The sequence below is a fragment of the Mycobacterium kyogaense genome, from assembly GCF_003254575.1.
Classification (GTDB): Bacteria; Actinomycetota; Actinomycetes; order Mycobacteriales; family Mycobacteriaceae; genus Mycobacterium; species Mycobacterium kyogaense.
The window spans coordinates 1-57455 of record NZ_QJUA01000016.1; the positions used below are offsets into that span (position 1 = coordinate 1).

General features: G+C 66.6%; 52 protein-coding genes, 1 tRNA gene and 2 pseudogenes (1 of these 55 running past the window's edge). 32 read left to right on the plus strand and 23 right to left on the minus strand.

What is annotated here, in order from left to right:
• Positions 1-282 precede the first annotated feature (282 nt).
• From nirD to DMB80_RS13065, 3 genes are read right to left on the minus strand one after another with little or no spacing between them, the layout of a single operon-like run.
• Positions 283-585: a nitrite reductase small subunit NirD gene (gene nirD / locus DMB80_RS13055; protein ID WP_111510241.1), complete on the minus strand. Its 303-nt coding sequence runs from the start codon at positions 583-585 to the stop codon at positions 283-285.
• Positions 582-3047, minus strand: a complete 2466-nt coding sequence (nirB, locus tag DMB80_RS13060) for a nitrite reductase large subunit NirB (protein ID WP_111510242.1) — start codon at positions 3045-3047, stop codon at positions 582-584. Before nirB ends, nirD begins: the two co-directional genes overlap by 4 nt.
• 3 nt (positions 3048-3050) lie before the next feature.
• Complete coding sequence (locus tag DMB80_RS13065) at positions 3051-3404, minus strand: molybdopterin oxidoreductase (RefSeq protein ID WP_111510243.1); 354 nt, start codon at positions 3402-3404, stop codon at positions 3051-3053.
• A 178-nt stretch (positions 3405-3582) separates the two neighbouring features.
• Between DMB80_RS13065 and DMB80_RS13070 the strand changes: the two genes are divergently transcribed.
• The 3 genes from DMB80_RS13070 to DMB80_RS13080 are packed head-to-tail and all read left to right on the plus strand — an operon-like array spanning position 3583 to position 9329.
• Positions 3583-5004 carry a nitrate/nitrite transporter gene (locus DMB80_RS13070; RefSeq protein WP_111510244.1) on the plus strand — a complete coding sequence of 474 codons (1422 nt, stop codon included), beginning with the start codon at positions 3583-3585 and terminating at the stop codon, positions 5002-5004.
• 2 nt (positions 5005-5006) lie between these two features.
• Positions 5007-8942: a bifunctional nitrate reductase/sulfite reductase flavoprotein subunit alpha gene (locus tag DMB80_RS13075; RefSeq protein ID WP_111510245.1), complete on the plus strand. Its 3936-nt coding sequence runs from the start codon at positions 5007-5009 to the stop codon at positions 8940-8942.
• A gap of 21 nt (positions 8943-8963) precedes the next feature.
• On the plus strand, positions 8964-9329 hold the full coding sequence (locus DMB80_RS13080; RefSeq protein WP_111510246.1) for a (2Fe-2S) ferredoxin domain-containing protein: 366 nt from the start codon (positions 8964-8966) through the stop codon (positions 9327-9329).
• 247 nt (positions 9330-9576) lie between these two features.
• Here the strand turns inward: DMB80_RS13080 and DMB80_RS13085 are convergent, their stop codons facing one another.
• The 6 genes from DMB80_RS13085 to DMB80_RS13110 all read right to left on the minus strand — a co-directional run bounded on the left by DMB80_RS13085 (position 9577) and on the right by DMB80_RS13110 (position 15842).
• The gene (locus DMB80_RS13085; protein ID WP_205538660.1) at positions 9577-10515 is read right to left on the minus strand and encodes a hypothetical protein; all 939 of its coding nucleotides are present in this window, start codon (positions 10513-10515) and stop codon (positions 9577-9579) included.
• 122 nt (positions 10516-10637) lie between these two features.
• Complete coding sequence (locus DMB80_RS13090; RefSeq protein WP_111510248.1) at positions 10638-11690, minus strand: ParB N-terminal domain-containing protein; 1053 nt, start codon at positions 11688-11690, stop codon at positions 10638-10640.
• Complete coding sequence (locus tag DMB80_RS13095) at positions 11687-12622, minus strand: DNA adenine methylase (protein ID WP_111510249.1); 936 nt, start codon at positions 12620-12622, stop codon at positions 11687-11689. Before DMB80_RS13095 ends, DMB80_RS13090 begins: the two co-directional genes overlap by 4 nt.
• Positions 12619-14127 (minus strand): hypothetical protein, encoded by a 1509-nt coding sequence (locus DMB80_RS13100; protein ID WP_205538663.1) that lies wholly within the window; start codon positions 14125-14127, stop codon positions 12619-12621. The genes DMB80_RS13095 and DMB80_RS13100 overlap by 4 nt, the downstream gene beginning before the upstream one ends.
• A 70-nt stretch (positions 14128-14197) precedes the next feature.
• Positions 14198-14398 (minus strand): helix-turn-helix domain-containing protein, encoded by a 201-nt coding sequence (locus DMB80_RS13105; protein WP_111510251.1) that lies wholly within the window; start codon positions 14396-14398, stop codon positions 14198-14200.
• Between the two features lie 349 nt (positions 14399-14747).
• Positions 14748-15842, minus strand: coding sequence for a DUF4365 domain-containing protein (locus DMB80_RS13110; RefSeq protein ID WP_240431172.1), 1095 nt, complete (start codon positions 15840-15842; stop codon positions 14748-14750).
• A gap of 328 nt (positions 15843-16170) precedes the next feature.
• Here DMB80_RS13110 and DMB80_RS13115 point away from each other — a divergent pair, with 328 nt between their 5' ends.
• From DMB80_RS13115 to DMB80_RS28890, 5 genes and pseudogenes are all read left to right on the plus strand, one after another.
• Complete coding sequence (locus DMB80_RS13115) at positions 16171-17286, plus strand: CBASS cGAMP-activated phospholipase (RefSeq protein WP_111510253.1); 1116 nt, start codon at positions 16171-16173, stop codon at positions 17284-17286.
• The gene (locus DMB80_RS13120) at positions 17273-18286 is read left to right on the plus strand and encodes an SMODS domain-containing nucleotidyltransferase (RefSeq protein ID WP_111510254.1); all 1014 of its coding nucleotides are present in this window, start codon (positions 17273-17275) and stop codon (positions 18284-18286) included. The genes DMB80_RS13115 and DMB80_RS13120 overlap by 14 nt, the downstream gene beginning before the upstream one ends.
• Entirely contained in the window at positions 18283-20061 is a 1779-nt protein-coding gene (locus tag DMB80_RS13125; protein WP_111510255.1) for a ThiF family adenylyltransferase, read from the plus strand. The genes DMB80_RS13120 and DMB80_RS13125 overlap by 4 nt, the downstream gene beginning before the upstream one ends.
• Positions 20062-20210: 149 nt before the next feature.
• Positions 20211-20780: pseudogene (locus DMB80_RS13130) on the plus strand (FtsK/SpoIIIE domain-containing protein); the annotation flags it as partial.
• Between the two features lie 38 nt (positions 20781-20818).
• Positions 20819-22465, plus strand: a pseudogene (locus DMB80_RS28890) (recombinase family protein).
• Here the strand turns inward: DMB80_RS28890 and DMB80_RS13140 are convergent.
• Positions 22447-22532: transfer RNA gene (locus DMB80_RS13140), tRNA-Leu, on the minus strand. The pseudogene DMB80_RS28890 and the gene DMB80_RS13140 sit on opposite strands and share 19 nt — an antisense overlap.
• Positions 22533-22607: 75 nt before the next feature.
• On the opposite strand from DMB80_RS13140, the gene DMB80_RS13145 reads away from it, so the two are divergent.
• Both DMB80_RS13145 and DMB80_RS13150 read left to right on the plus strand, forming a co-directional pair.
• Positions 22608-23942 carry a M20/M25/M40 family metallo-hydrolase gene (locus tag DMB80_RS13145; RefSeq protein ID WP_048422655.1) on the plus strand — a complete coding sequence of 445 codons (1335 nt, stop codon included), beginning with the start codon at positions 22608-22610 and terminating at the stop codon, positions 23940-23942.
• A gap of 26 nt (positions 23943-23968) precedes the next feature.
• On the plus strand, positions 23969-24508 hold the full coding sequence (locus DMB80_RS13150) for a YbhB/YbcL family Raf kinase inhibitor-like protein (RefSeq protein WP_111510256.1): 540 nt from the start codon (positions 23969-23971) through the stop codon (positions 24506-24508).
• Here DMB80_RS13150 and DMB80_RS13155 read toward each other — a convergent pair.
• Genes DMB80_RS13155 through DMB80_RS13165 form a run of 3 tightly spaced genes read right to left on the minus strand, consistent with a single transcriptional unit; the run spans position 24505 to position 26830 of the window.
• Positions 24505-25578 carry a quinone-dependent dihydroorotate dehydrogenase gene (locus DMB80_RS13155; RefSeq protein WP_111510257.1) on the minus strand — a complete coding sequence of 358 codons (1074 nt, stop codon included), beginning with the start codon at positions 25576-25578 and terminating at the stop codon, positions 24505-24507. The two genes, DMB80_RS13150 and DMB80_RS13155, sit on opposite strands and share 4 nt — an antisense overlap.
• Positions 25578-25841 carry a DUF5703 family protein gene (locus tag DMB80_RS13160; protein ID WP_046363262.1) on the minus strand — a complete coding sequence of 88 codons (264 nt, stop codon included), beginning with the start codon at positions 25839-25841 and terminating at the stop codon, positions 25578-25580. Before DMB80_RS13160 ends, DMB80_RS13155 begins: the two co-directional genes overlap by 1 nt.
• On the minus strand, positions 25838-26830 hold the full coding sequence (locus DMB80_RS13165; protein ID WP_420812178.1) for a YncE family protein: 993 nt from the start codon (positions 26828-26830) through the stop codon (positions 25838-25840). Before DMB80_RS13165 ends, DMB80_RS13160 begins: the two co-directional genes overlap by 4 nt.
• 180 nt (positions 26831-27010) lie before the next feature.
• On the opposite strand from DMB80_RS13165, the gene DMB80_RS13170 reads away from it, so the two are divergent.
• The 10 genes from DMB80_RS13170 to DMB80_RS13215 all read left to right on the plus strand — a co-directional run bounded on the left by DMB80_RS13170 (position 27011) and on the right by DMB80_RS13215 (position 35791).
• Positions 27011-27322, plus strand: coding sequence for a hypothetical protein (locus DMB80_RS13170; protein WP_046363275.1), 312 nt, complete (start codon positions 27011-27013; stop codon positions 27320-27322).
• Between the two features lie 44 nt (positions 27323-27366).
• A complete protein-coding gene (locus DMB80_RS13175) occupies positions 27367-28197 on the plus strand; it encodes an undecaprenyl-diphosphate phosphatase (RefSeq protein ID WP_048422659.1) in 831 nt (276 codons plus the stop codon).
• Positions 28194-28904 carry a histidine phosphatase family protein gene (locus DMB80_RS13180; protein ID WP_111510259.1) on the plus strand — a complete coding sequence of 237 codons (711 nt, stop codon included), beginning with the start codon at positions 28194-28196 and terminating at the stop codon, positions 28902-28904. Before DMB80_RS13175 ends, DMB80_RS13180 begins: the two co-directional genes overlap by 4 nt.
• Positions 28905-28946: 42 nt before the next feature.
• Complete coding sequence (locus tag DMB80_RS13185) at positions 28947-29534, plus strand: DUF3090 domain-containing protein (protein ID WP_111510260.1); 588 nt, start codon at positions 28947-28949, stop codon at positions 29532-29534.
• Positions 29518-30333 carry an SCO1664 family protein gene (locus DMB80_RS13190; protein WP_111510261.1) on the plus strand — a complete coding sequence of 272 codons (816 nt, stop codon included), beginning with the start codon at positions 29518-29520 and terminating at the stop codon, positions 30331-30333. Before DMB80_RS13185 ends, DMB80_RS13190 begins: the two co-directional genes overlap by 17 nt.
• Positions 30333-31118, plus strand: a complete 786-nt coding sequence (locus DMB80_RS13195; protein ID WP_111510316.1) for a 3'(2'),5'-bisphosphate nucleotidase CysQ — start codon at positions 30333-30335, stop codon at positions 31116-31118. Before DMB80_RS13190 ends, DMB80_RS13195 begins: the two co-directional genes overlap by 1 nt.
• 70 nt (positions 31119-31188) lie before the next feature.
• Positions 31189-32427 (plus strand): cysteine--1-D-myo-inosityl 2-amino-2-deoxy-alpha-D-glucopyranoside ligase, encoded by a 1239-nt coding sequence (gene mshC / locus DMB80_RS13200; RefSeq protein WP_111510262.1) that lies wholly within the window; start codon positions 31189-31191, stop codon positions 32425-32427.
• Between the two features lie 40 nt (positions 32428-32467).
• Positions 32468-33352 carry an SDR family oxidoreductase gene (locus tag DMB80_RS13205; RefSeq protein WP_111510263.1) on the plus strand — a complete coding sequence of 295 codons (885 nt, stop codon included), beginning with the start codon at positions 32468-32470 and terminating at the stop codon, positions 33350-33352.
• Entirely contained in the window at positions 33349-34788 is a 1440-nt protein-coding gene (locus tag DMB80_RS13210) for a DUF1254 domain-containing protein (protein ID WP_111510264.1), read from the plus strand. Before DMB80_RS13205 ends, DMB80_RS13210 begins: the two co-directional genes overlap by 4 nt.
• Before the next feature lie 10 nt (positions 34789-34798).
• Positions 34799-35791: a patatin-like phospholipase family protein gene (locus DMB80_RS13215; protein WP_111510265.1), complete on the plus strand. Its 993-nt coding sequence runs from the start codon at positions 34799-34801 to the stop codon at positions 35789-35791.
• Between the two features lie 4 nt (positions 35792-35795).
• Here DMB80_RS13215 and DMB80_RS13220 read toward each other — a convergent pair whose 3' ends face one another.
• Entirely contained in the window at positions 35796-36674 is an 879-nt protein-coding gene (locus DMB80_RS13220; RefSeq protein WP_046363272.1) for a PAC2 family protein, read from the minus strand.
• A 248-nt stretch (positions 36675-36922) separates the two neighbouring features.
• Between DMB80_RS13220 and metH the strand changes: the two genes are divergently transcribed.
• The 10 genes from metH (at position 36923) to DMB80_RS13270 (ending at position 48392) form a co-directional block, all read left to right on the plus strand.
• A complete protein-coding gene (metH, locus tag DMB80_RS13225) occupies positions 36923-40708 on the plus strand; it encodes a methionine synthase (protein ID WP_111510266.1) in 3786 nt (1261 codons plus the stop codon).
• A 4-nt stretch (positions 40709-40712) separates the two neighbouring features.
• On the plus strand, positions 40713-41291 hold the full coding sequence (locus DMB80_RS13230; protein WP_111510267.1) for a pyridoxamine 5'-phosphate oxidase family protein: 579 nt from the start codon (positions 40713-40715) through the stop codon (positions 41289-41291).
• Positions 41292-41353: 62 nt separating this feature from the next.
• Entirely contained in the window at positions 41354-42031 is a 678-nt protein-coding gene (locus tag DMB80_RS13235; RefSeq protein WP_111510268.1) for an HAD family hydrolase, read from the plus strand.
• 88 nt (positions 42032-42119) lie between these two features.
• Positions 42120-43592 (plus strand): sugar porter family MFS transporter, encoded by a 1473-nt coding sequence (locus DMB80_RS13240; RefSeq protein WP_111510269.1) that lies wholly within the window; start codon positions 42120-42122, stop codon positions 43590-43592.
• Between the two features lie 46 nt (positions 43593-43638).
• Entirely contained in the window at positions 43639-43920 is a 282-nt protein-coding gene (locus tag DMB80_RS13245; protein WP_111510270.1) for a phosphoribosyl-ATP diphosphatase, read from the plus strand.
• 1 nt (position 43921) lies between these two features.
• The gene (gene hisG, locus DMB80_RS13250; protein WP_111510271.1) at positions 43922-44767 is read left to right on the plus strand and encodes an ATP phosphoribosyltransferase; all 846 of its coding nucleotides are present in this window, start codon (positions 43922-43924) and stop codon (positions 44765-44767) included.
• 38 nt (positions 44768-44805) lie between these two features.
• The gene (locus DMB80_RS13255; RefSeq protein WP_111510272.1) at positions 44806-45294 is read left to right on the plus strand and encodes a DUF4126 family protein; all 489 of its coding nucleotides are present in this window, start codon (positions 44806-44808) and stop codon (positions 45292-45294) included.
• Positions 45291-46673 carry an FAD-containing oxidoreductase gene (locus DMB80_RS13260; protein WP_111510273.1) on the plus strand — a complete coding sequence of 461 codons (1383 nt, stop codon included), beginning with the start codon at positions 45291-45293 and terminating at the stop codon, positions 46671-46673. Before DMB80_RS13255 ends, DMB80_RS13260 begins: the two co-directional genes overlap by 4 nt.
• 68 nt (positions 46674-46741) lie before the next feature.
• On the plus strand, positions 46742-47461 hold the full coding sequence (locus tag DMB80_RS13265) for a TetR/AcrR family transcriptional regulator (protein ID WP_111510274.1): 720 nt from the start codon (positions 46742-46744) through the stop codon (positions 47459-47461).
• Positions 47445-48392 carry a R2-like ligand-binding oxidase gene (locus tag DMB80_RS13270; protein WP_111510275.1) on the plus strand — a complete coding sequence of 316 codons (948 nt, stop codon included), beginning with the start codon at positions 47445-47447 and terminating at the stop codon, positions 48390-48392. Before DMB80_RS13265 ends, DMB80_RS13270 begins: the two co-directional genes overlap by 17 nt.
• Before the next feature lie 7 nt (positions 48393-48399).
• On the opposite strand, the gene DMB80_RS13275 is transcribed toward DMB80_RS13270, so the two are convergent.
• The 3 genes from DMB80_RS13275 to DMB80_RS13285 are packed head-to-tail and all read right to left on the minus strand — an operon-like array spanning position 48400 to position 50568.
• Positions 48400-48825 (minus strand): pyridoxamine 5'-phosphate oxidase family protein, encoded by a 426-nt coding sequence (locus DMB80_RS13275; RefSeq protein ID WP_111510276.1) that lies wholly within the window; start codon positions 48823-48825, stop codon positions 48400-48402.
• 58 nt (positions 48826-48883) lie between these two features.
• The gene (locus tag DMB80_RS13280; protein ID WP_111510277.1) at positions 48884-49681 is read right to left on the minus strand and encodes a thioesterase family protein; all 798 of its coding nucleotides are present in this window, start codon (positions 49679-49681) and stop codon (positions 48884-48886) included.
• The gene (locus tag DMB80_RS13285; RefSeq protein WP_111510317.1) at positions 49678-50568 is read right to left on the minus strand and encodes a RecB family exonuclease; all 891 of its coding nucleotides are present in this window, start codon (positions 50566-50568) and stop codon (positions 49678-49680) included. The genes DMB80_RS13280 and DMB80_RS13285 overlap by 4 nt, the downstream gene beginning before the upstream one ends.
• Before the next feature lie 84 nt (positions 50569-50652).
• Here DMB80_RS13285 and DMB80_RS13290 point away from each other — a divergent pair, with 84 nt between their 5' ends.
• Positions 50653-51492 (plus strand): tRNA (adenine-N1)-methyltransferase, encoded by an 840-nt coding sequence (locus DMB80_RS13290; protein ID WP_111510278.1) that lies wholly within the window; start codon positions 50653-50655, stop codon positions 51490-51492.
• 3 nt (positions 51493-51495) lie between these two features.
• Here the strand turns inward: DMB80_RS13290 and DMB80_RS13295 are convergent, their stop codons facing one another.
• From DMB80_RS13295 to DMB80_RS13305, 3 genes are read right to left on the minus strand one after another with little or no spacing between them, the layout of a single operon-like run.
• Positions 51496-51792 carry a DUF503 domain-containing protein gene (locus DMB80_RS13295; RefSeq protein ID WP_111510279.1) on the minus strand — a complete coding sequence of 99 codons (297 nt, stop codon included), beginning with the start codon at positions 51790-51792 and terminating at the stop codon, positions 51496-51498.
• 2 nt (positions 51793-51794) lie between these two features.
• Entirely contained in the window at positions 51795-52358 is a 564-nt protein-coding gene (lppK, locus tag DMB80_RS13300; protein ID WP_476703726.1) for a lipoprotein LppK, read from the minus strand.
• A gap of 48 nt (positions 52359-52406) precedes the next feature.
• Positions 52407-52895: an MTB12 family secreted protein gene (locus DMB80_RS13305; RefSeq protein WP_046365512.1), complete on the minus strand. Its 489-nt coding sequence runs from the start codon at positions 52893-52895 to the stop codon at positions 52407-52409.
• Between the two features lie 147 nt (positions 52896-53042).
• On the opposite strand from DMB80_RS13305, the gene arc reads away from it, so the two are divergent.
• Positions 53043-54863, plus strand: coding sequence for a proteasome ATPase (gene arc / locus DMB80_RS13310; protein ID WP_046365517.1), 1821 nt, complete (start codon positions 53043-53045; stop codon positions 54861-54863).
• Here the strand turns inward: arc and DMB80_RS13315 are convergent.
• The 3 genes in view from DMB80_RS13315 to DMB80_RS13325 are tightly spaced (at most 17 nt apart) and all read right to left on the minus strand, a layout consistent with a single transcriptional unit that may run on beyond the window.
• On the minus strand, positions 54860-55471 hold the full coding sequence (locus DMB80_RS13315) for a hypothetical protein (RefSeq protein ID WP_111510281.1): 612 nt from the start codon (positions 55469-55471) through the stop codon (positions 54860-54862). The genes arc and DMB80_RS13315 overlap by 4 nt on opposite strands.
• Complete coding sequence (locus DMB80_RS13320; RefSeq protein WP_111510318.1) at positions 55468-56613, minus strand: hypothetical protein; 1146 nt, start codon at positions 56611-56613, stop codon at positions 55468-55470. The genes DMB80_RS13315 and DMB80_RS13320 overlap by 4 nt, the downstream gene beginning before the upstream one ends.
• 17 nt (positions 56614-56630) lie before the next feature.
• Positions 56631-57455: the 3' portion of a hypothetical protein gene (locus tag DMB80_RS13325; RefSeq protein WP_111510319.1), read on the minus strand. It continues 354 nt past the right edge of the window; the window shows 825 of its 1179 coding nt (coding positions 355-1179); the start codon falls outside the window, past its right edge; the stop codon is at positions 56631-56633.

Consider the following 57455-nt stretch of genomic DNA (forward strand, 5'->3'; position numbering starts at 1 on the left):
GCTTCGCAGCCGCCTCGGTGATTGCTCGGCGCTCGGTCAACGTCAACCCCATCCACTGGGCCTACGCGCGCATTCCTGATGAGGCAACGACCCGCCCATTCGCGCGCATTTCTGATGAGTCAACGCGGTGGCGCCGGTGACGAAACGTTCGAACATACCGTCGAATCTATGCGCGTACCGCTGCTCTTCGCCACGGCATTCGCGGTCATCTGTGGATAGCGACCACGCTGTTAATAAACCGATCTGGCAACGTGTTTCGTGTCAGACCTGTGTGGTAGCGCGCTACAGCGTGACCTGGATGGCCCCGTCGACTGCCTCCACCGGATAGCTGCGCACCGCGAAGTCGGCACCGGACACCTCGGTGCCCGTCGACATGTCGAAGGTGTGCCCGTGCAGCGGGCACACCACCACACAGTCGTCGGTGAGCCCGTCCGCGAGTGGCCCACCGCGGTGCGGACACACCGCGTCGAGTGCGCGCAGTGAGTCGTCACGCAGCCGGAACACCGCCACCTGGCGCCCGTCGACGGCGAACGTGCGTCCTTCGCCGACCGGGATCTCGTCGAGCCTGCCGACCTCGACAGTCATCGGACGGGCACCTGGGGGAGCGGCAGCAGCGGCAGCGACGTGCGAAATTGGCCCTCCGTCTGAGGTTCTCGGCCGTCGCTCCACGGATCGCGGTACGCGTCGACCGACTTCTGCATCCGCTCGTCCAGCCCCGCGGCCAACCCGTCGGCGTCCTCGACCACCACCGCCCGGATGTGCTCGATCCCGAGCCGCGGCACCCACTTGTACGTGCGTTCCAGCCAGTTCGCGCTCTCCCGGTAGTACTGCAGGAACCGGCCCGTCAGCGTCATCACCTCGTCGGCGGAGTCCACCGTCGCCAGCAGGTCACCCTTGCGGATGTGCGCCCCGGCCGCCCCGCCGACATAGATCTCCCAGCGGCCGCCGTCCACGGCGACGACCCCGAGGTCCTTGCACAGCGACTCGGCGCAGTTGCGCGGACACCCCGTGACGGCCAGCTTCATCTTGGCCGGGCTCGCCAGCCCCTGGTAGCGCTCCTCGATGGCGATACCCAACGCCGTCGAGTCACCCACCCCGTAGCGGCAGAAGTCGCTGCCGACACACGTTTTCACGGTCCGGAAGCTCTTGCCGTAGGCGTAACCCGACGGCATGTCCAGATCCGCCCACACCGCGGGCAGATCCTCCTTGCGCACGCCGAGCAGGTCGATGCGCTGACCACCCGTGCACTTGATCATCGGGATCTCGTACTTCTCGGCGACGTCGGCGATCTTGCGCAGTTGCGCGGCGCTGGTGACCCCGCCCTTCATCTGCGGCACCACCGAGAACGTGCCGTCGCGTTGGATGTTGGCGTGCACGCGGTCGTTGATGAACCGGGCATCCCGCTCGTCGACGAATTCGTCGGCCCACATCATCTCCAGCAGCGACGCCAGCGCCATCTTCGAGCCGGCATCGGGCTTACCGTCTGGGGCCAGTGCGGCGAACACCGATGACACCGAATGCAACTGGAGCTCACGGATGTGGTGCATCAGCGTCGGCTTGTCATAGGGGATGGCGGGCACATACCAGGACGCCGACGGATCCTCGATGACGGCGCCACCGGCGGCCCACTCCACGACCTGGCAGACCAGCTCCTTGCAGGATCCACATCCCTTGCCGGCCTTGGTCTTCGCCATCACGCCTGCCACCGAAGTCTCGCCGTCGCGCACGCACGCCACCAGTGCGCCCTTGGAGACGCCGTTGCAGTTGCAGACCTGCGCGTCATCGGCCAGTTCGGCGATACCGACGCCGACGTCGGGGGTCCCGATGTCGAACATCAGCGCCACCCGTTCGTCGGGCAGCGGGAGCCCACTGTCGAAGGCCTGGGTCAGGAAGGACACCTTCGAGACGTCGCCGACGAGCGTGGCACCCACCAGCTTGCCGTCACGAATCACCACCGTCTTGTAGACGCCGTGTTTGGGTTCGCTGTACTGCACGAACTCGTCGTCGGGGTGCTCGGGCGCCTTGACGCCCATCGAGGCGACGTCGACGCCGGCGACCTTGAGTTTCGTCGCCACCCGGGACCCGTGGTAGGCGGCGGTGACGTCCGCGCCGGTGAGGTGGTCGGCCAGCACGCGCGCCTGCTCCCACAGCGGCGCGACGAGACCGTACACCTGGCCGCGATGCTGGGCGCACTCACCGACGACGTAGACGTCGTCGTCATCCACCGACCGCATGTGATCGTCGGTGACGACGGCGCGTTCCACTGTGAGCCCGGCCCGTTGGGCCAGGCCGACATTCGGCCGGATACCCGCCGCGATCACCAGCATGTCGCAGTCCAACTGGGAGCCGTCGGCGAACCGGATGCCCGTCAACCGGTCGTCGGTCACCAGCACCTCGCTGGTGCGCTTCTCGGTGTGCACACCGATGCCGAGTGATTCCACCGACGCCCGCAGGATCGCCCCGGCGGGGTCGTCGAGTTGCGCGTTCATCAGGGTGGGCCCCGCGTGCACGACATCCACTGTGAGGCCGCGGTTCTGCAGTCCGCGCGCGGCTTCCAGGCCCAGTAGACCGCCCCCGACGACGACCGCCTTCGTGCGGTGCGCTGCTTCGGCGATCATTGCCGCGGTGTCGTCGAGCGTGCGGAACCCGAACACGCCGTCGGCCAACGTCTTGTTGTCCGCCCACAGCCCGGCCATCGGCGGGAAGAACGAGCGACTGCCCGTCGCGAGGATGAGTTTGTCGTAGTGCAGGGTGGTGCCGTCGTCGGCGTGCACCAGGTGGGCGAACGTGTCCAGCCGCACGACGCGCACCCCGGCGCGCAACTCGATGTCGTTGTCGGTGTACCAATCCAGCGTGTTGAGGTAGATGTCGGTCGGAACGTCGGCGCCGGCCAGCACATTGGACAGCAGGATGCGGTTGTAGTTGCCGTACGGCTCGTCGCCGAACACGGTGATCTGGAACTGGTCCCTGCCGCCGCGAGCGAGGATCTCCTCCAACGCGCGAATGCCGGCCATCCCGTTGCCGACGACGACGAGCCGCTGCGCCACCGTCTACACCTCGACCAGACCGAGATCGACGACGACCGTGCCCTGTAGCCCGTCGGGTGCGGCCACGTAGATCTCGAGCACGGTGTCGGCGAGCAGATCTTCCACCACACGGAGCGCCACGTGGGTGGCGCCCTTGGCGGCGATCGGGAAGTACCGCATCGGTGCACCGTCGCGGTAGAGGATCACGCTGACCATCTCGTCGGCGGAATTGCCCCCGCGGAAATAGACCGGCTGCGCGATGGCGCCCGCGGGCACCTGGTATCTGAGCGAGGCGTCCACGGGCAGGGGCGCGTCATAGCCCTTGCCCACGAAGGTGTAAGTGCCTTGGAGGAATTGCGGACTGCTTCCGTCGGACATGCTGGGAAAGGTATGAGCCGCGTGTTTCCGGGCGGTTTCGCCGATGCTGCGCCCATGGATATCCCCGCTCACATCGCGCGCGGCTCACGGTGAGCCGGCACCCACTGTGAGGGTGAGTTTTCTTGCGTGTCATCGAGGTGCAACGGGTCGACAATGACCTGGGCCAACACTTGAGGACATGGCGAACACGACAGCGGGCAAGCACGACATCGAGCACTGGGATGCCGAAGACACCCAGGCGTGGGAGGCCGGCGGCAAGGATGTCGCGCGCCGCAACCTCATCTGGTCGGTGATCGCCGAGCACGTCGGCTTCTCGGTCTGGTCGATCTGGTCGGTGATGGTGCTGTTCATGCCGCAGAACGTCTACGGGATCGACGCCGCAGGCAAGTTCTACCTGGTCGCGGTACCGACGCTGGTCGGCGCGTTCATGCGCATCCCCTACACGATCGCGCCCGCGCGGTTCGGCGGACGGAACTGGACGATCGTCAGCGCGCTGCTGCTGCTGATACCCACCCTGCTGACGCTGTACTTCATGAAGAACCCCGCGTCCTACACCACCTATCTCGTCGTCGCCGCGTTCGCCGGTCTCGGCGGCGGCAACTTCGCCTCCTCGATGACGAACATCAACGCGTTCTACCCGCAGCGACTCAAGGGCTGGGCGCTCGGGCTCAACGCCGGCGGCGGCAACATCGGCGTCCCCGTCATCCAGCTGATCGGCCTGCTGGTGATCTCCACGGCGGGAAACATGCGGCCCGAGATCGTCTGTGCCGTCTACCTGGTGGCGATCAGCGTGGCGGCCGTGGGCGCGGCGGTGAAGATGGACAACCTGCGCAACCAGAAGTCGAACCTCGGTGCGCTGGTGGAAGCCCTGCGGTTCAGGCACTCCTGGGTGATGAGCTTCCTCTACATCGGAACCTTCGGCTCGTTCATCGGGTTCTCGTTCGCATTCGGCCAAGTGCTGCAGATCAATTACCTCGCCGGTGGTGACACCCCCGCTCAGGCAGCGCTGCACGCCGCCCAGATCGCCTTCCTGGGGCCGCTACTCGGCTCGGTCGCGCGTCCGTTCGGGGGCAAGCTCGCCGACCGCATCGGCGGGGGGAAGATCACGCTGTACACGTTCATCGCGATGATGTTCGCCGCCGGCATCCTCATCGTGGCGAGCACTCTCGACGACGCGCAGGCCAGCGCGGCCACCGGCGGTCAGATGGCCGGCTTCGTCATCGGATTCATCCTCCTGTTCGTGCTCTCGGGCATCGGCAACGGCTCGACCTACAAGATGATCCCGTCGATCTTCGAGGCCAAGGCGCAGGGCCGCGACGACCTCGACCGAGAGCAGAAGGCCGCCTGGTCGCGGTCGATGTCGGGTGCGCTGATCGGATTCGCCGGTGCGGTCGGCGCATTGGGCGGCGTGTTCATCAACATCGTGCTGCGGGCCTCCTACGTCGGCGATGCGAAGTCAGCGACGGCAGCGTTCTGGGTGTTCGGCATCTTCTATGTGGTGTGCGCGGTCGTGACCTGGATCGTGTTCCTGCGACTCGGTAACCGCGCACACACAGGCGAACAGCTCGGACGTCCGGCCACACCCGTGCCCGCCGGATAGCCATGACGCGTACAGCCTGTTCGTACTGCGGTGTCGGGTGCGGGATTTCGGTGCAGACCCGCCCCGACCCCGCGACGGGTGCGCCGGTCATCGCGACGGTGTCCGGGGACACCCTGCACCCGACGAACGCGGGACGGCTGTGCACGAAGGGAGCGACGCACGCGGAGTTGATGGCCGCCACCGACGGTCGCCTGACGACGGCGCTGCTGCGACCTTCGCGAGGGGCCGATCCGGTGGCCGTCGACGTCGAGGACGGGATCGCCGAGGCGGGCCGCCGCTTGCGGGCGATCGTCGACGAGCACGGACCCGATGCCGTGGCCATCTACGTGTCCGGCCAGATGTCGATCGAATCGCAGTACCTGGCAACCAAACTCGCCAAGGGTTTCCTGCGGACCGTGCATCTGGAATCCAATTCGCGGCTGTGCATGGCCAGCGCTGGTGTCGGCTACAAACAGTCGCTGGGCGCCGACGGACCCCCGGGGTCCTACAGCGACTTCGACTGCACCGACCTGTTCTTCGTGATCGGGTCCAACATGGCCGACTGCCACCCGATCCTGTACCTGCGAATGGCCGACCGTCTCAAGGCCGGTGCGAAACTCATCGTCGTCGATCCGCGTCGCACCACCACCGCGGACCGGGCCGACCTGTACCTGCAGATACGGCCGGGCGCCGATCTCGCCCTGCTCAACGGCATCCTGCACCTGCTCGTCGCCGACGGTGCGATCGACGAGCAGTTCATCGCCGAGCACACAGAAGGCTGGGAAGCGATGCCGGCCTTCCTCGCCGACTACCCGCCGCACCGTGTCGCCGAGATCACCGGGCTCTCCGAAGCCGACATCCGCACCGCCGCGACGATGATCGCCGAGGCGGGGGAGTGGATGACCTGCTGGACCATGGGTCTGAACCAGAGCACCCACGGCACCGCCAACACCACCGCGATCTGCAACCTGCATCTGGCCACCGGCGCGATCTGCCGCCCGGGTAGCGGACCCATGTCGTTGACGGGACAGCCCAACGCCATGGGCGGGCGGGAAATGGGCTACATGGGGCCGGGTTTACCGGGGCAGCGCGCCGTGCTGTCTCCGCGGGACCGCGCATTCGTCGAGGAGCAGTGGGGTCTCGAGCCGGGCACCATCCGCACCGACGTGGGGCCGGGGACCGTCGAGATGTTCCGCAGGATGGCCGACGGCCATATCAAGGCCGTCTGGATCATCTGCACCAATCCCGTTGCCAGCGTGGCGAATCGCGCGACGGTGCTGGCAGGTCTGCAGGCCGCCGAGCTGGTGATCGCGCAGGACGCCTACGCCGAGACGGCCACCACCCGCCACGCCGACATCGTGCTGCCTGCCACGCTGTGGGCCGAGGCCGACGCGGTGATGGTCAACTCCGACCGCACGATGACGCTGCTGGCCCAGTCCATTCCGCCGCTGGGGCAGTCCCGGCCGGACTGGGAGCTGGTCTGCGGGGTGGCCCGCCACCTCGGCTTCGGCGACGACTTCGATTACAAGTCCAGCGAGGAGATCTTCGACGAGATCCGCCGATTCTCCAACCCGGACACCGGCTATGACCTGCGTGGTGTCACCTACGAACGCCTGCGCGACACCCCGGTCCAGTGGCCGTGCCCGCCCGAGGACACCGCCGGCGGATCGCCGGACCGCAACCCGATTCGCTACGTCAACGACGGTGTCTCACAGACCCTGTTCGTCGACACGAACGGTGACCGACCGCGCCTGGCCTTCCCGACGCCGTCGCGGCGCGCCGCGTTCCATCCGCGGCCGCACGTCGACGCCGCGGAACAACCTGACGGCGACTACCCCGCGGTGCTGAACACCGGTCGATTGCAGCACCAATGGCACACGATGACCAAGACCGGCAGGGTCGCCAAGCTCACCAAGCTGAATCCGAAACCGTTCATCGAGATCCATCCCGACGACGCGGCAGCCGCGCAGATCGCGAACGGCAGCGCGGTCGAGGTGGTGTCCCGGCGGGGCCGCGCGGTGTTGCCCGCCCTTCTCACCGATCGGGTCAGGCCGGGGAACACGTGGGTGCCGTTTCACTGGAACGACGAACACGGTGAGGATCTGACCGTCAATGCTGTCACCAACGACGCGGTTGACCCCTTCTCTCTGCAACCGGAGTTCAAAGTCAGTGCGGTGGCCCTGCGACCGCTACCTGCTCCGGAGCTGACCGAGCACGAGAACCTTTATGTCCAGGGCTTTCTGGCCGGCGTCGAGCAGGGGCGGCCAGGCATTCCGGTGCTGCCCTCCGACGCTCCGCTCGGTATGCGGACCCGGCTCCTCGTCGAGGGCATGCTGGCCGGCCGCTACTCCCGCGCCCCTGAGACGTCCACTCCGGCAGGCCCGCTGGTGCTGTGGGCGTCGCAGACCGGCAACGCCGAGGAGTTCGCGGGCAAGGTCAGTGGGCGGCTCGGCGGGGCGCGTCTGGCGGCCATGGACGACATCGACGTCGGGGAGCTGTCCGATGCGGGTGAGGTGGTCATCGTCACCAGTACGTTCGGCGACGGGGGCCCACCCGACAACGGTGCAGTGTTCTGGGAGCGGTTGGCCGGCGAGGATGCGCCGGCGCTCACCGGGATGCGCTACTCGGTGCTGGGAATCGGCGATCGCTCCTACGGCAACTTCTGTGGTCACGCGAAGTCCCTGGACGCGCGGTTGACCGCGCTCGGGGCGACGAGGATGCTCGACCGCGCCGACTGTGAAGTGCACGACGAGGCGCCGATGACCCGGTGGGCGGACGCGGTCGTCGAGACATTGACCGGTGTGGCGCCGGAAACCGAGACTGCGCCACCGCCCGATCCGGTCGCGTTCACGCGCGCGCAGCCGATCTCGGCGCCACTGTGCCGCAACGTGCTGCTGACGCCGGCAGGCGCCGCCAAGGAGGTGCGTCAGTTCGGCTTCGACATCAGCGCCTATGATGTCTCCTACGCGGCGGGTGATTCGCTGGGTGTCTATGTGCGCAACTCGCAGAGTGCTGTCGAGACATGGCTGCAGGCAACGGGATTCGGCGGCGATGAGGTCGTCGTCGTCGACGGTGTTCCGATGTCGCTGCGGGAAGCTCTGACTGGACGTTACGACGTGTGCAAGGTCACCGCCGACCTGGTCGACTTCGTCGCCGAGCACAGCCGAGACGGTTCGTCGGTGCGGCGGCTGCGCACGGATCGGCGCGAGCTGGACAGGTGGCTCGTCAACCGGAACGGCCTCGATCTGGTGGCCGAATTCGGCGCCCGTGCCGACATCGAATCGTGGCAGGAGGTGTTGGTGCGGCTGACCCCGCGGCAGTACTCGATCTCGTCGAGCCCGCTGGTGAGTCCCCACGAGATACAGCTGACGGTGTCGGTGGTGCGCTACTCGAATCCGGGCGGTGAGCCGCGCGGCGGGGTCGGCTCGACCCATCTGGCCGATCTCGCTGCCGGCACAACGGTTCCGGTGTTCCTGCAGCGGTCGCCGCACTTCCGGCTGCCGACGGACCCGCAGACGCCGATGATCATGGTCGGCCCAGGAACCGGTGTCGCGCCGTTCCGCGCCTTCCTGCAGGACCGTCGGGCACGCGGCCACACCGGGCCCAATTGGCTGTTCTTCGGCGATCAACACCGGGCGCAGAACTTCTACTATCGAGAAGACCTGCAGGACATGGTGTCTGACGGGTTCCTGAATCGGCTCGACCTCGCCTTCTCGCGCGATCAACCGAAACGGGTGTACGTGCAGCACAAGATGCTCGACTACGGCGCCGACGTGTGGCGGTGGCTCGAGGACGGCGCGCACTTCTATGTCTGTGGGGACGCGACGCGGATGGCCAAGGACGTCGACGACGCGCTCACCACGATCATCCGGACCCACGGCGGCATGAACGACGAGGCCGCACGGGCGTACAAGCGAGAGCTGGTGGGGGAGAAGCGCTACGTGCGCGACGTCTACTGACCACCTGGCAGGATCGCGACCGTGGCCCTCGACCGAACCAAACCCACCGTGACTCTGTGCCGTGGGTGCTGCTGCGGTACGTCGAAGAAGCACCCGGACAACGACCACGAAGCCCAAGTCCACTCGTTGCGCGCTCTGCTCCACGACGTGGCCGACCTCCGGATATCCGACTGCCTGGGACCGTGCGAGCGGTCGAACGTCCTGGTGGTCACACCGTCAGCGGATGGGCATCGGCGCGGCGGGCGATCGACCTGGCTCGGATACGTCTTCGACGAGACGGCGGGATCGGCCATCGCGGAGTGGCTGTGCGACGGCGGGCCCGGCGTGTCGGAGTTCCCGCGCAGTCTCCGGCGGCACCGCTTCAACCGGCCGAAAAAGCGCCGCTGAAATCTGTCGGTGGTCGAATGGATGTGCGAAGACGGCCCGCCAAATGAAAAGATCCCGGCCGAAGCCGGGATCCGTACTGAGTGTCCGAGGGGGGACTTGTCCACCTGCGACACGAGTTGAGACCTTTCACCTGAGTCTGAAGTGACCAGTGGAGTTCGCGGCATGCGCCGTCGGGGCGTGTCCGTGGCCATTGACAGGGCGTGCTGTGGACGCATCGGCGTGCATGCGAAATAGACTTCGCCGATTGTCAGGCTGGGGCGCCGGATGCGTAGGTTAAGGCTTCATGCATCCACGCTTGAGCAGTTGCCTCATGGTTTAGGTATTCGTTTATCTCGTACCGCCCGTTGATCTTGGAAGCGGCCATCAGCTCGGTGAGACGCAGTCTGTCGATCACAACGCCGAAATTCATCGATCGCACATGAGCTTCGTCGTGGGCTTGACTCCAGAAGTCCTGTGTTCGTGATTCTTGGAGCTTGTGGTGCTGCAGGAAGGGTATGAACAACAGCTCGATGTGCTGTTGGGACGGGGGCCTGACGAACCACGCGAGGAAGTTCCCCGCGAGATATGCCTTGATCGGCTTGGTTTCCCAGTTTCGTCCCGAGGCCACTTGCCCGTAGGCGACGACGGCAGCGGGTTGACCGTCGCGGAAGGGACGCCAAGCCACGATGTCCACCGTGCCATCAGCAGCATGGGGTGCTACCCCAGCTGGTCGCTCGTCGGGCGCGTGGCCCAGTCCCATCGTGGTCACGAGCTTTTGGATGGCGGCGAGCATGCCCGTGTTGTCTGGCCGTGGGAAGCCGAACCAGTACGCACTTCCGCCCAAGATTTCCGCTGCCGTCAAGTAGGACTCGATCTGCATGATTTTGGCGCTTTGGGTGAAAAGTCCGTGACTACCTGGAATGGGCAGGAGTTCGGAGTGCATCGCGGTGATCAGCAGGCAACACACGTAGCACCCGTGAGCGGCCCGGATCTCAGGTTCGGAAGCCTCCCGGCGGCGCAGAACCCATTTTCCGTACTCGGAGCCCAGTTCAAACGGGTAGAGGTCTCCGAGGACTTGTTCGCGGAGAGAAAGCTCCTCATAGACCCGCTGAGACAGCTCATCAGTGCGCGGCTCGAGGATCTCTTCGTCGGCAAGCTCGTGGTCCAGATCGGTGGTGATATCGCCGTGTTCGGGTTCGGACTGCACCGATTGGCTCCTGACGAGTCTCTGTTCAGAGACATCGGACTCGGTGATCAGAACTTGTAGTTCTACCCAGTCGGCCTCTATGGCGCGAGTTGATTTGTCTACTGGCGCGTTGAGTCGCGATATCATTGTTGCGTGTGAGCCTTCTTCATGGCTTGCACGACGGAATCGACTGCACGAGAAATGGTTTCGGCATCGGCGAGAAGGTCGGACTTGGGGTCGTATCTGCCGATCATGCCGGATACTTCCTCAGATGAGGCCAGCAGACGGTAAAACGATTTCTCGAACGCGCGCGCTCGATCTTCGACAAGATCGTAGGCTCTGGTTAGGTCGCGCGTAGTCGCCAGGACATCCGTGGCACGCTCATTGGCCAGGACGTTGACGAGCCGCCCGAGGTCTGGATTCTGACTTCGGATCACCGATCGGTCTTCGTCTCCTTGACCATAGAGCCACGACAAGAGGTCTCGGAGGTGGGTCTTGTGGTCGTTGGGAACGGGATCGGGTTCGAGCACAGTGTTGTCGTTTTCGGGCAGCCCCAGAAAGTTCCGCACGTTTGGTGTCGACAGTGCGGTGTAGAGGTGGGAAAAGTAGAACGACTTCTTCGTACGCTGCTCTTTGTCGAAAAGCTTTGCGCTCTCCGCTTGTTCGAGGACAACGATGCCGTTCACGAGGCGGCTGATGGTGTTGTGGCCGTCGCCGAGCCGTCGGCTAACCGCATCGATGTCCTCGCCGTCCTTGAGCCACGCGTGGGCGAATCTGGCCTTGGCATAGGAGTCCCATTTAAAGGCACCGTTGACGTGCTTAAAACCGATGAAGTCGCGGGCTTCCTTGCGGGAGTTGACAAAGTTGACCTGGATGGTCGAAGGGATGGCGCGGTCATGGAGGGGGTCTGGCGGCGTGACCTTGAGTCGTTGCTGCAGTTCCGAGTCGGCAAGGATGCGCAAAGCCGCAAGGCGACGGTTGCCCTCAATCACGATCATTGAGTCTTTTTCGACAATTGGCGGCTCGAAGTCCAGCCATCCCGAGTTGCCTATGGATTGGATGAGTTCGCTGAGGTCGGCTTGCGTGTAAAGGTAGTGGAGCGCCTCATCTTCGGAGGCGAAGGATGCGTCGGGAATTCTCGGGTTCGCGAGATCTAGCTTGAGCTGGCTGGGCGCGACTTCGGTCAATGAGGTCATCGGGTGGCCTGCCCGTCTCTGTCTTCCGGCTCCGCTCCATCAGAGAGCGCGTCGTGCGCCGTGTCGATCTCGGCGGGAATAGTCAGCGTGTCGGAAAACACCATGATCTCCTGAGCCTTCACGACTCGATGTGCTGAGTAGTTGAGTGCGAATAGGCGGCGGCGCCGGTCGGCGTAAAGTTCGGCGACCTGGGGAACGTTGTCATACGTGAGCACCCAGCGGGCCTTCGTCACGCGTTGGAGGCTCCGGGCCAGCTGGTCGTGGTCATTGGCTTGGAAGGCGTTCATGTACAACGACCCTGCCTTCTCAAAGTACGGCGGATCGGCGTAGATGAAGGCATTTGCGTCGCGGGCGTATCGTCGGATCACTGCGCGCCCGTCGTCGTTAGTGACAGTGATGCGGTCGGCGTGCAGTTCGATCAGGCGAATCCGTTCCAGCAGGGTCTCGCGGTTGAACCGCGCGTCGATCTTGTAGTTTCCGGACTGATCTTTGCCGCCGATCGGACCTCCGTTGAGTACGCCGGAACGGTTGGTCCGGTTGAGGTAGAACGTCGCGAAGCCCAGTGCCAGGTGCTCATCCACGGGCGACTGGTCATAGGTCTGCCGCTGCTTCTCCCACTCTTTGACGGTGAGGTCGACGTCGTTGACCAGTTGGCCGAACTCTTTGGGGTGATCGACGACGGCCCTCCAGAACGAATAGACGGCCGGGTCGAGATCGTTAATGACGATGCGCGACACTTGGCCTGAGATCAACAGACCCAGCGCCGCGCCGGCACCGCCGGCGTAAGGCTCGATATAGGTGCTGGAGGTCAACCTGTTGTCACGAATGATTTGCCGCAGCCGGGAGTACAGCATGCCCTTGCCGCCGGGGTATCGGAGCGGCGAGACGACGATGCGTTTGGGTGAGCGAGTCGGCCAAGTGGTGCGGGTCATGACTTCAGCACCGCCTTCATTATGCCTTCGATGGTCGCCCAGCATTCCCGAACATCGTCTGGCTCTGCGCAGATGTGATGATTGTGGTTGATCGCATCGAGGTGTTCCTTGGATCCGACAAATCCGTACCGTCCGCCACGAATCTTTTGCACCGGTTGGATGTACGCCGTGGCGCCCTGGGTTCGAAAGTGGTCTTCCAGCCAGATGAGGCAATTTGACAGGTACACGAAGCCCTGCTGGTTTGAGCCTCGTCGAATGTTTTGCCCGAGCGCTTCCGCGTATGCCTTGATGGCTTTTTCCAGAAAGGTGCGCAGTAAGTCCAACGCCGCGTTGGGGAAACGCTGGATATTGATAGCCGATAGCTCCTTGACGATTTCGTGCACCGAGGCCGGAAACGCTGCCGGCACCGATAGATTATCGGTGTTGAGATAGTTTCGTTTGCGGGGGAATGACTTTGGTGTGTCACGACCTGAGTTAGCGGATCCGCCTGCTGAGGGGGCCGCGGAATCGTGGAGGCTCATATCTGGGTTGGGATGGGCGCCGGCGGGACCTGAGGATCCCGAACCCCCATTCGCGGTACGCGGCGCAGGGTCCGTCGCTGTGCCGGCGGATCTTTCGCTGCTTGATGGAATGTCGTCCTCGACGGGCTCATTGAGCAGGTCCCGCAGTTCATCCATGTAGGCGATGTAGTGCTCGCTGGTCGTCTTGTTAAGGGTGCGGGTGTTGATGGCCCCAGCGCGGATATCGCTTACGATCTTTGTCGCGAATCGTTTGAAAACCTTCGGAATCGCAACCAAGGTGACATCTCCGGTGTCGTTCATGATTGAAATACCAGCAAGGTCGAGGAACGCGTCGTAGTCATAGAGCCGCGCGAGGGTCGATACCGGGAAGCGTCGGCGTCGCACGTAATCACCGAGCGATGCATCGTCGTATGCGACGTTGCGGAAGAGGTCGAGAATTTTGCTGCGCGTGATGAACTTTCGGACATCAATAGTGGGGTAGCGCGCGATCAGGTCCTCGGCGGTCCTTCCCCCATCGAGCTGGGCCTGGAAGAACGCCGCCTGTCGGGCCGGGCTCCACGCGACGCGTTGGTTACCAGTGTGAAGCGCAGCGACGAGCTGATCGGCATCGTCTTGGGATGGAGCCTTTTTGACCGTGATATGGCGGAATGCGTCCCGGTTGGGCACGGTTTGGGCGAGCCTGCTGATCCGAGTTTGGTGGTCGGGTGCGAGATAGGGGTTTTGGATGGCCTTGAGTGCAGCGACCCGGCGGTTGCCCTCGACCACCACGAGGTGGCCGTCGCGCTCGACGACGATAGGTATCTCGTGGGTTAGGAATCCGAGTCGGACGATGCCCTCGACCAAACTCAGGGCCTTCTCGTTGGTGAAAAGGTCTTGAACGATGTCGGATTCTGGAACACCTTCGGGTATGTCAAGTCGGATGTTTCGCGGATCGAGCTTGACGTCGTTGACAACGTCAACACCGACCTCCTCCCATGTGGTCATGTCAATCATGAGGCCTCGGCACCGAACACGTCGGGGTTAACGTGACTTCGTGCGGGCCAGTGGAGTGCACTCACTTCGGTTCTGCCTCCTTCGCAATGGCATGGGCGCCGCCGACATGGGCTAGGACATCACTGCGCAGGAAGCGCCAAGCGCGACCGATCTTCTCGCCGCGCAGCGTCCCGTTGCGAGCGAGACCCAGCACAGTCTTGGTGCTGACTCGGAGCAACGCTGCAGCTTCTTCGGTCGTCAGGACCTCATGGTGTTCCACCATCTTCCCGCAACCTCTCGTCATGGGCGTTAACGTCACGCTACCAGTGACTTTTCGGGTTTCGTCCCATTTGGCGGGTAACCTCCGAGACTCGTGCGAGGGGGGCCGCCACGGGGACAGGACAGTGGTGGCAGGTGCGAGCGTCCCATGCCAGCCGGCACGGCACTGTGGCCAAGGGGGTTGAGGGCTTCGTTGCGTTTGCTCACGGCGGCTTGCGATGGGCAGTTGATCACGCAGGTGTGACAGCCGGCCTGGCATTGATGTGCGCCACAGGACCGGAAAGAAGGCAGGGCGTGCCCTCGAATGTGTCCTCTAGACGAATCCGCTAGCGGGGCTTGTCGTCGCGTTCCGGCTAGTACACATCGATCCTGCCCCACTCATGCAGGTGTTCCACGATCCATCCGGCCATCCCATCGGCGGCGAGCGATGGATACTTCTTCATGATCGCGTCGACGGTGGACGCCGGGTCCTCAACGAGGTACTGGTAGCAGATGACTAGGCGGAGCGCGGCTTGCAGCTGATCAGCCTCCACGCAGATCCGGAGGGCGCCCGGCAGCTTCTGGCACAGGTCCGGGTCGACCACCATGATCGACCAGAGGCTTTGGCCGATGCCACCTCGCTGCCAGTCCACACCGCTGTCATCGAAGGTCTCCACCGCGTGAACCAGCGTTGCCAGTTCTTCCGAGGACCAACGAAGAGTTGCGCGAACCTCATCCTCGATGAGTGGGGTTATCCAGTTCTGCCTCGTCCAGAGGATGTCGGGGTGCGGAGTGGCATGCGCCAGGATTGTGATGCCGTCGAGCAGGCTTCGTCCCGTCATGGACGGGAGCAGTCGCCGCAGGAGAATCAAGGGCCGTGGGTCGCGACGGCCCAGCGTCCAGCAGTTGAAGATCCCACGTCGACGAGCCTCGTCGTCGGATTCGACCAGAAGAAGAAAGGCTGATTCCGCGGTTGCGGCGAGGTAGGTCTCGACTTCACCCAAGAACGCTTCAAACGTCGTGTCGTCGAGCACGTTGCTGACGACTACCTCTGCCACCTCGTCGGACTGCGGCGTAGCACCGTAGCCGCCGTCGTCGATCTGCACCTTGCTGCGCGCATGCTGCGAGAGGTTGATCCACCTGATCGTTGCCGTAGCGGAGTCGTGCACCATACCGATGATGGGGACGGTCGATGAGTGCCAGTAGTGCCAGTCCGTCGGCGTCGCAGGGATGATCCACTGGCCATTCCGGTAAAAGGACTTGCCCCCTTTTACCTGTACGCCGATGATCCCGCCGGTGATCTCGGACCCACGAGTCACATCGACGTTGAGGTCGCGTCCGTAGTCGCTTCTACCCGCGACTTCGTCGACTACCAGATCGTGGCGCTCCAGGAGTGTGCGGACGGCGTTGATTCCGCCCCTTTCAGAGCGATGGCCCACTCGCAGATGCTTCCGCGCAGGCTCCACCATGTCCACCACCCCAGACTAGGAGGCGGCCAAAGTTCATACAGAAATGGCCGAGCGTCCCATCCATCGTTTCACGCTGTCGATCCCAATGACCGGATCATTGCTCAAAGCAGCCGACGGTGGCAGGCGCGACACGCCACACGAGCCGGGCCCAGCGCCCCGCAGCTAACAGCCGTCCCGTGAGACCCACTGGTTGCCAGAGACGCGAGCCTGGTCACTGCACCCGAAGAAAACTGACTGCTCAGCATTACTGATGAAGTGCACGGCGAGGTTCGACGTCGGTAGCAATATCAGCTAGATCGTTGTCGGCTCGGCGGCGTAGTCTAGTTACATGAATGTAGTTCCCGCGACGCCTGCCGACCTTGGCAATTGTACGTCGTCGCCAGGAACTGGCGAATTCGCCGCGCAGGTCTGTCCAGCAGCCGAGCGCGAGGCTTCTAGCTCGCGCACCGAGCGCTTCCAGATCCTCGCTCTCGATGGAGGGGGCGCCAAGGCGCTGTTCACTGCGCATGTCCTTGCACGTCTGGAACAGGATCTGGGCGTCAGGATCACCGATTCCTTCGACCTCATTGCTGGCACGTCGGCGGGCGGCATCGTCGCACTGGGTCTCGGCGCGGGCCTCGCACCGAAGGAGATTGTCTCCCACTACGAAGAACTGGTCGAGAAGGTCTTTCCGGCGTCGAGGCGGCGAGTACGGCGCCGGCTACGTCAGCTGAGATCGCCCATCTATGACGCAGAGGCGCTGCGGCAAGCGTTGACAGGCGTCCTCGGCGCACGACTCCTTGGCGACAGCACGAAGCAACTCGTCATTCCCTCGTGGGATGTGCAACGCGGGGCCGTGCACATCTTCAAGACTCCGCACCACACACGGCTGACTCGCGACTGGCGCATACCGATGGTGGACGTTGCACTGGCGACCTCGGCGGCGCCGCTGTATTTCCCCGCGGCGTACGTCGACGGACACAGGCTCATTGACGGCGGAGTATGGGCCAACAACCCGGCTGTCGTCGCGATCGCCGAGGCCGTCAGCATGCTCGGTGTTCCACTCGACGCGATCACCGTCCTCAACGTCGGCACCATTGATCAGCTGACCGATCACCCCAAGCGCTTGGACCGCGGCGGGCTCTTACACTGGGCAAGACCGATTGCCCCGCTGATCCTTAACGCCAGCAGCCGTGGCGGACAAGGCCTCGCCGAACACTTGATCGGCAAATCCAACTACACGCGCTTCGACGCTCTGGTGCCCGGCGGGCTCTACGCACTGGACTCGGCGGACCCAAAGGACGTGGCCGGCCTCGCGGCCTCAGTCAGCCGAGAACTCAGCCCCAGCTACACCACGAAATTCGCTGACCACCAGGCGCCCGCATACACGCCGGTGAACGGACACCGACACCGCGGCGATCTAAGCAGCACTTCGCACACGGAGGCCCCCAATGCAACTCGCTGACCACTTCAACGTCTTGCTGAAAGACACGGTCAATCTCAGCCAGTTCAAACTGGACCTACTCAACCAGCGCGTCGAAGCCATCTACAAGGCACTCAAAGCCGACGCCGAAATCGGTGCGCTGATCACCGGCAAGACGCCGCAAGGCTCCTGGGCGCACCGCACGATCATCAACCCCGTCGGCGACAACGAGTTCGATGCCGACTTCATGCTCGACATGAGCGAGAACCCGGACTGGGCCGACAACCCCAAGACCTACATCGATGAGGTCTACGCAGCCCTGCATCGGCACGGCACCTACGGCACCATGCCGCACTCACGGAAGTGCCGCTGCGTGCGGCTCGTCTACGCCAACTCCATGCACGTTGATATCGTCCCTCACCTCAACCTAGCCGACGGCCGAGAGGTCATCGTCAACCGTGACGACAACGAGTGGGAGCTGACCAACCCGCAGGGTTTCACCGATTGGATGAAGAAGCACGACTCTATCGCCAACGGGAACTTGCGCAAAGTGATCAGACTGATGAAATACCTTCGCGATCATAAGAATTCGTTCACCGGCACACGTTCCGTCCTGCTGACCACCATGCTGGGGGAGCAGGTAACAGAGTTGCGCAAGCTCCTGGACCCGAGTTACTACAGCAACGTCCCCACAACTCTTCTTCATGTGGTGCAGGACCTTGACACCTGGTTGCAAGCGAACCCGATCAAGCCCTCCATCGTCGACCCGTCCGGTTCCGGCGTGACGTTCGACCACCGGTGGGGGCCAGACCCCGAGAGCGCCCAGGCGACCTACAGCTACTTCCGTGACCGAATCCACGTGCATGCCGCCGACATCGAAGCGGCCTACGAGGAGAAAGACAAAGACCGCAGTGTCGAGCTGTGGCAGAACATCTTCGGCGACGGATTCAAGGCGCCGGCCCCAACAACCGCTAGCGCGAAGTTTCCAGCAGCCACCTCTGCCGCGGCCTCGACAGTGGGGCGCTCTGGTCGGGCAGGGTGATCAGAGGCCGCCATCCCACGCTGACGGGCTGGCAGAAGCATCTCCTCGCTGAACTCAAAGCGCTAGCGCAACAACGTCCCGGCGAAATCCAGGTCCGAGGAAGACCCACGCTCGATCCTAACGGCGAGGCGTCGCTCCGCATCTCGCTACGCACGGCCGACATCCCGCATCATCCGGGTGGTCTGCAACTTCAAGAGGTCGAGGAGTTCATCCTTCAGCTTCGCGCCTCTTCCTACTCGCTACCGGCAATCGACGTTGATCACACTCGGTTTCTCGGCTACCCCCACGTGCTCGCGGGTCAACGACTCTGCATCTATTTGGATCCCTCACGTGAATGGCAGCCAACGCTTGGTGTGGCCGGCCTACTCACCCGCCTTTGGGACTGGCTCGTCGACGCGGCCGCCGGAAACTTCGACGCCTCCACCGCCATGTACCACGCTGTTGGCGGAGTACCACATCAAGCGGATGGCACACCGACGATCGTTATCCGAGAACCCGGACCGGCGAAGCGCCACCAAACGGCTCGCCTGATCGCCCGGTCAACGCACCGATACGACCTGACGTACTCGCCTGGAACCGCCGGGCATCGCATACCGGTGATTACCCTGGCCACCGCGCTACCGTTCGGTGCCGCATCCACATTCGCGCTACTGCTAGCGCTCCTAGACGACCCCTACATTGACCGCCTCGAAGGACGGGCTCCCCCGATCGCGCCACAGTCGCCGGCGTTCCTCACCGCCCTCCTGGCGGCAGCGGTACGAAACCACCACGACACCGAGCAATACTTTGTCCTCGCCGTGCCGCACCCCGCTGGAGGCCCACCCCACCTCTTGGGCGGACGGCTCCCCACCCCAACGGCGAATGCGCTCCGCAAGGTCGCGCAGCAATGGGGTGTGGGGGTTGCTCTCGACCCCGCGAGAATCAACACTGAAACCCCGATTGAGTGGTGCAGGATGTCCGACGAACGACCCGAAGTGACAACCCGTCGCGACGACGGCCGTCCCGTGAACGGATTCCAAGGAAAGACTGTCCAAGTCTGGGGCTGCGGCGGGCTCGGATCATGGATCGCCGAATTCATCGCTCGCGCAGGAGCATCGGAGATCACCGTGTGTGACCCTGGCATCGTTACCGGCGGCTTGCTCGTCCGACAGAACTACGTCGAAGACGACATTGGCCGTTCCAAAGCCGAAGCACTCGCTAAACGGCTCCGCGCGATCCGTGATGATCTGACTGTCACCGTCGCAGAAGGGCACCTGCCAGAAGACCACACTTCATGCCTGGCAGCGGATCTCATCATCGACGCCACAGTGAACAACGGCATCACGAGTTGTCTCGATGCGTTGGCAACTGCGCCGACGCGGAAGGCATTGATCGCTCAGGTCGCCACAGATGCTCGCTCTGGCACGCTCGGCCTGGCCGTGCTGTGCGCCGCAAACGCAGCAGCGACAGTTTCCAGCATCGATCAAGGCGCCGGCCGAATAATCCATTGCAACAGTGAACTTGAGCTCTACCACACGCTGTGGGAAGAACCCAGCGATGACGACGAGCTCATACCGACCAGGGGTTGCTCGGTCCCCACATTCCACGGCTCGGCAGCCGACCTCGTAGCGGTCGCAGCCACTCTGGTGAACCTGATCGGAAGCCACCTCCAACTCCCGGATTCCGCGGTTTCGGGCACACACCTCATCGCTCTGCCGCACGCGGCCAGCGGCCCACGACACTACTTCCTCCCCGCTGTAACACACCCGATGGATTTCACAGCAGGAACAGGATGAAGGCAACGGAACGTTAACGCGGAACCCCATCAGAGGGCGTCATTGTCGAGCGTCTTCGCACCGAGGCAACCAACTGGATCAATGCCGTGGCGCTCAAATCAGGACGCATCGACCGACGCTTCCGCAAGCAGCATGCCGACCACTTAGAAATCCAAACCCTCGTCCTGGCTATCAGCCACGGCCCACGCGTGGGCCTGATCTGCGCGATCGTGTGCAGTGCCGGGTATGCGGGCTGGGCCTGGCTCCAACCGGGGTCATTTCGCGCCTGGGTGACCGAACCGGTACGGCGGCGCTGGCTCACGTGGTCGCGCTACACCCGCACCTGGGAATCGACCTGCACCTTGCACGGCCTGACCGCCACCCTCGGCGGACGCACTCTCACTCCCACCCTGCGCACGGTGACGATCGGTAAAACCACCGATGTGCTCGTGGTGCGGATCGTCACCGGCCAGTCCGTGGCAGATTGGCATAAACACTCCGACGCGCTGGCCGCCGCGTGGCGCGCCGGCCGCATCAGCATCGCCGCCATCTCGCCCGGCGAACTGCGCATCACGTTAATGCGCGCAGACGTGCTGGCTGAACCGATCGCCCTGCCCATGCCTACCCCGGCCACCCCGGTCGATCTGGTGTCGGTGCGGGTCGGGATCACCGAAACGCGACATTGGTGGCAGGTGCCGCTGCTCGGTCACCACGTGCTGATCGCCGGGGCAACCGGGGCTGTGCGGGACCGGACCCGCGGATCACGGAGGGAAGTGGCATGAGCCGCAGGTTCGCTTTCTATGGCCGAGTGAGTACCGAGGACGCTCAAGATTCCGAGGCGAGCCGCAGCTGGCAGAAACGTCGTGCCATCGATCTGATCACTCCGCATGGCGGAGTCCTCGCTGTCGACTACTTCGATATAGGTCGAAGCCGTTCGCTTCCCTGGAAACGCAGACCGGAGGCTTCACGTCTGCTTGCAGACGTCACTTCTCGTGACCGTGGCTTCGATGCCGTGGTGATCGGGGAACCTGCTCGCGCGTTCTACGGACCGCAATTTGCGCTCACTTTCCCGGTGCTCACGCACTACGGGGTTGGCCTATGGGTGCCTGAAGTCGGCGGAGCGGTTGATCCCGGATCCGAGGCACACGACCTCGTGATGACGCTCTTCGGCGGTATGAGCAAGGGAGAACGCGCACGAATCCAGATGCGCGTCCGTCGTGCGATGTCGGCACTCGCGCAGGACACAACCAGATACCTCGGCGGTCGCCCACCTTACGGGTATCGACTCGTCGATGCCGGCCCGCATCCCAACCCTGCTAAGGCAAGTCTTGGGCAGCGGCTCCATCGTCTCGAACCCGACCCCGCGACATGTTCGGTCATCGAGCGGATCTACCGCATGTACGCCGATGGTGCTGGCTTGCGTTACATCGCTCAGCAGCTCACCGACGATGGAGTGCCATCACCGAGCCAATACGACCCGGCGCGGAATCGGCATCGTGATCCACGCGGATGGTCGCATTCGGCGATCCGCGCCATACTCGACAATCCCGCGTACCGCGGTATCCGTGTCTGGGGCAAGCAGGAGAAGTAAGAGGTCCTCTTGAACCCCGATGATGTCGCCGCGGGGTATGAGACCCGTATGCGGTGGCGCGATCAGGCCGACTGGATCGCACCCGACCGATGCACGCACGAAGCGCTGATCCCTGATGAGCTGGCGCAGGCTGTTCGTCTCCGGATGCAGGCGCGGCGTGGTCCCGGTCGCGTGTGCAGCAGAGAATCGACGGTGCCCTATGCGCTGCGTGGGCTGCTGTTCTGCGCCGCATGTGGACGGCGAATGCAGGGCGCCGCCCGACCGGGGAAGCAAACAACGCGGATCCTCTACCGATGTGAGTTCGGCAAGTCACGTTCTGTACCTGTGGACCTCAGTGATCATCCACGCACCGTCTATCTCCGTGAAGACGCGGTGACAGCGCGGCTTGACGAATGGATCGCTACTCTGGCCGATCCAGAAGACCTCGCACGCGGGCAGGACGTGGATGCGGCGGCCGAAACTGGCTCCGCCGCCTTGCAGCGCCAGCTGAGCGAGGCGAATGCCAAGGTGGCTGCCTTGATCACCGCCGTGGAGTCTGGCGTGGCCGTTGCGGATCTAACTGCTGCGTTGCGTCAACGTACCGCCGAGCGCGACGAGCTGAGGGCACGCCTTGAGCGAGTGGAGCGGCCCCGCGCCATGTCTGCCGCCCAGATCAATGAGTTAGTCGAGGAGTTAGGCGGACTGTCGGTCATCCTCGGCAAGGCAACCGGAGCTGAGCGCGCCGAGGTGTACGCAAGATTGGGCTTGCGTCTCGACTACGACCCGCATCTTCGGCGAGTCACGGCGACTACCGACCTGAGTCGTGTCGCCGGATGTGTCCGAGGGGGGACTTGAACCCCCACGCCCGTTAATAGGGCACTAGCACCTCAAGCTAGCGCGTCTGCCATTCCGCCACTCGGACCTGTTCGAAGGCAGCTTAGGTTAACGGATCGGTGGGCTCGGACCCAAACCGGCAGCGGGTGGTAGGAAAGGGAGCGTGAGCGGTCCCCTGACACCCAGCGACGAGGTCGTGGACCTCGTCAGTTCCCTGATCCGCTTCGACACGTCGAACACCGGTGAGCTCGCCACCACCAAAGGGGAGGCCGAGTGCGCCCGCTGGGTCGCGAGTCAGCTCGAAGAGGTGGGCTACACCTGCGAGTACATCGAGGCCGGCGCGCCCGGCCGGGCCAACGTGTTCGCCCGCCTCGAAGGTGCTGACCGCTCGCGGGGCGCCCTGATGCTGCACGGCCACCTCGACGTGGTGCCGGCCGAGGCGTCCGACTGGAGCGTGCACCCCTTCTCCGGCGCCGTCGAGGACGGCTACGTCTGGGGCCGCGGCGCGGTCGACATGAAGGACATGTGCGGGATGATCATCGCGGTCGCCCGCCATTTCAAACGGGCCGGCATCACCCCGCCCCGCGACCTGGTGTTCGCGTTCGTCTCCGACGAGGAGGCGGGCGGCAACTACGGCTGCAAGTGGCTGGTGGAGAACCGCCCCGATCTGTTCGAGGGCGTCACCGAGGCTGTCGGCGAGGTCGGCGGCTTCTCGCTCACCGTGCCGCGCCGCGACGGCGGCGACCGCCGGCTCTACCTCATCGAGACCGCCGAGAAGGCGATGATGTGGATGCGGCTGACCGCCCGCGGCCGCGCCGGGCACGGTTCGATGGTGCACGACGACAACGCCGTCACCGCCGTCGCCGAGGCCGTCGCCAAACTCGGCCGCCACCAGTTCCCGATCGTGTTGACCGAATCGGTCGAGCAGTTCCTCGCCGCTGTCAGCGAGGAGACCGGCTACACCTTCGACGCCACGTCGCCCGACATCGAGGGAGCGGTGGCCAAGCTCGGCGGCATCGCCCGCATCGTCGGCGCCACGCTGCGCGACACCGCGAACCCGACGATGCTCAAGGCCGGTTACAAGGCCAACGTCATCCCCGCCACGGCCGAGGCCATGGTCGACTGTCGCGTCTTGCCCGGTCGGCTCGCCGCGTTCGAAAAAGAGGTCGACGAGATCATCGGCCCCGACGTCAAGCGTGAGTGGGTCACCGAATTGCCCTCGTACGAAACACCGTTCGACGGTGAGCTGCTCGAGGCGATGAACGGTGCCATCCTGGCCACCGATCCTGACGCGCGCACCGTGCCCTACATGCTCTCCGGTGGCACGGACGCCAAACACTTCGCTCGGCTGGGCATCCGCTGCTTCGGGTTCGCGCCGCTGCGGCTGCCGCCGGATCTCGATTTCGCCGCGTTGTTCCACGGCGTCGACGAACGGGTACCCGTCGACGCGTTGACCTTCGGCGCGCAGGTGCTCGAACACTTTCTCCTGCACAGCTGACAACCGACTGAAAGGACGCCTCTCGCATGGCTTTTGACTACGATCCCTACTCGTTTCTGCCTGAGCTGCCCACCTTCACGCTCACCTCGCAGTCGTTCCGAGACGGCGAGACCTGGGAAAACGATCAGGTCAGCGGGATCATGGGCGCCGGCGGTGACGACGTGTCGCCCCAGCTGAGCTGGTCCGGCTTCCCGGAGGAGACCCGCAGCTTCGCGGTCACCGTCTACGACCCCGACGCGCCGACGGGTTCGGGATTCTGGCACTGGGCGGTGTTCAACCTGCCCGCCACGGTCACCGACCTGCCCGCCGGTGTCGGCGACGGCAGCAGCCAGGGTTTCCCCGGCGACGCGGTCACTTTGTCCAATGACGCCGGGCTCAAGCGCTTCATCGGTGCCGCCCCGCCGCCCGGACACGGACCCCACCGCTACATCGTCGCCGTGCACGCCGTCGACGTCGAGAAGCTCGATGTGCCCGAGGACGCCACGCCCGCCTATCTGGGCTTCAACCTGTTCAGCCATGCGATCGCTCGCGCGCTGATCACCGGCACCTACGAGAACAAGGGCTAAACCGTCCCTGAGTCCGCCCCAGAGCCGACGGCCTCGCTGAGGCTGCTGAAACCGTTGCGGTGCAAGCGTTCTGCGACCCCGCGGTTGACCGATGCAGCCCACGAGCCGCCGCCGTAGACGAAGCCGGTGTAACCCTGCAGCAGCGAGGCGCCCGCGGTGATGCGCTCCCACGCATCGTCGGCGGTCTCGATCCCGCCGACGCTGATCAACACCAGGGACTCGCCGACCCGCCGGTGCAGCCGCCGCAGAATCTCCAGAGAGCGGCGCGCCACCGGCGGTCCGGACACCCCGCCCGCGCCGAGCTCCGCGACGCCGGGCGTGCGCAGGCCGTCGCGCGAGATCGTCGTGTTCGTGGCGACGATTCCGGCCAGGCCGCAGGCCACGGCCAGATCGGCGACGGCATCGACGTCGTCGTCGGCGAGGTCCGGCGCGATCTTGACCAGCACCGGTGTCGACGTGGCGGCGACGACGGCGGTCAGGATCGGGCGCAGCGACTCGACCGACTGCAGGTCCCGCAGCCCGGGTGTGTTCGGTGAGCTGACGTTGACGACGAGGTAGCTGCCCAGCGGCCCGAGCAGCCGCGCGCAGTCCGCGTAGTCGTCGACCGCCGCGTCCGGCGGTGTCGTCTTGTTCTTGCCGATGTTGATCCCGATGGGCACCTGCGGGGTGGCCCGCGCCAGGGTGCGCACCAGCGCCGACGCCCCCTGGTTGTTGAAACCCATGCGGTTGAGCAGCGCCCGATCCTCGGGTAGCCGGAACAGTCGCGGCGCCGGGTTGCCCGGCTGCGGTCGCGGCGTCACGGTACCGAGCTCGGCGTGGCCGAATCCCAGCGCGCCCCACGTGTTCGCGCCCAGCCCGTCCTTGTCGAATCCGGCGGCCAGCCCGAGCGGCGCGGGGAAGCGCACCCCGAACACCGTGCTGGCGAGTGCGGGATCGTAGTCGGAGTACTTGCGCGCCAACATGTGTCGAGTGGCGCGAGGGGTGGTGGCGGCCCGGAGTGCGGCGAAGACGACGTGGTGGATCCGCTCGGGCGGAACCAGGAACATCGCGCGGCGCAGCGCTGCGTACATCACAGGGCCGGCTGATCGGGATTCTGCGTGGCGTCGCCACGTTTCTTGCGGCGCAGCAGCACCCGTCTGCTGCCGTCGGTGTAGAGCCGCACCCGGGTCAGCTCCCACCCGCGGTACTCCGCCTCGATCGACAGCCGCACCGACGCGCTCACCCTGGTCACATCGGGCGGCAGCCGCAACGGAATCCATTCGTACTCACCGGAATCCTCCGCGACGGCCTGACGCCACGTCGCCGGCATCCTGCCGCGTGAACCGGTACTCATGAGGTCGCCCGGGGGATCACCTGGACACCACCGCCCGTGCCGGACACCACGTACAGGGTGTCCGACGCATCGTCGAAAGCCAGCGTGTTCGGTTGCTGCACGGTTCGATATCGCACCTTCTCGACAGGAATCCCGGTCGCCAGATCGTATCCAACGACCGTGTTGGTCGCCGTCTGGGCAACCCACGCGAGTCCCACTTTCTTCCCGCCCGACGCGGTCAGTCCGTAGGGCGAGTCCGGCACCGGATAGCGCTGCCGCAACATCAGCGGGTCGACCCCGTAGACGAGCAGCTCGCCGCCCCGGGTGTCGGCGACCAGGACCCGACCGTTGGGGTCGGCGACCATCGTGGTGGCGCCGTCGCCGGCGCGCAGGGCCAGGTCGGCGCTGGTTCCCTCGGCGTTGAGACTGGTCACCGAGGTCTGCCCGCGGTCGAGCACCACCGCGGTGTCACCCTGGGTGACGATGCCGTCCACCCGGGCGAAGATCTTCAGCGACGCGGCGACCGTGTTGTCGGCGGCCAGTGTGTACACCGTCCCGCCGGCATCGCCGAGCACCATCCGGCCGTCGCCGCGCCGAGCGATCGCGGTGAACTCAGCGTCCTCGCGGCCGCTCACCGCGACGCGGGACAGCGCCCGCGCCGCCACATCCAGCACGGCGTAACCCCCGCGCACTGCCACCGCCACCCGCCCGGGTCCGTCGGCGGTCATCGCGGTGGCCCCACCGGGGAGCGGAACCGGGGTCTGCGCGCCGTTCGGGTCGATGATCGTCACCGTTGCGCGGTCCGGACGGTCGGTGCTCAGCACGACCAGCGCCCGAGTGGCCGGGTCGACGACGGCGGCAAATGCGCCGATAGGGGACGGCCGCACGGTGCCCGCGGGGGCTGCGGTCACGGTGGGCGAGTCGGCGGCGGTGGCCGGTGAGATGGTCGGCGGGGGCGCCTCCGCCTTGTCGGAAGAACATGCGGCGACCAGCAAGATTGCCAGCGTCACCAGTGCGTGACGAAACGGCTGGGAAAGACTGTTTGAACGGCGCTGCAAGGGGTAGCTCTCCGTGGTGCGTCCAGATCTTGATCGAACAGCCAGTGTAGGCGCCGAAAAATTCGGGTCCGGAAAGGACTTTCGGCCCTATCTGCACGGTGCGAACGGCTCGGCGAGCGTATGGTACAGACCATGACGCTGGCCATGGATCGCGATGCGAGCCTTGACGGCTTCGTGCTCGAGGACATCATCACCGGGGTGCACGCCAGTGGCTACGGCCAGGTGGGCGATGGGCGCACCTTCTCGTTCCACCTCGAGCGCCTGTGGCTGGTCGTCGAGGTGTACCGGCCGCGGTTGCGCGGTTTGGTCCCGTCGAACGACGACATCGTCGCGATGGCCACCCGCAAGCTCACCGACATCGATCTGACGGATGAGCGGAGCATGACCGCGGCGGTGCGCGACGCCGTCGCCGGAGCGCGCCCGGTGGCGCGGAACGGACGCTGAGCCCGCTCCACGGTACGGTCTTCGACGTGACTGACGTCCCCGCCATGTCGTGGCTTCAGGTCGTTGTCCTCTCGGTCCTGCAGGGCCTGACGGAATTCCTGCCGGTCTCCTCGTCTGGGCATCTGGCCATCGCGTCCCGGGTCTTCTTCGACGACGACGCCGGCGCCTCGTTCACCGCGGTGAGCCAGCTCGGGACCGAGGCGGCGGTGCTGCTGTACTTCGCCAAGGACATCGGCCGCATCCTGAAGGCCTGGTTCAACGGCCTCTTCGTCGCCGCGCATCGCAGCGCTGACTACTGGCTCGGCTGGTGGGTGATCATCGGCACGCTGCCGATCGGCATCATCGGCCTGCTGTTTAAGGACCAGATCCGCACCGGGGCACGCAACCTCTGGCTGGTCGCCACCGCGCTGATCGTCTTCTCCGTCGTGATCGCCGCGGCGGAGTACTACGGCCGGCAGACCCGGCGGGTGGAACAGCTCACCTGGCGCGACAGCGTGATCGTCGGCCTGGCGCAGTGCCTCGCGTTGGTGCCGGGTGTCTCGCGCTCCGGTGCGACGATCAGCGCCGGCCTGTTCCTCGGAATGGACCGCGAACTCGCCGCGCGCTTCGGCTTCCTGCTCGCCATCCCCGCGGTGTTCGCCTCCGGGCTGTTCTCGCTGCCCGATGCGTTCGAGCCGGTGAGCGAGGGGATGAGCGCCACCGGCCCGCAGCTGCTGGTCTCCGTCCTGATCGCGTTCGTGGTCGGATTCGCCGCGGTGGCCTGGTTCCTGCGATTCCTGGTCCGCCACAGCATGTACTGGTTCGTGGGCTACCGCGTGGTGCTGGGCACGGTCGTGCTGATCCTGCTCGGTACCGGGGTGGTGGCAGCGACATGACCGTTCTGCTGCTGCGGCACGGTCGATCGACGTCGAACACCGCCCACACGCTCGCAGGCCGGTCCGACGGCGTGGATCTCGACGATCGTGGCCGGGAACAGGCGCAGGCGCTGGTCGAGCGGCTCGGCGAGCTCCCCATCCGCGCGATCGTGCGCTCGCCGCTGCTGAGGTGCGAGCGCACCGTCGAGCCGCTGGCGGCCGCGTTGGGCCTCGAGCCGGTCGTCGACGAGCGGATCGTCGAGGTCGACTACGGCTCCTGGACGGGGCGCGCGATCGGCGAATTGGTCAAGGAGCCGTTGTGGGCGGTCGTGCAGCAGCAGCCCAGTGCGGCGGTCTTCCCCGACGGGGAGGGTCTGGCGGCAGTGCAGGCGCGCTCGGTGGCCGCGATCCGGGAACACGATCGCCGGCTGGCCACCGAGCACGGCGCCGACGTTCTGTGGGTGGCCTGCACGCACGGTGACGTCATCAAGTCGGTGCTGGCCGACGCACTGGGCACGCACCTGGACAGCTTTCAGCGGATCAACGCCGACCCCGCGTCGGTCAGCGTCGTCCGGTACACGGCGATCCGGCCGTTCGTGATCCACGTCAACCACACGGGCCCGGCGTTGAACTCCGCACTGACGGCGCCGCCGGCATCGGAAAAAACCGACGGGGACAAGCCCGAGGTGCCCGCCGGTGACGCCGTGGTCGGCGGTTCCGCCGGATGAGCTACGCACGGCATTTTGGACGACGGTATTTTGGGCAGAGTCATGTCCCGTGAAATCCACGTCTTCCGCACCCCCGACCGCTTCGTGGCCGGGACCGTCGGCGAACCCGGAAATCGGACGTTCTACCTGCAGGCGGTGCACGACACCCGTGTGGTCTCGGTGATGCTGGAAAAGCAGCAGGTGGCCGTGCTGGCCGAGCGGATCGCGGCGCTGCTGCTGGAGATCAATCGCCGCTTCGGCACCCCGATCCCGCCGGACACCGGTGAGGTCGACGACCTGAGCCCGCTGGTGACGCCGGTGGATGCCGAGTTCCGGGTCGGCACGATGGGGTTGGGCTGGGATTCGGAGGCCCAGACGGTCGTCGTGGAGTTGCTCGCGGTCTCCGACACGGAGTTCGACGCGTCGGTGGTCCTCGACGACGCGGAGGACGGACCCGACGCGGTGCGGGTCTTCCTGACCCCCGAATCGGCCCGCCAGTTCGCGACCCGGTCGAACCGCGTCATCTCGGCGGGCAGGCCCCCGTGCCCGCTGTGTGACGAACCACTGGACCCCGAAGGCCACATCTGCGTCCGCACCAACGGCTACCGGCGCGGCGCGCTGGCCGGGTCCGACGATGACGACGACCTCTGAGGTCCTCGAGCGTGGTGAACTGAGTGTCCTCGGCCGCATCCGCTCCGCGAGTAACGCGACGTTCCTGTGCGAGGCGACGCTGGCCGAAGACGTGGTGCACTGTGTCTACAAGCCGGTGCGCGGTGAGGCTCCGCTCTGGGACTTCCCCGACGGAACCCTGGCCGGCCGCGAGGCGTCTTCGTATCTGATCTCCGAAGCGTTGGGCTGGAACCTGGTGCCGCACACCATCGTTCGCGACGGTCCCGCCGGCCCCGGCATGGTGCAGCGGTGGGTGGATCAGCCGGAGGACGGTGACGGGGACGCCGAGGCCGCGGAGCCGAGCGGTCCCGACCTCATCGACCTCGTCCCCGCGGGCAAGGTGCCGCCGGGATTCCTGCCCATCCTGCAGGCCTACGACTACGCCGGCGACGAGGTCACCCTGGTGCACGCCGACGACGACCGGCTGCGCCGCCTCGCGGTTTTCGACGTGCTGATCAACAACGCCGACCGCAAGGGCGGGCACGTCCTGAGCGGCGTCGACGGCCGGGTGTACGGCGTCGACCACGGCGTGACACTGCACACCGAGGACAAGCTGCGCACCGTGCTGTGGGGATGGGCGGGCAAGCCGGTCGACGATCAGACGCTGGCCGACATCGAGGCGCTCGGCGAGGCCCTGCGCGGCGATCTGGGTGCCGAGCTGTGCTGCCACATCACCCCGCGGGAGGTTGCCGCGCTGCGCGCCAGAGTGGTTGCGCTGCTGCGAAACCCGGTGATGCCGACACCGGACCGGCGCCGCCCGATCCCGTGGCCGGCGTTCTGATGCGGTCTACTGATCCGGCGGAGCCGACCGACGCAGCACTGGCCGCGACCGTGGCCGCCGAGGCCGGTGAGCTGCTGCTGTCGATGCGCACCCAATACGGGTTCTACGACCCCTATGAACTCGGCGACGCCGGTGACAGGCGAGCCAACACGCTGATCCTGGATCGATTGCGCCGCGCCCGACCCGGCGATGCGGTGCTCTCCGAAGAGGCCGCCGACGACGTCTCCCGCGTCCACGCCGACCGGGTGTGGATCGTCGACCCCGTGGACGGCACGCACGAGTACTCGATGCCGGGCCGGGCGGACTGGGCCGTCCACATCGCGCTGTGGCAGCGCACTTCTGACGGAGATGGGGCGATCACCGATGCCGCGGTCGCCCTCCCCGCGCGTGGCGAGGTGTACCGCACGGACACCGTCACCGCGCCGCCGCCCCGCGCCGACGGACCGATCCGGATCACCGCCAGCGCCAGCCGGCCGCCGGCAGTGCTGTGGCGCATGCGCGACGACCTCGACATCCAGCTCGTCCGGATCGGCTCGGCCGGCGCCAAGGCGATGGCCGTGGTCCGCGGCGACGTCGACGCCTACATCCACGCCGGCGGGCAGTGGGAGTGGGACTCGGCCGCGCCTGCCGGCGTGCTGTGGGCCGCCGGGCTGCACGCCACCCGTATCGACGGCTCGCCGCTGATCTACAACCGCCGCGACCCGTATCTGCCCGACCTTCTGATGTGCCGACCCGAGGTGGCCGGGCCCCTGCTCGAGGTCATTCATTCGACGCGCCGGCTCTAGAGCGGTGACGAACCGGGGAATGAAACGGCCGGCGACGTTGTCGCACACCCTGATGTCTAGAGTCGATGCCATGCAATCGTGGTCGGCGCCGAGTGTTCCGGTGCTCGCAGGTCGGGGTCCGCAGCTGCGGCTCTACGACAGCGCCGACCGTCAGGTGCGGCCGGTCAGCGCCGGTGACACGGCGACGATGTACGTGTGCGGGATCACCCCGTACGACGCCACGCATCTGGGCCATGCGGCCACGTATCTGACATTCGACCTGGTGTACCGCGTCTGGCTCGATGCCGGCCACGACGTGCACTACGTGCAGAACATCACCGACGTGGACGATCCGCTGTTCGAACGCGCGGAGCGGGACGGCATCGGCTGGCGTGAGCTCGCCGACCGCGAAATCGACCTGTTCCGTGAGGACATGGCCGCGCTGCGCGTGGTGCCGCCCCGCGAGTACGTGGCCGCCACCGAAGCCGTCGACGAGGTGGTCGAGGTCACCGAGAAGCTGCTGGCCTCGGGTGCGGCCTACGTGGTCGACGATGCGCAGTACCCCGACGTCTACTTCCGGGCCGACGCCACGGTGCAGTTCGGCTACGAGTCGGGATACGACCGCGACACCATGCTGACGCTGTTCGCCGAGCGCGGCGGCGATCCCGACCGGCAGGGTAAGGCCGATCCGCTCGACGCCCTGCTCTGGCGGGCGCAGCGGCCGGGCGAGCCCAGCTGGCCGGCGCCGTTCGGGCCGGGCCGGCCGGGCTGGCACGTCGAGTGTGCCGCGATCGCGCTGAGCCGCATCGGCACCGGGCTGGACATCCAGGGCGGGGGGAGCGATCTGATCTTCCCGCACCACGAGTTCTCCGCCGCCCACGCCGAATGTGTCACGGGGGAGCGACGATTCGCCCGCCACTACGTGCACGCCGGGATGATCGGCTGGGACGGTCACAAGATGAGCAAGAGCCGCGGCAACCTGGTGCTGGTGTCCCAGCTGCGCCGCGACGGGGTCGACCCTGCCGCCATCCGGCTCGGCCTGTTCGCGGGCCACTACCGCGAAGACCGGTACTGGAGTCCCGCGGTCCTGGAGGAGGCGCAGCAGCGCCTGCACCGGTGGCGCAGCGCGACCGCGCTCGCCGGCGCGCCGGACGCCGCCGATGTCGTCGCTCGTGTCCGGCAGTACCTCGCCGATGATCTGGACACCCCCAAAGCCCTTGGTGCTCTTGATGGTTGGGCAACCGACGCGCTGTCCTACGGTGGTCACGATGCGACGGCGGGCGGCACGGTCGCGACGGCGATCGACGCCCTGCTGGGCATCTCCCTGTGACATCCGCTGTTCTCTGACACGCGTGGAGTAGGTTGCCGCCATGGGATCGGTGGCAGGTAAGACGGCGTTCATCACGGGTGGGGCACGGGGCATCGGCGCGGAAGTGGCGCGCCGGCTGCATGCCAGAGGTGCGAACGTGGTTCTCACCGATCTCGACGAAGGTCCGCTGACCGCGTTGGCCGCAGAGCTGGGCGGCGCACGCGTGCACACCGAGATCGCCGATGTCCGCAGCCTGCCCGCGATGGAGGCCGCCGCCGCCGCGGCGATCGAGAAGTTCGGCGGCATCGACATCGCGCTGGCCAACGCGGGCATCTCCGCCTACGGGTCGGTGCTGCAGGTCGATCCCGAGGCCTTCCGCACGCTGATGGATGTCAACGTGACCGGCGTCTTCTACACGGTGCGCGCGACGCTGCCCGCGGTGTTGGAACGGCGCGGCTACGTGCTGATCGTGTCGTCGCTCGCCGCCTATGCGGCGGCGCCCGGGCTGGCGCCCTACAACGCGTCGAAGGCCGCCGTCGAGCACTTCGCCAACGCGCTGCGCCTCGAGGTGGCCCACCGCGGCGTCGATGTCGGGTCTGCGCACATGTCGTGGATCGACACCCCGCTGGTGCAGGACGCCAAGAAGGACCTCTCGACCTTCGGGGAGATGCTGAGCAAGCTGCCGTATCCGCTCAGCACGACGACGTCGGTCGAAGCGTGCGGAAAGGCGTTCGTCGCCGGTATCGAGGGACGCAGACGCCAGGTGAACTGTCCCGGCTGGGTCGGGGCGATCCGAATGCTCAAACCGCTGCTGTCGACTCCGCTCGGTGAGCAACCCGTCCGCAGGTTCGTCCCCGGCCTGCTGCCGCGGATGGATGCCCAGGTCGCGGCGCTCGGCCGGTCGATGAGCGCCCGCACCGAAGAACTGGAGACCCAGCCGAAATGAAGATCAAGGCCCTGTTCACGATGCTCGCGATGATTCTGGTCGCCGGGTGCAGCGGAACCGCGAGCGACCAGCCGCAGTCGTCGTCGTCCTCGGCCGCGTCGACCCCGGCACCGGTGACCCCGGAGGAAGCCCGCGCTATCGCCAAGGAGGCCTACATCTACGGCTTCCCGATCGTCGACAACTACCGGGTGCAGTACACCTACTTCGTCGACAAGCAGAACCCCCAGTACAAGGGTGGCTGGAACGAGCTGCACAGCACCGCCCAGGTGTTCACCCCCGCCGACACCACGATCCAGACCCCCAACTCCGACACGCCGTACTCGGCTGCGGGTGCCGACCTGCGTACCGAACCGCTCGTGCTGACCGTCCCGCCCATACAGCAGGACAGGTACTACTCGCTGCAGTTCGTCGACGGCTACACCTACAACTTCGCCTACATCGGCAGCCGCACCACCGGAAACGGCGGCGGGAAATTCCTGCTGGTCGGGCCGGACTGGAAGGGTGAGAAGCCCGCCGGGATCGACGAGGTGATCCGCTCGGACACCGAGCTCGCCATGGTGCTCTACCGGACGCAGCTGTTCGGGCCGTCCGACATCGACGAGGTCAAGAAGATCCAGGTCGGCTACCAGGTGGCGCCGCTGTCGGTCTTTTTGAACCAGCCCTCGCCCGCACCCGCGCCGCCGATCGATTTCGTGCCGCCGCTGACCCCCGACCAGCAGCGCACGTCACCGCAGTTTTTCGAGATCCTGAACTTCGCGCTGCGGTTCGCGCCGACGCTGCCCGAGGAGAAGGAGCTGCGAGAACGCTTCGCCCGCATCGGCGTCGGCCCCGACGGCGACTTCGACGCGGACAAGCTGGCCCCGGAGATGCGCAGCGCGATCGAGAGCGGCATGGCCGACGCCTGGGCCGAGCTCGACGCGTTGAAGAAGAACGACATCGACACCGGCAAGGTCGGCTCGGCGCAGTTCTTCGGCAGCCGCCAGGATCTCAAAGGCGACTACCTCTACCGGATGGCCGGCGCGGTGTTCGGCATCTACGGCAACACCGCCGCCGAGGCGCTGTATCCGATTTTCACCAACGACTCGACCGGCGCGCCGCTCAACGGCACCAACAACTACACGTTCCACTTCCCGAAGGGCCAGCTGCCGCCGGTCAACGCGTTCTGGTCACTGACCATGTACGAGCAGCCGCAGAGCCTGCTGGTGGCCAACCCGATCAACCGCTACCTGATCAATTCGCCGATGCTGCCGAGCCTGGTCCCCGACCCCGACGGCGGCTACACCTTCTATGTGCAGAACGGTTCCCCCGGACTGGACCGCGAGTCGAACTGGCTGCCCGCGCCGAAGGGGCCGTTCTCGCTGGTGCTGCGCTTGTACTGGCCCAAGCCCGACGCCCTCAACGGCACGTGGAAGCCGCCCCAGCCGGTGAAGGTCTAACCTGGCGGCGGTGAAGCAGGCCGATCTGGTCCTCTCCGGCGGCGGGGTCAAGGGCATCGCGCTCGCCGGCGCGGTGGCGGCACTGGTCGAGGCGAATTACACCCCGCAGCGAGTGTCGGGCACGTCGGCCGGCGCGCTGGTCGGCTCCCTGGTGGCCGCGGCCGCCCAGCGCGGCGACCTGTCCTCGGCCCTGCTGGCCGACCTCGCCGTCAGCATCGACTATCGGCGGTTTCTGGACCCCGGCCCGATCGAACGCATCCCGGTGCTGGGTCCGGTGGCCGGCGTGCTCAGCGGCGACGGAATCTATCGTGGCGACGCCCTGCACCGCTGGATCGGTGAGCAGCTGGCCCGCTACGGCGTCGAGACGTTCGCCGATCTGGCGATCGACGATCCCGAGCTGCCACCCGAACGGCGCTATCGACTGGTGGTCACCGTCGCCGATGTCACGCGGGGCCTGCTCGTGCGCCTGCCCTGGGACTACCGGCGCGTCTACGGCCTCGACCCGGACCGACAGTCGGTCGCCGATGCGGTACGTGCCTCGACGGCCATCCCGTTCTTCTTCCGGCCCGCGACCGTGACCGCAGCCGACGGGCGTGAGTCGACGCTCGTCGACGGTGGGCTGCTGTCGAACTTCCCGATCGACTCGCTCGACCGCACCGACGGCGCGCCGCCGCGATGGCCGACGTTCGGGGTGACGCTGCTACCCACGCTGCCCGCGGACAACGAGCAGGTCATCCCGGCGCTGCGGCCGGTGCACCTGTTCGGCGGGCCGACCCTGCTCGAACGGGTGGTCACCACGACCCTGGTCGGTCGCGACCAGGCTTATCTGGATCAGCCGTGGGTCAGCGCCCGCACGATCCGCATCGACACGGCCGACATCGGTGTGCTGGATTTCGGGCTGTCGACCCAGCAGAAGTCGGCACTCTACGACGACGGTGCACGGGCCGGCCGGGGCTTCCTGACCACATGGAACTGGTCGGAGTACCTGGCGCGGTTCCGCTGAGCCGCTAGCGCCCTCGTCTGCGCAGATAGCGCTCGAACTCAGCGGCCAGGGCGTCACCGTCGATCTTGCCCAGCGCCTCGTTCATGTCGACCTCTGCGTCGCCGCGCTCCTCGAGGGACTGCACGTATTCGGCGATCTCGTCGTCCTCGGCGGTCATCTCGCTGACCGCCTGCTCCCATTCCTCGGCCTGCGCGGGCAGGTCGGCCAACGGGACCTCGATGTCGAGGACGTCCTCGACGCGGCGCAGCAATGCCACGGTCGCTTTCGGGTTGGGCGGCTGCGACACGTAATGCGGCACCGCGGCCCAGAACGTCACCGCAGGGATTCCGGCCTGCACACAGGCGTCCTGGAACACGCCGGCGATCCCGGTCGGCCCCTCGTAGCGGGTCTCCTCGAGGCCGAACGTCTTCGCCGAGTCGGAGGAGTAGGCCGCACCCGACACCGGGACCGGGCGGGTGTGCGGGGTGTCGGCGAGCAGCGCGCCCAAGATCACGACGGTCTGCACGTTGAGCTTGTCGGCGATCGCCAGCAGTTCCGCGCAGAAGGTGCGCCACCGCATGTTCGGTTCCACACCGTGCATCAGCACGATGTCGCGATCCGCACCCGGCGGCCGGCAGTGCGAGATCCGCATCGACGGCCACACCAGCTCGCGGGTCACGCCGTCGACCTGGCGGATCACCGGCCGGTTGACCTGGTAGTCGTAGTAGGACTCATCGTCGATCTCGACGATGGTGTCCGCCTCCCAGATCGCGTCGAGATGCTCGACAGCATCGCTGGCCGCGTCACCCGCGTCGTTCCAGCCCTCGAAGGCAGCGACGACGATCGTGTCGCGCAGGTCGGGCAGGTCAGGTCGCTTGGGACCGCCGAAATCCGGGTGGGTCACCAATCCAGCCTAAGCCCTCCGGGGGTCAGATGACGGGCATCGACCCGCCCCCCGACGCCTGCTCGTGGGCCGACGAGGAAATAGGCTCGTCGGCACACGGGTTGATCCCCTGCAGGCCACCGCCCACAGGCGTCCAGAAGTCAGTTGAACGACGACGTAGACTCATCCAGGTCGAGAGGCGTTGCAACGGGTCCGGTCTCCTGCGCCGGTATCCGCCACGCTCGGCAGAGTCAAGGACGCCTTCCGTCATGGAAGGAGTGCACGTGACCGCTGTGACATCAGAGACGACGAGCACCACGGCATCGGAGTTCACGCCGAACGTGCGCCCGGACTGCACCGAAGAACTGCAGGCCGCGCTGCGCGAACGCATCCTGGTGATCGACGGTGCGATGGGTACCGCGATCCAGCGCGACCGGCCCGACGAGGCGGGCTACCGCGGTGACCGATTCACCGAATGGCCGACCGCACTGCAGGGCAACAACGACCTGCTGACACTGACGCAGCCGCAGATCATCGAGGGTATCCACCGCGAGTACCTCGAAGCGGGCGCCGACATCCTCGAGACCAACACGTTCAACGCGAACGCGGTCTCGCTCGCCGACTACGACATGGCGGACTTCAGCTACGAGCTGAACTACGCCGGCGCCGCGCTGGCCCGTAAGGCCGCGGACGAATTCAGCACCCCGGAGCGGCCCCGCTACGTGGCCGGCGCGATCGGGCCCACGACGCGGACCGCGTCGATCTCGCCCGACGTCAACGACCCCGGCGCTCGCAACGTCTCCTACGACCAACTGGTCGCCGCCTACCTCGAGGCGGCCAACGGCCTGGTCGACGGCGGTTCTGATCTGCTGATCATCGAGACGATCTTCGACTCGCTGAACGCCAAGGCCGCGGTGTTCGCCGTGGAGACGCTGTTCGAGCAGCGCGGCCGCCGCTGGCCGCTGATCATCTCGGGCACCATCACCGACGCGTCCGGCCGCACCCTGTCCGGTCAGGTCACCGAGGCCTTTTGGAACGCGATCCGGCACGCCCGGCCGCTCGCGGTGGGACTGAACTGCGCGCTGGGTGCCCCCGAGATGCGGCCCTACATCGCCGAGGTGGCCCGCATCGCCGACACGTTCGTGTCCTGCTACCCGAATGCCGGTCTGCCCAACGCGTTCGGTGAGTACGACGAATCGCCCGAGCGGCAGGCCTCCTACATCGCCGAGTTCGCCTCGGCGGGCCTGGTCAACCTCGTCGGCGGGTGCTGTGGCACCGCGCCGCCGCACATCGCCGAGATCGCCAAGGTCGTCGACGGCAAGCCGCCCCGTCAGCTGCCCGAGATCCCCGTCGCGACCCGGCTGTCGGGCCTCGAGCCCCTCAACATCAGCGAAGACTCGCTGTTCGTCAACATCGGTGAGCGCACCAACATCACCGGCTCGGCCCGGTTCCGCAACCTGATCAAGGCCGAGGACTACGACAGCGCGCTGTCCGTGGCGTTGCAGCAGGTCGAGGTCGGTGCGCAGGTCATCGACATCAACATGGACGAAGGCATGATCGACGGCGTCGCCGCGATGGATCGCTTCACCAAGCTGATCGCGGCCGAACCCGACATCAGCCGCGTGCCGGTGATGATCGATTCCTCGAAGTGGGAGGTCATCGAGGCGGGCCTGAAGAACGTGCAGGGCAAGCCGATCGTGAACTCGATCTCGCTCAAGGAGGGCGAGGAGAAGTTCGTCCGCGAGGCCCAGCTGTGCCGCAAGTACGGCGCGGCCGTGGTCGTGATGGCCTTCGACGAGCAGGGCCAGGCCGACAACCTGGAGCGCCGCAAGGAGATCTGCGGGCGCGCCTACCGGATCCTGACCGAGGAGGTCGGCTTCCCGGCCGAGGACATCATCTTCGACCCGAACTGCTTCGCGCTGGCCACCGGCATCGAGGAGCACGCCACCTACGGCATCGACTTCATCGAGGCGTGCTCCTGGATCAAGGAGAACCTGCCGGGCGTGCACATCTCCGGCGGCATCTCGAACGTGTCGTTCTCGTTCCGCGGCAACAACCCGGTGCGCGAGGCGATCCACGCGGTGTTCCTGTTCCACGCCATCAAGGCCGGCCTGGACATGGGCATCGTCAACGCCGGCGCACTGGTGCCCTACGACTCGATCGACCCCGAGCTGCGGGACCGGATCGAGGATGTCGTGCTGAACAGGCGCGAGGACGCCGCCGAGCGCCTGCTGGAGATCGCCGAGCGGTTCAACAAGACCGAGAAAGGTGAGGACCCGGCAGCGGCTGAGTGGCGCTCGCTCCCGGTGCGCGAGCGCATCACCCACGCTCTGGTCAAGGGCATCGACGCCCACGTCGACGACGACACCGAGGAATTGCGCGCCGAGATCGACGCGGCGGGCGGCCGGCCGATCGAGGTCATCGAGGGCCCGCTGATGGACGGCATGAACGTCGTCGGAGACCTGTTCGGCTCCGGCAAGATGTTCCTGCCCCAGGTGGTGAAGTCGGCGCGCGTGATGAAAAAGGCTGTTGCCTACCTGCTTCCGTTCATCGAGGCGGAGAAGGAAGCCAACGGTGCCGCGGCCGCGAAGGACACCAACGGCACGATCATCATGGCGACCGTCAAGGGCGACGTCCACGACATCGGCAAGAACATCGTCGGGGTTGTGCTGCAGTGCAACAACTACGAGGTCATCGACCTCGGCGTGATGGTGCCCGCGGCCAAGATCCTGGAGGCCGCGAAGGAACACGACGCGGACATCATCGGGCTGTCGGGACTGATCACGCCGTCGCTGGACGAGATGGTCAACTTCGCCGTCGAGATGGAGCGCGAAGGCCTGGAGATCCCGCTGCTGATCGGCGGGGCCACCACGTCGCGAGCGCACACGGCCGTCAAGGTCGCGCCGCGGCGCAGCGGTCCGGTGGTGTGGGTGAAGGACGCGTCGCGTTCAGTGCCGGTGGCGGCCGCGCTGCTCGACGACAAGCAGCGGCCGGCCCTGCTCGAGGCCACCGCCAAGGACTACGCCTCACTGCGTGAGCGGCACGCCCAGAAGAACGAGCGGCCGATGCTGACCCTGGAGAAGGCGCGCGCCAACCGGACGCCGATCGATTGGGAGGGCTACACGCCACCGGTCCCGGCACAGGGCCTCGGGGTGCGGGAGTTCCTGGATTACGACCTGGCCGAGCTGCGCGAGTACATCGACTGGCAGCCGTTCTTCAACGCTTGGGAGATGAAGGGCCGGTTCCCCGACATCCTGAACAACCCGGCGTCAGGTGAGGCGGCCCGCAAGCTGTACGAGGACGCCCAGGAGATGCTGGACACCGCGATCAAGGAGAAGTGGCTGACCGCCAACGGGGTCATCGGCTTCTTCCCCGCGAACGCCGTCGGTGACGACGTCGAGGTCTACACCGACGACACCCGCACCGAGGTGCTGACCACGCTGCGTAACCTGCGCCAGCAGGGTGAGCACCGCGACGGGATCCCGAACCGCAGCCTCGGCGACTTCATCGCGCCGAAAGACACCGGGCTGGCCGACCACGTCGGTGCGTTCGCCGTCACCGCCGGGCTGGGCAGCGGAGACAAGATCGCCGAGTTCAAGAAGGCCAACGACGACTACAGCGCGATCCTGCTGGAGTCGCTGGCCGACCGGCTCGCCGAGGCGTTCGCCGAGCGGATGCATCAGCGGGTGCGCCAGGAGTTCTGGGGCTACCAGCCCGACGAACAGCTCGACAACGCCGATCTGATCGGGGAGCGCTACGTCGGAATCCGGCCCGCGCCAGGCTATCCCGCCTGCCCGGAGCACACCGAGAAGGTGACGCTGTTCGATCTGCTCGACGTCACCGCGCGCACCGGTATCGAGCTGACCGAATCGATGGCGATGTGGCCTGGCGCCGCGGTCAGCGGCTGGTACTTCTCGCATCCGCAGTCGCAGTACTTCGTGATCGGGCGGCTGGCCCAGGATCAGGTCGCCGACTACGCCCGTCGCAAGGGCTGGACGCTGGCCGAGGCCGAACGCTGGCTCGCCCCGAATCTGGGCTACAACCCGGAGGACTGATCAGGTGGCGAAGGTGTTCGCCCGGCTCGACGAGTCGCTGCGCGAGTTCATCGCCGCCCAGGCGATGTTCTTCGTGGCGACGGCGCCGTCGGCGGAAGGTCGGATCAATCTGTCGCCCAAGGGATATCGTGACACGTTCGCGATTCTCGACGACCGGACCGTGGCGTACCTCGACCTGTTCGGCAGCGGTGCCGAGACGATCGCCCACCTGCGGGACAACGGGCGCATCACCGTGATGTTCTGCTCGTTCACCCGGCAGTCACGCATCCTGCGGCTGTACGGCACCGGGCGGGTGGTGCGTCCGGACGATGCCGAGTTCGCTCGCGTCGCTTCGTGTTTCGACGGGGAGCATCCAGGGGTTCGGTCCGCGGTCGTCATCGACGTCGAACGCATCGCCGACGCGTGCGGATTCGCGGTGCCCTACTACGAACTCGTCGGCGAGCGGCCGGTCCTCGACGACTACCACGCGACGGTGACCGAGGAGAAGTTCGCGCGGCGCATCGCCGGGGACAACGGCCGCAGCATCGACGGCCTCCCGGCGCTGGAGCCCGATCATCCGCTGCCGCGTCAGTCGTCGATGTGATCGTCGCCTCGGTGGGGTTCGCAGATTGGCTCGTGGCCCCGCCCGCGTGACACAATTGCCGGGTGCAAGCGGTGCTGTGGGACATGGATGGCACGCTCGTCGACTCCGAAAAGCTCTGGGACGTCTCGCTGTCTGCGCTCTACGAATCGTTCGGCGGCGAGATGAGTCGCGAGACCCGGACCGCGCTGGTCGGCGCGTCGGCGCAGGAGACGATGGTCACGGTGTATGCCGAGCTCGGTCTCGACCCCGATCCGGACGCGATGGCCGATTCGATTCGCTGGCTCCACACCTACACCGGTGAGCTGTTCGATCGCGGTCTGCCGTGGTGCGACGGTGCCCGCGAGATGCTCGATTCACTTGCCGCCGCCGATGTTCCGATGGCTCTGGTGACCAACACGCAGCGTGCGCTGACCGAACGGGCGCTCAACAGCATTGGACGGGACTATTTTTCGGTGACCGTGTGCGCTGACGAGGTGGCCAGCGGTAAGCCCGAACCCGATCCGTATCTGCGCGCGGCCGAGGTGCTCGGCCTGCTCCCCGCCACGTGCCTCGCTGTCGAGGACTCGGTGACCGGTGCGGCAGCCGCGGAGAAGGCCGGCTGCGCAGTGTTGGTGGTACCCAACGACGTCCCCGTCCCCGGCGGGATCCGGCGCCGCCATGCCGATTCGCTGGCGGGGCTCGGCGCGGTGGATCTGCGCCGTATCCACTCCGAGATCGATCGCGAGCTGCACAGCGCATAAACCCCCGCACTTGTGGGAATGCCCCCGACCGTCGGTCACGAGTGATTGAATGTGACGGGTATCACGCGAGGGTGCGGAAGGGTGTCTGATGGCCGGTCAAGGTGGTCCAGTCGGGGAAGGCCCCGAGATTTTCGCCGAGGGTGAGGACTTCTCCTCGGGCAAGACCGCGATCCGCATCGCGTCGGTCGCTGCGCTGGGCGGGTTGCTGTTCGGCTACGACAGTGCGGTGATCAACGGCGCGGTCGACTCCATCCAGGAGGATTTCGGCATCGGCAACGCCGAGCTGGGTTTCGCAGTGGCCTCGGCGTTGCTCGGCGCGGCCGCGGGAGCCATGACGGCCGGCCGGATCGCCGACAAGATCGGCCGTATCGCGGTGATGAAGATCGCCGCGGTGCTGTTCCTGATCAGCGCCTTCGGTACCGGCTTCGCACACGAGGTGTGGACGGTGGTGCTGTTCCGGATCGTCGGCGGCATCGGCGTCGGAGTCGCCTCGGTGATCGCGCCGGCCTACATCGCAGAGACGTCACCGCCCGGCATCCGCGGCCGGCTCGGCTCGCTGCAGCAGCTGGCCATCGTGTCGGGCATCTTCGCCTCGTTCGCGATCAACTACCTGTTGCAGTGGCTGGCCGGCGGACCCAACGAGCCCCTCTGGATGGGCCTGGATGCGTGGCGGTGGATGTTCCTGGCGATGGCGGTGCCCGCGGTCGTCTACGGCGCGCTTGCGTTCACCATTCCCGAATCCCCGCGCTATCTCGTTGCCACGCACAAAATCCCGGAGGCACGCCGGGTGCTGACCCGGCTGCTGGGCCAGAAGAACCTCGAGATCACCATCAGCCGGATCCAGGAGACGCTCGAGCGCGAGGACAAGCCGTCCTGGCGGGACATGAAGAAGCCGACCGGCGGGATCTACGGCATCGTCTGGGTGGGCCTGGGGCTGTCGATCTTCCAGCAGTTCGTCGGCATCAACGTGATCTTCTACTACAGCAACGTGCTGTGGCAGGCCGTCGGGTTCAGCGCCGACGACTCCGCGATCTTCACCGTGATCACCTCGGTGATCAACGTGCTGACCACGCTGATCGCGATTGCGCTGATCGACAAGATCGGCCGTAAGCCACTGCTGCTGATCGGGTCGACGGGCATGGCGGTCACGCTCGTCACCATGGCGGTGATCTTCGGTCAGGCGACGCTCAACCCCGACGGCACTCCCAGTCTGCCCGGCGCATCCGGGACGATCGCACTGATCGCGGCCAACCTGTTCGTCGTCGCGTTCGGCATGTCGTGGGGCCCGGTGGTGTGGGTGCTGCTCGGCGAGATGTTCCCGAACCGCATCCGCGCCGCCGCGCTCGGACTGGCCGCCGCGGGGCAGTGGGCGGCCAACTGGCTGATCACCGTCACCTTCCCCGGCCTGCGGGAGCACCTCGGCCTGGCCTACGGCTTCTACGGCCTGTGCGCGGTGCTGTCGGGTCTGTTCGTCTGGCGCTGGGTGATGGAGACCAAGGGCGTGTCGCTGGAGGACATGCACGGCGAGATCCTGCAGCAGGACAAGACTGCGGCGACCTAGGGCTTGGCGCTGCGGGACCGGCCGATCGCGGCTCTTGCCGCCTGACGTGACAGAATCGGCCAACGTGAAGACCTTCGACGCCCTGTTCGCCGAGCTCAGTGAGCGGGCCCGTACGCGGCCCACAGGCAGCGGCACCGTCGCCGCGCTGGACGGCGGGGTGCACGGTATCGGCAAGAAGATCCTCGAGGAAGCCGGCGAGGTGTGGCTGGCTGCCGAACACGAGAGCGACGAGTCGCTGGCCGAGGAGATCAGTCAGCTCCTCTACTGGACGCAGGTGCTGATGCTCTCGCGCGGTCTCACCCTCGACGACGTGTACGGGAAGCTGTGACATGCTGCGCGTCGCGGTCCCCAACAAAGGTGCGCTGAGCGAATCAGCCTCGGAGATCCTGTCCGAGGCTGGCTATCGCCGCCGCACCGATCCCAAAGACCTCACCGTCGTCGACCCGGCCAACAACGTCGAGTTCTTCTTCCTGCGGCCCAAGGACATCGCGATCTACGTGGGTTCAGGGCAGCTGGACCTCGGTATCACCGGACGTGACCTGGCCGCCGATGCGGACGCCCCGGTGCAGGAGCGCCTGGCGCTCGGCTTCGGCGCGTCCACCTTCCGCTACGCCGCGCCCGCCGGCCGTGACTGGCAGGTGTCCGACCTGGCGGGTAGGCGCATCGCGACCGCCTATCCGAATCTGGTCCGAAAAGATCTGGCCGACAGAGGGATCGAAGCGACCGTCATCCGGCTCGACGGTGCCGTGGAGATCTCCATCCAGCTCGGGGTGGCCGATGTCATCGCCGACATCGTCGGATCGGGCCGGACCCTCGGCCTGCACAACCTGGTGGCCTTCGGCGAATCGCTCTGCGATTCCGAGGCGATCCTGATCGAGCGCGCCGAGTCAGCCCCGAACCCGGCGCGCGACCAGTTGGCCGCGCGGGTGCAGGGCGTGGTGTTCGGCCAGCAGTACCTGATGCTCGACTATGACTGCCCCCGTACGGTTCTCGAGCGCGCCACCGAAGTCACCCCCGGCCTCGAATCGCCGACGATCGCGCCGCTGGCCGACCCCGCGTGGGTCGCGGTCCGGGCGCTGGTCCCGCGCCGCGACGTCAACGCGATCATGGACGAGCTCGCCGCCATCGGCGCCAAGGCGATCCTGGCATCGGACATCCGGTTCTGCCGCTTCTAGCGTGTTAGCGTCGCGGTGTCCAACCACGGAGGTCTCCGATGACGCAGGTCGTTGTTCTCGTGCTAGCGCTCTTGATCGGGGTGATCGCCGGCCTGCGCGCCATGACCGCCCCCGCCGCCGTCGCCTGGGGTGCCCTTCTCGGCTGGATCGGCGTCGACGGTAAATGGTCGGAGTGGGTCGCCCACCCGATCACCGTCACCGTGCTCACCATCTTCCTGGTGATCGAACTCGTCACCGATCAGCTCCCGAAGACGCCGAGCCGAAAAGTGCCGCCGCAGTTCATCGCTCGCATCCTCACCGGTGGCTTCGCCGGTGCGGTCATCGGCAGCGCCTCCTTCCACACCTTCATCGGGACCGGGGCCGGCATGATCGGCGCCGTCCTCGGCACCCTCGCCGGCGCCGAACTCCGCAGCCGGGTCGCCGCGGCGCGCGGCGGCAATGACCGCCCGGGCGCATTCGGTGAAGACGCTCTCGCTGTCGTGGGCGGCTTCGTGGTCGCCTTCCTCGTGAGCCTGGTCGCGGCATGACGCAGAAGTTCGACGCGATCATCGTCGGCGCCGGACAGGCTGGTCCGCCGCTGGCCGGCCGGCTCACCGCCGCGGGCCAGAAGGTCGCCGTCATCGAGCGCAAACACGTCGGCGGAACCTGCGTGAACACCGGGTGCATTCCCACCAAGACTCTCGTCGCCAGCGCACATGCCGCCCACATCGCCCGACGCAGCGCCGACTTCGGCATCGGCACCGGGGATGTCACCGTCGACATGGCCGCGGTCAAGGCTCGCAAGGATCGGATCAGCCTCGGCGACCGGGAGGGCGTCGAATCCTGGCTGGACGGCATGGACGGTGCCACGCTGATCCGCGGTCACGCCCGTTTCGAGGATCCGCACACCCTGCGCGTCGACGACCAGGTGCTCGAAGCGGACCGCATCTTCCTCAACGTCGGTGGCCGCGCGGTCGCCCCGGACATGCCCGGGCTGGCCGACATCGACTACCTGACCAACGTCGGCATCCTCGAACTCGACGTGGTGCCCGAGCATCTGGTGATCATCGGCGGCAGCTACATCGCGCTCGAGTTCGCCCAGATGTACCGGCGTTTCGGCGCCGAGGTGACCGTCATCGAGAAGGGGCCACGGCTGACCTCCCGGGAGGACGAGGACGTTTCCGCAGCCATCCGGGAGATCCTCGAAGGCGAGGGCATCCAGGTCGTCACCGGAGCCGACGGCATCTCATTCGCCAAGCAGGACAACGGATCTCGATCGGGATTCACGGTCACCCCGCGTGCAGGTGCCGATCCGATCGTCGGGTCACACCTGCTGGTCGCCGTCGGGCGCCAACCCAACACCGACGATCTCGGACTCGACGCCGCCGGCGTGGAGACCGACAAGCGCGGCTACATCACCGTCGACGACCAGTTGCGCACCAACGTCGCCCACATCTGGGCGATGGGGGACTGCAACGGCCGCGGCGCGTTCACCCACACGTCGTACAACGATTTCGAGATCGTCGCCGCCAACCTCCTCGACGACGACCCGCGCCGGGTCAGCGACAGGGTGCCCACCTACGCGCTCTACATCGATCCGCCGCTGGGTCGCGCCGGCATGACCGTCGACGAGGTGCGTCGTTCGGGACGCAAGGCCCTGGTCGGCAAGCGACCGATGACGCGGGTCGGGCGCGCGGTCGAGAAGGGGGAGACGCAGGGTTTCATGACGGTGGTCGTCGACGCCGAGACCGAACAGATCCTCGGAGCGGCGATCCTCGGCGTCGGCGGCGACGAGGTGATCCACGACATCCTCGATGTGATGACTGCCAAGCTGCCCTACACCGCGATCTCGCGCACCATGCACATTCACCCGACGGTCAGCGAACTGCTGCCGACGTTGCTGCAGGAGCTGACCCCGTTGGAGTGAGAGCCCCCTTGACTGTGGCTTGAGTCACAGTAATATGACCAGTGGTCATATCAAGCCTGGGAGGCGCGATGCCCACGGTCACCTGGTCCCGTCTCGGCGGTGAACGCCGGGCCGCGGTGGTGGCCGCCGCGGAGTCCGAATTCGCCGCCCACGGCTTCTCGGGCGGCAGCCTCAACGTCATCGCACGCCGTGCGGGCGTGGCCAAAGGGAGCCTCTTCCAGTACTTCGCCGACAAGCGCGACCTGTACGCCTACATCACCGACGTCGGCAGCCAACGCGTGCGGACGTACATGGAAGACCAGATCCGCGAACTGGATCCGGCGCGGCCGTTCTTCACGTTCCTCACCGATCTGCTCGACGTGTGGGTGGCCTACTTCGCCGAACATCCCCGCGAACGGGCGCTGCACGCCGCGGCCAGCTTCGAGGTCGACACCGATGCCCGGGTCAGCATCCGCGCGGTCGTGCATCGGCACTATCTGGAGGTGTTGCGGCCGCTCGTGCAGAATGCTCGCGCGCGCGGCGACCTGCGTCCCGACGCCGACATCGATGCGCTGCTGTCGCTGCTGCTCATGCTGCTGCCCCACCTCGCGCTCGCACCCTATGTGCGCGGCATGGACCCGCTGCTCGGCCTCGACGAACTCTCGCCGGACCAGCCGGCACTGGTCGTGCGCCGCTACGTCGCGGTGCTCGGCTCCGCTTTTGGATCCGACACCGCTTTTGGCTCCAGCACCAGACCTCAGCCCATCGCAACGCACGAAGGAGAAACCGCACATGGCTCACACCGCTAGGACACGATCGGATTCGCTGGCCGCCGGCGGCCTCAACTGGGACAGCCTGCCGCTCAAGCTCTTTGCCGGGGGCAACGCGAAATTCTGGAATCCCGCCGACATCGACTTCTCCCGCGACCGCGCCGACTGGGAGGCGCTGACCGATCTGGAGCGCGAGTGGGCGACCCGGCTGTGCGCCCAGTTCATCGCCGGCGAGGAGGCGGTCACCCAGGACATCCAGCCGTTCATGGCCGCGATGCGCGCCGAGGGCCGCCTCGGCGACGAGATGTATCTGACCCAGTTCGCGTTCGAGGAGGCCAAGCACACGCAGGTGTTCCGGCTCTGGCTCGACGCCGTCGGGGTCACCGACGACATGCAGGTCTTCCTCGACGATCTGCCGACCTACCGCACGATCTTCTACGAGGAGCTGCCCGCCTCGCTCGATGCGTTGGTCAGCGACCCGTCGCCGGCCGCACAGGTGCGTGCGTCGGTGACGTACAACCACGTCATCGAGGGCATGATGGCGCTGACCGGATACTATGCGTGGCACCGCATTTGCGTCGACAACAACATCCTGCCGGGGATGCAGGAGCTGGTGCGCAGGATCGGCGACGACGAGCGGCGGCACATGGCCTGGGGCACGTTCACGTGTCGGCGTCACGTCGCGGCCGACGACAGCAACTGGGCGGTGTTCGAGAGCCGGATGAACGAGCTGATTCCCTTGGCGCTGAAGAACACCGACGACGCGTACGACCTCTACGACGAGATCCCGTTCGGACTGCAGAAGGACGAGTTCCAGGCCTACGCCGCCGACAAGGGGATGCGCCGGTTCGGCACCATCAGCAGCGCCCGCGGCCGCCCGCTGGGGGAGATCGACGTCGACTACTCGCCGCTGCAGCTCGAGGACACCTTCGCCGACGAGGATCGCAAGGCGCTCGCGGCCTCTGCCTGAGGTCTGCCTAGAGCTCGTCGGAGAAGTCCGCGGTGATCCAGCGGTCGGGCCGTACCAGGAAGATCACGCTCGCACTGCCCTCCATGGCTTCGACGAACGCGCGGCCGCCCTCTTCGCCGAGGTAGCGGATCGCGATGGTCTCCGCGATGTCCCGCGGCGCCGGATCGAGGGTGTCGACCACGCTGCCCTCGACGGTGACGTACTGGTACGGCGGCTCCTCGCGCTGGACCACCAGGCTCAGCGCGCCGGCCTCGCGGATCAGCCGCGCCTTGCGTGACGACGATCCCGTGTTGATGCGGATGAGTCCGTCGACGTAGTCGTACCAGATCGGGACGCTGGCCGGCGGCCGGCCGTCCGAGGTCGCCACCGACAGCACGCCGACGTGCAGATCGGTGAGGAACTTCTGCCGCTCTTCGTCCGAGAAAGCCTTCATGGTCAGGCCCAACAGTGCCGCAGATCACTGTTATTCCCGGGTGGCGTCAGGGTTGGCGTCAGGATTGTCGCTGCACGAGAAGCGTCTGCGCCGACGTGCCGATGAACCCGTTGCGATCGAAGATCTCGGCGGTGGTGACCCCGATGCCGTCGGGGCCGATCGAGGCCCGCGCGCGCAGGCCGAAATCTTGTCCGACGGGAAGTCGATGCAGGTGCACGACGGTGTCGGTGTTCATGAACACGAACTGCGCGGGGTCGAGGACCGCGCCGGCGCCGTTCGCGCAGTCCACCACCATCGCCAGCCGTTGTAGCGCTGTCGTCGGCTCCGAATCGACCAGCGGCACAAGGGGAGTCATCCAGGCTTCGAAGGCCGCGTCAGGCGAGGTCCGTTGCCAGCGCCACTGGACTGTCTCCAGATAGCCGGTGGCGCCCTCCCACGCGTGCGTCGCGCCCGCCGTCTCACCCTCGAGCATCGGTGGGTGGCGGTCCTGCGCGGCGTCCGCTGTCTCACTGATCGCCAGCAGCCAGGCGGTCAGTCGCGCGACGGTCCGGGAGCTGCCGTCGCTGCGGTCGACCACCATCTCGGCGACCATCAACGCGATGCGGGCGCCCGGGCGGTCCACCCAGGCTCGCACCTTCACCGTCGCCACCGGGATCGCGCCCAGGATGTCCAAGCTCAGGCGTCCGACCCGCATCCCGGTGTCCTCGGCCAAGCGCTCGATCGCTCTGGTGAGCAGCGCCAGCGGCGGCGAGCCGTGCTGGATCTGCGGACCCCAGTTGCTGCGGGTGCCGTCGGTGGACTCGAACACGTCGAATCCCCCGTCGACGCCCCGGGAGCGGAAGAGGCAGTCGATCACGCTGCGGCTCCGGGGGCGCGCAGCACCGCATCGGGATCGCCGTCATCGGGAGCACCGGCCGGGACCTGCGGCCATCCGGGATACGGCGGCGGGGTGCCGCCGAACGCCGGGCAGAACGACTGATGTGCACACCAGTTGCACAGCCGCGACGGATTCGGCCGGAAATCGCCTGTGACGCCGGCGGATTGGATCGCCGTCCAGATGGCCATCAGCGTCTTCTCGAACCGCAGCAGTTCGTCGAGATCGGGGCTGTAGTCGAGCAGCTGGCCGTCGGCCAGATAGATCAACCGCAGCCGCGTCGGCTGTACGCCGCGGGACCGCAGCAGCGCCACCGCGTAGAACTTCATCTGGAACATCGCCTTGAACTCGGCCAGCGCGCGGGCCGCGGGCGGCGCCTTCCCGGTCTTGTAGTCGACGACGCGCATCTCCCCGGTGGGCGCGACGTCGATGCGATCGATGAAGCCGCGCAGCAGCGTGCCGTCGGCCAGCTCGACCTCGACGCGCTGTTCGCATGCCTGCGGGTCGAATCGGGTCGGGTCCTCGAGCCGGTAGTAGCCCGCCAGCAGCGCCCTGGCCTCCTCGAGCAGAACTGACCGCATGTCGGGACCAATGTCCTCGGCCAGGGCCGGCTTGTCGGCGAGCACGCGCTCCCATGCCGGCGACGCGAGTGCCAGTGCTGTCTCCGGCACCCGCTCGGCGGCAGGCAGCAGGTACAGCTGCTCCAGCGCGGCATGTACCAGGGACCCACGCACCTGTGCGGTCGACGACGGCTCGGGCAGACGGTCGATCGCGCGGAAGCGGTACAGCAGCGGGCACTGCTTGAAATCGCTGGCCCGCGACGGGGACAGCGCCGGCCGGCGTATCTCCCGATCAGGCTGCGCGTCCACGGTGCCCACCCTAGAACCGGCCGCCGACAGATCGGGGCAACCCGGCCGTAGCCGGCGCCGCCGGTGCTGGCAGGCTGATCAGCTGTGCCTGGACAGAAGCGGACCGGTCCGTTCGACGTGGGTGACCGCGTGCAGCTCACCGACGCCAAGGGCAGGCGCTACACGATGGTGCTCAAGCCGGGCGGGGAGTTCCACACCCACCGCGGCATCATCTCGCTGGATCAGGTGATCGGACAGCCCGAAGGCAGCGTGATCAAGTCCACCAACGGCGACCAGTTCCTGGTGTTGCGGCCGCTGCTCGTCGACTACGTGATGTCGATGCCGCGCGGAGCGCAGGTGGTCTATCCGAAGGACGCGGCGCAGATCGTGCACGAGGGCGACATCTTCCCGGGCGCGCGGGTGCTCGAGGCGGGCGCCGGATCGGGTGCGCTGACGTGTTCGCTGTTGCGCGCCGTCGGCCCCGAGGGCCGCGTCACCTCCTACGAGGTGCGCGAGGACCACGCCGAGCACGCGCTGCGCAACGTGACCACGTTCTTCGGTGCTGCGCCGGACAATTGGGAGTTGGTCACCGCCGACCTGGTCGACTACTCCGGGCCGGAGGTGGACCGGGTGGTGCTGGACATGCTCGCGCCGTGGGAGGTGCTCGGCCGCGTCGCCGAGGTGCTCGTCGCGGGCGGTGTGCTGATGATCTACGTCGCCACCGTCACGCAGCTGTCCAAGACGGTCGAGGCGCTGCGCGAGCAGCAGTGCTGGACCGAACCGCGCGCCTGGGAGAGCATGCAGCGCGGCTGGCATGTCGTGGGTCTCGCGGTGCGCCCTGAGCACACGATGCGCGGCCACACCGCGTTCCTGATCAGTGCGCGCAAACTCGCACCCGGCGCGATCGCGCCGATCCCGCTGCGTAAGAAGCGCCCGACCGTCTGACGTTCAGTCGTCGTCGCTGCGGCGCAGGTCCCGCCGGACCGCGAGCAACTCCATCTCCGGGCGCGCCGCGACCAGACGCTCCGCCGCGTCGAGAACCGACACCACGTGGGCGCGGTCACCGGATACGGCGGCGATCCCGACGCCGGCCCGCCGGTGCAGATCCTGGGCTCCGGTCTCGGCGGCCGACACCGAGAAACGACGGGCCAATTCGGCGACCAGCGGCCGCACCACCGAGCGCTTCTGCTTGAGCGAATGCACGTCCCCGAGAAGGAGGTCGAACTCCAACCAGCCGATCCACATGCTCACCGTGGCGGAGAGGGCGGGGGTGGGGGAGGCGCGGCTGGTGCGGCCGGCGGTGCGTCCAGCGCCAGCAGCTGGTCGGCGGTCTGACGCGTCAGCTGCCACGAGCCGGCCTCCGGCGCGAACTGCATGGGATAGGTGAACTGGGAGCCCGGCGGGTTCGCCAGCGTGATCGTCACGGTCGCGACGACGTCACCGTCACCGTTCTGCGTCCACCCCAGGTCGCGCGCGTCGAACGTCAGCGGCAGTGCGCCGTTGTCGCGCAGCGCTGCGGCGAAGCGATCCAGGCCGGCAGCCTCGCTCGGGGTGCCGTTTTCGATCAGCGAGATCTTCTGATCCCCGGGGACGGCGGGATCGGAGAGGCGAGACAGAACGTCGGTCAGCGCGGAGGGCTGGGGCAACGGTGGACCGCCCGGCGCGGGCGGAGCGGGCGCGGGAATGCCCACCGACGGAGTGGGCGACGTCTCGATGGTCGTCGCGGCCGGAGGGGCCGGTGCCGGCGCGCACCCACCCAACACGAACGCCGCCACAATCGTGGCGGCGCCGCGGTGAAGAGGGTGACGCACCGGCGTCATCGATCGGTAAGGATCAACGCTCGAGCTGATCTGGAGGGATCAGCCGAGCATTCCGGCGAGGGTGAACAGCGAGGACTGCGAGAGCTGCCAGCCGGTCGGGCTCGGGCCCTGCACGAAGCTCAGCGGCATCGTCCGGCTCTCGCCGGTCGGCAGCGTCGCGGTGACGTTCGCCGTCGCGACATTGCCGTTGACATCGACGTCGGCGACGGTCGCGGTCAGCGGCAGGTAGCCCTTCTGGACCGCGCTGTTGTACTTCGCGGAGACGCCGATCCCACCGATGCGGCCCAGGTCCTGCACGTACGCCTGCTTGCCGGAGAACGAGCCACCCGAACCGAGGACGTTGACGGTCTGCTGCAGCGGACCGGCGAGCTCAGGCGCCGGCGCCAGCGGCGCATTGACCACGACCGGGTCGGCGGCGGCCACACCGGCCCCGACTGCAATCGAGGTCACACCCACGGCCGCGGCGCCCGCGAGGGCAGCTGCTGCGGTCCCAGCGGTCACGCTGGTAAAGAGGGATTTGAGGGTCACGACGGTCCTTCCGTTCGGACGAACTGATGTACAGAGGCTAACAGTGTTGCTGGTGTGTCGAATTCCTAGAGCACACACAATGGCTGAATCGCCGGTAGCGTTGAAGTTGTTACCGCACCAACTGCAGGTGTGGGGAAGGAGCTCAGCATGAGTGAGTCCGAGCGTTCCGGAACATCCCCCGAAAGAAGGCTGTCCGCCGAGGACGCTGCCGAGTTGGAGCAGCTCCGTCGGGAAGCCGCCATCCTGCGCGAACAACTCGACGGTGCGGTGGGTCCGCAGAGCGGTGCGCGCGCCGCCCGCGACGTCCACCAACTCGAGGCGCGGATCGACTCGCTGGCGGCCCGCAACGCCAAGCTGATGGACACGCTGAAAGAAGCTCGCCAACAGTTGCTGGCGCTGCGTGAGGAGGTCGACCGGCTCGGTCAGCCGCCCAGCGGCTACGGCGTGCTGCTCGGGGTCCAGGACGACGACACCGTCGACGTGTTCACCTCCGGTCGCAAGATGCGCCTCACCTGCTCGCCGAACATCGACACCAAGGTGCTCAAGAAGGGCCAGACGGTCCGCTTGAACGAGGCACTGACCGTCGTCGAGGCCGGCCATTACGAATCGGTCGGAGAGATCAGCACGCTGCGCGAGATCCTGTCCGACGGCCACCGTGCCCTCGTCGTCGGCCACGCCGACGAGGAGCGCATCGTGTGGCTGGCCGAGCCGCTCGTCGCGGCCGAGCACCTGCCCGAGGTCGAGGACCCGAGCCTCGGCGACGATCAGCCGCGCAAGCTCCGTCCCGGCGATTCGCTGCTCGTCGACACCAAGGCCGGCTACGCCTTCGAGCGCATCCCCAAGGCCGAGGTCGAGGACCTGGTGCTCGAGGAGGTGCCCGATGTCAGTTACCTGGACATCGGTGGCCTGACCCGACAGATCGAGCAGATCCGCGACGCAGTCGAGCTGCCGTTCCTGCACAAGGACCTGTATCGCGAGTACGCGCTGCGGCCGCCCAAGGGTGTGCTGCTCTACGGGCCTCCCGGGTGCGGTAAGACGCTGATCGCCAAGGCGGTGGCCAATTCGCTGGCCAAGAAGATGGCCGAGCTCCGCGGCGAGGACTCTCGTGAGGCGAAGTCCTACTTCCTGAACATCAAGGGCCCCGAGCTGTTGAACAAGTTCGTCGGTGAGACCGAGCGGCACATCCGCCTGATCTTCCAGCGGGCCCGCGAGAAGGCGTCCGAGGGCACGCCAGTGATCGTGTTCTTCGACGAGATGGACTCGATCTTCCGCACCCGCGGCACCGGCGTGAGCTCCGACGTGGAGACCACGGTGGTGCCCCAGCTGCTCAGCGAGATCGACGGTGTCGAAGGCCTGGAGAACGTCATCGTGATCGGCGCCTCCAACCGCGAGGACATGATCGACCCGGCGATCTTGCGGCCCGGCCGCCTGGACGTCAAGATCAAGATCGAGCGGCCGGATGCCGAGGCGGCGCAGGACATCTTCAGCAAGTACCTCACCGAGCACCTGCCGATCCATGCCGACGATCTCTCGGAGTTCAGCGGCGATCGCCGGCTGACCATCAAGGCGATGATCGAGAAGGTCGTCGAGCGGATGTACGCCGAGATCGACGACAACCGCTTTTTGGAAGTGACCTACGCCAACGGGGACAAGGAAGTCATGTATTTCAAGGACTTCAACTCCGGGGCGATGATCCAGAACGTCGTCGACCGGGCGAAGAAGAACGCGATCAAGTCCGTGCTGGAGACCGGTCAGCCGGGTCTGCGCATCCAGCACCTGCTGGACTCGATCGTCGACGAGTTCGCCGAGAACGAGGACCTGCCCAACACCACCAATCCCGATGACTGGGCCCGTATCTCGGGCAAGAAGGGCGAGCGGATCGTCTACATCCGCACGCTGGTCACCGGGAAGTCGTCGAGTGCGAGCAGGGCGATCGACACCGAGAGCAACCTCGGGCAGTACCTCTAACTCGACACCAGCGAGTAGCTGTTGGTCAGGCCGTCCTGGAGCACCTGGGCGGCCTGACTGCTCGTGTCCACGCGCAGGTCGGTCTCGAGCGTGCGGGTTCGGTAGCTCCAACCGTCCGGAAGCGTCAAGCGCTCCGCGAGCCCCGGCAGGTCGTCGTAACTCAGTTCGGGGTCGACGATCTGGCTCCACGTCTGCATCACCCATGCCCTGCCGTCGGCGTCGACGAGTTCGAACACCGGTGCGCCGGCGTCGAACACGAACACCGCGTTGCGCGCCACCGTGTTGGGCACGTAGGGGGCCGGATTCATCGACGACAGCGCGACGGTGGCCTGGCGGTACATGTCCAGCCCGCCGAAGGTGACGATCTCGCGCTCGGTGCCCATGTCCTTCTCGATGGCGTCCATCAGCCAGTAGCGCGGACCGTTCAGCAGGGCCGCCAGCGCGCCGTGCTCGGTGGCCAGCGCCTGGGCGTCGAGCCGGGTCCACAGCTCGGGCGGGCAGTCGTTGAGCGGGTAGGTGTTGTAGACGGTCGCCGTGGGTCCGTCCGCTCCGGCGCTGACCAGCAGCACCTCGCCGTAGCGCCCACCCCGCAGCCCGGTGTTCTTCATCGGATCGGCTCCTCTCGGTGCATCGAAAGATAGGTGTCGCGGCCGGCCAGGCTGACCGCGACGTCGGAGATCAATGGTTCGAAGAAGCGCTCACGGTAGAGCGGGTCGACGCTGGTGCTGACGGTGAAGTACAGGCCGGAGAGCACGGCGACGAACAGCGACATGTGCACGACGGTCTGCGGTACGGGCACGTGGACGCCGAACCATGTGCCGTCGCAGGGCGGCACTCCGACGGGGCAACTCTGTTCACCCGACCACAGCACGAGCACGTCCGGGGGTACGGCGACGAAGCCCAGGGCGATGAAGAACAGGAACAGTCCGGTGGTGAACAGCACCACCTGGATGGCCTGGGCGACCACCATGACGGCGACGACGTTGACCCGTTCGGGCCACGAGAGCGGTGTCGGTGTGCCGGGCGCGAGCCTCGCCAGAGGGGTCTCGGCGAGCAGTGCCCCGGGGTCCGACTGCCGGGTCCTGTCCTGCCGCAACGCGCTGATCTCGTCGCGGATGGTGGCCACCATGAAGGCCAGCCCCACCGCGGCCAGGAATCCTATTGTCTGCCAGAGCCTTTCGCGGGTCACCCGGGCCGACAGCTGCCAGAGTTCGCCGGTGAAGTACACCACCACGGTGAGCATCAGCAGCGGCAGCGCCCGACTCAGCAGCGTGCCGAGCGCGCCGACCTGCTCCCAGGCGAAACGAAAGGCCCACAGCGCGATCGAGCCCAGGCCGATGTAGGTCAGCCAGATCGTCACCATGGTCACGGTCAGGAACACCGGCACCTCTGCGAGTGCTGCGGCCGAGAGGCCGGACACCGCGAACGGCATCACCAGGACGAAGATCCCCATCACGGCCAGCGCCGTGGTCCGGCGGCCCAGTCGCGCTGCGGTGGTGGACCTGCGGTGCAGCACCTCGAGGGCGAACGGCGCCGCCGCCAGCACGGTGGTGATGCCGGCCAGTCGGAGCAGAACCACCACCTGCGGATCGCCTCCGGTCCATTCGGCCAGCAGCAGGACAGCCGCCGTCAGCGCGCCGACCCCCGCCACCGCCGGCGCCGCTCGGGCCATCAGAGCCCGCGACCGTACCCGCCGGGTCAGCACCAGGGGAAGCCCCCGGTGCAGGAACCATTCGTGGACCTGCGGCATGTCGACAGCGGGTGCGCTCACCGGGATTCGCCCTGCGCCGTCGTCGCGGTCACCGTCGCGGTGCGGTAGCGGTCGCGCGCCACCAGGGTGAGCAGCAGGTCCTCGAGCGACGGGTCGACGAACTGGCGGCGGTACTCCTTGTCGGTGACCGCCCGCGCCGCCAGGTACATGAACGTCAGCGCGGTCAGGAACATCGCGAGCTGGATCAGAGCGTCGGGGATCGGCAGCGTCATCCCGAGCAGTTGACCGTCGCCCGGGCTGCCGCCGGTCAGGGCATCCAACAGGTCGGGACTGACCAGGATCAGCCCGAGAACGCCGAACAGCGAACCCGTCACCACGGCCACCGTCAGCACCTGGATGATCTGCGACAGAGCTAGCACGACAACGACATTGACCCGTTCCGGCCGCGACAGCGGCACCCGCCGGGGCCGATCGGGCATGGACTCGAACGGGGTGCCGACCAGCATCTGCGCGTGCTCTGGCCGCTTGGCCTCAGGCGTCAGGATGGGACGCGCCAGGCCGAGAGTGCTCGACACCATGAAGGAGGCGGCCACGGCGAACAGGAACAGCATGCCGAGCCACAGCCGGCCCCGGCTGATCGTCGACGCCATGGTCCACACCGGGCCGTTGAAGAACACGAGCACGGTCAACAGCATCACCGGCAGCGCCCGCAGCAGCAGGCTGCCCACGGATGCCAGGTTGTGCAAGGTCACGGTCGCGGCCCAGCCCAGCACTGATCCCAGCCCCGTCGCGGTGCTCAGCAGGATCAGCCCGATCACGGTCCCTTCAGCGACGATGTCGACGAAGATCCGCGCGCTCGGCCCGCCGAACACCGCGGCCAC

Excerpts from the sequence above, each read along its gene's own strand:
- DMB80_RS13115 (WP_111510253.1), top strand. The coding sequence starts at position 16,171 with ATGAATGTAGTTCCCGCGACGCCTGCCGACCTTGGCAATTGTACGTCG.
- DMB80_RS13075 (WP_111510245.1), top strand. The coding sequence starts at position 5,007 with ATGACGCGTACAGCCTGTTCGTACTGCGGTGTCGGGTGCGGGATTTCG.
- DMB80_RS13185 (WP_111510260.1), top strand. The coding sequence starts at position 28,947 with ATGTCCCGTGAAATCCACGTCTTCCGCACCCCCGACCGCTTCGTGGCC.
- DMB80_RS13065 (WP_111510243.1), bottom strand. The coding sequence starts at position 3,404 with ATGTCCGACGGAAGCAGTCCGCAATTCCTCCAAGGCACTTACACCTTC.
- DMB80_RS13295 (WP_111510279.1), bottom strand. The coding sequence starts at position 51,792 with ATGTGGATCGGCTGGTTGGAGTTCGACCTCCTTCTCGGGGACGTGCAT.
- DMB80_RS13275 (WP_111510276.1), bottom strand. The coding sequence starts at position 48,825 with ATGAAGGCTTTCTCGGACGAAGAGCGGCAGAAGTTCCTCACCGATCTG.
- DMB80_RS13170 (WP_046363275.1), top strand. The coding sequence starts at position 27,011 with ATGACGCTGGCCATGGATCGCGATGCGAGCCTTGACGGCTTCGTGCTC.
- DMB80_RS13150 (WP_111510256.1), top strand. The coding sequence starts at position 23,969 with ATGGCTTTTGACTACGATCCCTACTCGTTTCTGCCTGAGCTGCCCACC.
- DMB80_RS13320 (WP_111510318.1), bottom strand. The coding sequence starts at position 56,613 with ATGCCGCAGGTCCACGAATGGTTCCTGCACCGGGGGCTTCCCCTGGTG.
- mshC (WP_111510262.1), top strand. The coding sequence starts at position 31,189 with ATGCAATCGTGGTCGGCGCCGAGTGTTCCGGTGCTCGCAGGTCGGGGT.
- DMB80_RS13100 (WP_205538663.1), bottom strand. The coding sequence starts at position 14,127 with ATGACCACATGGGAGGAGGTCGGTGTTGACGTTGTCAACGACGTCAAG.
- DMB80_RS13260 (WP_111510273.1), top strand. The coding sequence starts at position 45,291 with ATGACGCAGAAGTTCGACGCGATCATCGTCGGCGCCGGACAGGCTGGT.
- DMB80_RS13315 (WP_111510281.1), bottom strand. The coding sequence starts at position 55,471 with ATGAAGAACACCGGGCTGCGGGGTGGGCGCTACGGCGAGGTGCTGCTG.
- DMB80_RS13265 (WP_111510274.1), top strand. The coding sequence starts at position 46,742 with ATGCCCACGGTCACCTGGTCCCGTCTCGGCGGTGAACGCCGGGCCGCG.
- DMB80_RS13175 (WP_048422659.1), top strand. The coding sequence starts at position 27,367 with ATGTCGTGGCTTCAGGTCGTTGTCCTCTCGGTCCTGCAGGGCCTGACG.
- DMB80_RS13210 (WP_111510264.1), top strand. The coding sequence starts at position 33,349 with ATGAAGATCAAGGCCCTGTTCACGATGCTCGCGATGATTCTGGTCGCC.
- DMB80_RS13090 (WP_111510248.1), bottom strand. The coding sequence starts at position 11,690 with ATGACCTCATTGACCGAAGTCGCGCCCAGCCAGCTCAAGCTAGATCTC.
- DMB80_RS13195 (WP_111510316.1), top strand. The coding sequence starts at position 30,333 with ATGCGGTCTACTGATCCGGCGGAGCCGACCGACGCAGCACTGGCCGCG.
- DMB80_RS13070 (WP_111510244.1), top strand. The coding sequence starts at position 3,583 with ATGGCGAACACGACAGCGGGCAAGCACGACATCGAGCACTGGGATGCC.
- DMB80_RS13240 (WP_111510269.1), top strand. The coding sequence starts at position 42,120 with ATGGCCGGTCAAGGTGGTCCAGTCGGGGAAGGCCCCGAGATTTTCGCC.
- DMB80_RS13190 (WP_111510261.1), top strand. The coding sequence starts at position 29,518 with ATGACGACGACCTCTGAGGTCCTCGAGCGTGGTGAACTGAGTGTCCTC.
- DMB80_RS13205 (WP_111510263.1), top strand. The coding sequence starts at position 32,468 with ATGGGATCGGTGGCAGGTAAGACGGCGTTCATCACGGGTGGGGCACGG.
- DMB80_RS13155 (WP_111510257.1), bottom strand. The coding sequence starts at position 25,578 with ATGTACGCAGCGCTGCGCCGCGCGATGTTCCTGGTTCCGCCCGAGCGG.
- DMB80_RS13255 (WP_111510272.1), top strand. The coding sequence starts at position 44,806 with ATGACGCAGGTCGTTGTTCTCGTGCTAGCGCTCTTGATCGGGGTGATC.
- hisG (WP_111510271.1), top strand. The coding sequence starts at position 43,922 with ATGCTGCGCGTCGCGGTCCCCAACAAAGGTGCGCTGAGCGAATCAGCC.
- metH (WP_111510266.1), top strand. The coding sequence starts at position 36,923 with ATGGAAGGAGTGCACGTGACCGCTGTGACATCAGAGACGACGAGCACC.
- DMB80_RS13105 (WP_111510251.1), bottom strand. The coding sequence starts at position 14,398 with ATGGTGGAACACCATGAGGTCCTGACGACCGAAGAAGCTGCAGCGTTG.
- DMB80_RS13270 (WP_111510275.1), top strand. The coding sequence starts at position 47,445 with ATGGCTCACACCGCTAGGACACGATCGGATTCGCTGGCCGCCGGCGGC.
- DMB80_RS13120 (WP_111510254.1), top strand. The coding sequence starts at position 17,273 with ATGCAACTCGCTGACCACTTCAACGTCTTGCTGAAAGACACGGTCAAT.
- arc (WP_046365517.1), top strand. The coding sequence starts at position 53,043 with ATGAGTGAGTCCGAGCGTTCCGGAACATCCCCCGAAAGAAGGCTGTCC.
- DMB80_RS13180 (WP_111510259.1), top strand. The coding sequence starts at position 28,194 with ATGACCGTTCTGCTGCTGCGGCACGGTCGATCGACGTCGAACACCGCC.
- DMB80_RS13110 (WP_240431172.1), bottom strand. The coding sequence starts at position 15,842 with ATGGTGGAGCCTGCGCGGAAGCATCTGCGAGTGGGCCATCGCTCTGAA.
- nirD (WP_111510241.1), bottom strand. The coding sequence starts at position 585 with ATGACTGTCGAGGTCGGCAGGCTCGACGAGATCCCGGTCGGCGAAGGA.
- DMB80_RS13160 (WP_046363262.1), bottom strand. The coding sequence starts at position 25,841 with ATGAGTACCGGTTCACGCGGCAGGATGCCGGCGACGTGGCGTCAGGCC.
- DMB80_RS13095 (WP_111510249.1), bottom strand. The coding sequence starts at position 12,622 with ATGACCCGCACCACTTGGCCGACTCGCTCACCCAAACGCATCGTCGTC.